A 57671-nucleotide genomic window follows, 5' to 3' on the forward strand; every position below is an offset into this window, starting at 1 on the left:
ACATTTAGAAATCAAATTTTACAAAGCAAAGATTTAAACTCCCCCTTCTCTTTTTTTAAAGGGAAGGGGGGCGGGGGATGGGTTTTAAAACAAATGCTTCGCCCTCACAAAGTCGCGGATTGAAGCACGAGTTACATTGCTCTTTCGAATGGTCTGCCAATGTAAGGGATTCTTCTCCCCCGATAAATCGGGGAATTCAGAATGACATGCCGGCACGGTTCCTCACCGAATGGGCATAAGTTGCCCCTTCGCAAATTAATTCGTAATTCGTAATTTTTAATTTAGTGCTCTCTGTGGTTGTTTAAATCCCCAAGGAAGTTTTTTGGTTGCGGTTTTGCTGCCTTAGAATACTTCTTTCAAAAGATAAAACGCTTTAACGTGCGAAAATTTTTATGCTGTGTGAGGAAGTAAAACCGTTGAATTGTTGATTGGTTGAATGGTTGAATGAGCATCGGGCCGACACTCCTAATTCCCATTGGTAGTGAATAGGGCCATAATAAGAAATATGCAACATAGTTGGAAAGCTTTCCAACACAAACCTTCCCCCTCTCCCAGATTTTTATTCTGGGAGAGGGGGATTGAGGGGGTGAGGGCAAATAATTTCTTTGCGCTCTTTGTGACTCCTCAGTGCTCTCTGTGATTTTTTAAAGGTTACGGCTCTTCTTCCTTATGATTGAAATTTTATCGTTCTTTTTTTGTTACTTTTAATTTTCGTTCCTTAATCAACCGCTCATATTCCGCCGGATGGTGATGTTTTAATTCTTCCAGCGATATTTTCCCGTCAATCCAGGTGACGTTCATGGGGTAGACATCCGGATGGTAAATAACAAAGAACCAATGCCAGATCAAAATAGCCAGCGAAGCCAACCAGGCTTCGTAATAGTGCACGATTTCGGCGGCTTCAAAAAACCAGCTCGGTAAATAGCGGGCAAAAATCTCAGGGAACCAGAGCATGAACCCGCTGGCCCCCATGATGATTACACCCCAGATTAAAGCTAAATATTCCGCTTTTTCGCCATAATCAAAATGATCAAATTTTGGTTTTTCTTTGCTCAGTCCAAGATGGAATTTAATATTTTGCCATAAATCGAGCAGATCTTTGCGGGTTGGTAACATGGCCAAAAATTCTTCCCGCCCTTTGGCCGAGAAGATAAAGTAACCAGCCTGTACCACAGAGATTGCTAATAAAATTACAGCGGCAATCCTATGTAACGTACTACGGACAATTTCATCCATGCCCAGGGAATACAGCATTCGTACCCAGTAGGCATCAGGGAATTTAAGCGCAAAGCCGGTTACCACCAGTGTACCAAAACTAAGAATTAGCAGTAAATGTTGGTACACTTCAAAGGTCTGAAAGCGTGGTACCAGCTCGCTGTACTTTTTAGCGCGCCGTTTTTGACGAATGTGATAAACCACAATCATTAAATTGTGCAAAAACATTCCACCAATGACTAAAATAATCATCCATTTGTAAAATATTCTAAGCAGATAGGCCACATAATTTCGTTGTTTTAAACCGATGGGATGGACTTCAATTTTAGCAAATTCCGGGGTAACGTTTTTGTGGCATTGGCTACAGGTTTTTTGCAGATTCCTGGGATTAGTGGTGGCCAGAGAGTCCTCAGAATCACGGATGGCGTGCTGCTCATGGCAACTACTACAGGTGGCCGCTCTTGGCGAGCCTTTTAACACAGCCAGACCGTGATAGGTGCGAAAATAGGATTCGAATCGTCGGTAATCCAGGCCAAATCGCGTCATTAAGGGTTCCGAGGCATGACAACTCTGGCAGGTTTTAGTGCCTTCCAACTCTGGATTTCTAAAGGGGCTGCCGTTCCTGTAGCTCTTAATATCGTGTTCGCCATGGCAATCGGTACAATTGGGCGATTCATGGTGGCCGCGCTGCAAGGATTTCCAATGCACACTTTGCAGATAGTCCTCCGCTTCCTGATCATGGCAGGTACCGCAGGTTTCAGGGATGTTTAATTCATTCAGGCTGGATTGCGGGTCTACCGCAGGTCGAATATCGTGGCTGCCATGACAGGTAATGCAGGTGGCCACAGTCGCTTCCGGGTCTTCCTCAAAAATTTTGCCATGAACACTCTCGGCATAGAGCTCCACAGGATTCATTCGGCGCAAACCAAACTGACGCATAATCCGGGTGTTGGCGTGACATTCGGCACAGGTTTTCAACAGGTTCTCGCCATAAATTTTAGAATTTTTATCGTCGGCCGCTAAAATGTGGTGCGAGCCGTGGCAATCCCAGCAAGTGGCCGCAATCTTAATCCCCTGTTTGCGCCCCAGCCCATGAATACTCTGTTCATAGGTTTCATAAACATCATCATGACAGTTCTGACAGGTAGGCTCAGCCAGCGGAACATCCTCAGGATGGTCTTCACTAACGGCATGACAATCTACGCAGGCCAGGTCTTCATGAACAGAACCTTTAAAGTGAGTAGAATCAACATAAAGCGATATCTCAAGGCTATTGTTAATAACACGTGTTAAGTCCGGGTCTGAATGGCATTCCATGCATGTTTCATTGTCCATCTGGGCATAAACCAGACCAGTAAAAGAGGCCAGCATCCAGACACACAACAACCATTTCCAGTTCATTAAAGCATTCTCCTGATTATTGGATTTAACTTCCTACATGACAATTAGCACAAGGGGTAGCCTGGTCGTTTTGTCCTTCATGACAGTTGTTACAGGTAAGGGTTCCTTCATTCTGTTTTACAAATTGACCATGGTTTTGACTACTTTTGAAATCGGTCCAATACTCAGGATGGGGGTAGCTGATGGGGCGATCCTGTTTTTGATGACACTGAATGCACAGGCTTTGACTTTGAGCAAGATTTGGACCATGGCAGGAAACACAACTAATCGTGCCAACAGCAATGACTTTGTTGGCATGGAATTCTGTAGACTGCGGATCCGTCCAGTCTTCCGGATGGGCCTTGTTTTCTACCGGGCTTTCCAGTTTGGCGCAAGAGAGCACAAACACCACAATATTTATAAAAATTATGATCTTTTTCATCACACCTATTCCTACTGTTTTACCATCCACATTACTTTCCATGACAGGTCATGCACACCACATCGGCGTAAGCGTCGTTGTGGCAACTCAGACAGTTGTCAAAATCAATCTGGGCTTCACGGGCATGCTGGCCGCCGTCCCCGGCAATGCGATTTGACCAGCCGGGCAAGGCATGGTTTTTAGGCATCACGTGTTCGTTGCGGTGGCAATCCACGCAAAAGGCCTGCTCCTGATGACAGGTCAAACAGTTCTCCTTATTGCCTTTCGCCATCAATCCATGCGTGTAACGGTAATTTAACGGATGTACTTCCCGATTGAGGTTGTCTCCCTCGTGGCAATCCACACAGAAGTTCGTGCGATGACAATGTTGGCAGGCGTTTATGGACAACTGCTGGACCAAACCATGATCTTTACGCCAGTTGAGTTGGTGCGTTGCCGGTAAAAAATTCATGCTCGCTTCATGGCAGGTTAAACATTTTAATTTTTCTACGACCACATCGGCTGCGCTATGGCAGGTGTTGCATTGGGCTCTGGACGGTAAATGAAAAGCCTTCGTGTCTTCGGCCTCCTCTACACCTTGGTGGCAAACCAAGCAGTTGGTTCCCTGTTCATCCACATGTTTTTTATGCGGAAAGCGGCTTTTGAATCCGACGACACGCCTGGCAACCGCGGGGTCATCTGGATTGGTGTGGCAGGTAGCGCAGGGTGTTTCATCTTCATCATGGCAATTGTAGCAGGTTTGCATCTCAGGCATTAAAACATCTTGCTGATTCATACTTTCCGTAGCTTTGGCATGACATTCCAGACACTCAATTTCCTGCTCCTGGACATGAAATTTATGCGAAAAAATAATCTGATCCTGCTGAGCCACCGCAAAAGTAACCGACAAAAGCAAAATAAAGGCTGTAATTATTTTCAAATTTTGCATGACATCTACCCCTGTTACCAGACAAAACTAATATGGTTTAAAACACGCTGATCTGATCGATAGTCAGCATTTTGCAGCCACTGGTATTCCAGCTGCACGTTCCAGTGTTTCAAGAACTGATAATTCAAACCAATGGCGTTGGCCAGTTGATGGTCGTAATCAAAGCGCTTTTCAAAACGGTAGCGTGAATAATCGACACTGATCGTCATTAACAGATGGCGCAAAATCTGGTAGCGGTAATTGAGTAAAGCGCCTAATTGATTGCCCAGATCACCCGTTTCATAAACCAGCCCCACATTTCCATGGCGATTGGAAAGCATGGTAATAAAACGCGTACCATACCCTTCATCCAGTTGTACGCCCTGCACCATGGCGCTCAAAGCATACTGTGCGCTCACCTGATACACCAGATTAAGGCCGCTTAAGAGATAGCGATTGACTTCAAATATCTGAAAATAGGAATCGTTGTAAACCTGAGGGAATTGTTGCTTCAGATAGGCATCAATCATGAGTTTGGAACTTAACTGATAGCGTCCCGAAAGGTACAGGCGATGAAACCTTTGGTTAACCAGATCATAATGAGCCTGTAACAACAGGAGCAATTGGGGCAGGCTGGAATTACTCAAATTCAGCCCGGTGAGTTGCCATTGGGTATCTCCGCCTCGGCTTTTTTGTAAATAGATCAAACTGCACGTGGTCTTGTGCACATTTTTAAATTTAAGTTGCGTACCTACCACCGTTGCTTCATCCAATGCGTACACTCTGGCTGCCCGCCACAAATGACTTTCCACGCCACCATACAACTGCCAACTCATCCAGGTCAACGGTTTCAATGTTAAATTCACCCCATCCAGACTACCCAAAACGACACCAGGATACAAAAACTGACGTCCGATTTCCAGATCGAGCAAATTAAAAAGATTTTTTGTGGAAACGGAAAAGCGGTAGGCTTTAAAGCGTTTTAATTCGCTCAGGTCCGAATCGGCCAGATCCGTTAAAGCGCGACCAGCAATGTGCAATTGCCAGCCCCCCAACTGACTAAAGGCAATATTGGTGCGTAAGGTCTGATACAAACGCGTATGTAATTCCGTTTCATTCGAACCGGCAGCCTTTTGAGCGCTGTAAGTGTAAACAGAATTACGGACAAAGCCATTAAACTGAACGGATTGGGCAAAAAGAACATTGCCGAGTAAAACAAGAAAACTAAATCCCACAATACACTTTTTCATGGCCTTCTCTCATTTTATTCATTTAAATTGGAAAAAAAGCGAATCACAGGGATTCGCTTTTAAACGGCTTAATCGGTGAACACAGGTTCATTGGCTTTTAATTCCGCCTCAAGATAGGTAGAATCCACATCGCTTTTTTTCAACAGCACTTCATCATGTTGGCCGTGACAGGTTTGCCCACACCACACGGTACCGCTTGTATCGGTTAAAAAGGTCCAGCGCTGAATATTGTGGGGTGTGGCATATTTCCAGGTCGGCGCATCTTCAAAAGTGGTCAGGCTAATGGAACCGCCCCAGTTGTCGTATGTGTCCGGCGCAATGGGGATGTGGCGCACCAATGCGTAGTCGGTGTTTCTGAAAGAGCTGGTATTTTTCAGGTAATTTTTACCGATCTTAAAGGTTGGGTAGGAAGAACCTGTAATGCCTTTACCCACATGGCAGCCATTACAACTTTTGTAAGTTTGCGAATGGCAAATCTGGCATTGTAAGGTAGTGCTGCCCTGGACATGCGTTTTATGGTAGAGATTTTCTGTGTTCTCATCCAGAACATCGGGATGACAATCCACACATTGGGCAACAAAATTTTCGTTTTCCACCAGGCGATAATCGTACAGGTTGCCATCGCCGTGCATTTCGTTGGCCTGGTGGCAGGCTACACAATTCATACCCTTATTGTAGTGGACATCGGCTTCTTTCACATTTTCGTAGCCTTCCTGCCCTTTGTGTGAACCGCGGAATTCTTCGCCTATCCGCGAACCATGACAGGCTGTACAATTATTAACCATGCTGGGCGTGCGATAAAAAACATGACCTTTTTCCAGACCGCTGTTGACCGAAACAGGGCGAATGACATGACACTGCCCACATCCGGCATGGCATTTGGCACAACCAACTTCAAATCCGGCCTTCATCTTGGGATCACTACGCAGGTCCTGTCCATTGGCACGAATACTAAAACGTTGGTAATAGCCATTCTGCGTGAAATGTAAGGAATTTTTAAAATTGGCCGTAATATCGGCATGGCAGGCGCTGCAATACACATCAAATTGTTCACTGGGCAGGGCCACAAAGTCGGCTGTGGCTGCATGCGCTTCGGCTTTTGCCTCTTTGGTTAGCGGGGTATTGGGATTACCTCCATGGCAATTGGTGCAGGCCAGTTGCCCGTGTACACTGCTTAAGAAGGCATCTGAAACCAGCACACGTTCCGCAGGCCCCAACGGGGCCACTGCGCCGCCTCAGCCTTCACCCGCTTCGCCACCATTGGTCTCCAATGGTTCCGCAACCGCTTCCAATAAGTCTTTATTGGTGTGGCAGGCCACACAGCTACTTTGCTGGGTAACTTCGTAGATGCCTTCCTTCTGGGCAATATCACTCTTTTTCTCTTTACAGGAAAATAGAGCCAAAAAGAGCATCAACATGGGAATGAATACAAATTTTTTCACGGCGCTACTCCAGTTAGATCATACCGTTTGTAAAGTTAAAGACAGGTCAGCTGGCAAGCAATAAGCTGACCCGCCTTTTTTTATGATTTTTTTTTCATATTTAGTCTATTTTTCCACCGTGTAGTCATGAGCGTCGGTGTCTTCGTTAAAAGCGCTGATGGCTCGTACATTGGCGTCTTTGGTCCAGGCCATGATACCCCACTTCAGGTTGGTAGCATCGTATCCTAACAGGTTGAGCACTGTACAGGCGATCTGACCGGTATGCCCGGTGTAGCAATATGTGACCACTGGACGGTTGGGATCAATCTTCTTTAAATTGTCAACTTTGGCAATCTCTTTCCATGAAATGTTTATGGCGCCGGGAATATGGCCCAAAGCGTAGTGTTCGGGTTTGCGCACACTGATAATTTGAGGATCATTGGAAGCGTCCCCGTCATTCAACAAATCAAACAGAGCCTGAGCCGTAGTTACCGGAGCGTGATTGGAAACATACTGATCGGCTGCCGCTTTTAGAATGGTCATGGCATCTTCGGAATCGGCAAAATTGGGGTCGGCCAGATCATAGGTCTTGGTTTGCGGTACATCGGTGGTCACAGCAAAGTCATGCGCATCGGTCTCTTCATTGAAAGCGCTCTGCACTCGAACATCAGCATCTTTGGTCCAGGACATAATGCCCCATTTCATGTTGGAGACATCATAACCCAACACCTTAAGGATGGTAGCCGAGATCTGCCCGGTGTGGCCCGTGTAACAGTAGGTAACGATGTGTTTATCGGTGGGTAACTTTTTCAGATTGTCTTCTTTGGCGATCTGCGTCCAGGGAATATTGATGGCTCCAGGAACATGACCCAGCGCATAATGTTCGGGTTTGCGCACACTGACCACAAAATGGCTGCTCATATCATCATGAAGAGTTTGAGCAGTAATAATAAAATCGCTCCAGCCGGAAATGGCCTGCTCTACAACCGGTTGAATGATCTCGAAATTACTCTTCTTCTCTTTTTCATTGTCCGTCGAAGACGAGCACGAGAACAAGAAGGCCAAACCGACCATCAGGGACAAAATGGTTAAATACCTGCGAAACATTACGTTACTCCTTTCTGTGTTAAACAACTGACAATTTTTGTTTAAATTTTCACAAATACTGTTGCAAGTTGCGTTCCATATTTTATTATTTTTTGTAACTTTTTATTTTCACACAATTTAAATGAATTGCAAATGTGCTACACTATTTTTCAAATGAAACAGTTTGTTTCAGATGCTTCTTTTACTTTTAGTTTATTTATTGAAAAACAGCAAATTACACCAATTGAAAAACAATGTTTCAACTGTTTCACACTGAAACACCTTTGCCTGTCGCTCAGACTATCTTTAACTATATGATTTTAAATCAATTACATCACGCAAAACCGAGTTTGTTAATTTAGGTACAAATATTGCAGCCCTTTTCTCAAGGTAAATCAGGAGTGCACAATGATCGATCCAAAAATCAAATGCGAAAATTTAACCGAAATTATTCTGGACAACATTACAGACGGGGTCTTTACCATTGATCATAATTTTAATATTACCTCCTTTAATAAAGCCGGTTGTCGTATTACAGGATTTGACTGCCAGGAAGTCGTTGGGAAAAAGTGTTTTGATGTGTTTCGTTCCAATATCTGTGAAAAGGACTGCGTGCTAAAACAGGCCATTGAATCCGGAGAGCCCATCAGTTCCAGAACCGTGTACATCATAAACAAAAAAGGTCAACGGATTCCCATTAGCATTTCGGCCGCCGCCCTGATAGACAAAAACGGTCAGGTCCTGGGGGGTGTTGAAACGTTCAGGGATTTGAGCGCTGAAGACGACCTGCGCAAATTCATCCGAAAAAATTTTTCTTACCACGATATTGTTTCCAAAAATGCCAGGATGTGGCAACTGTTCGATTTACTACCGCAAATTTCCGAAAGCGACAGCACCGTGCTAATAGAAGGTGAAAGTGGTACGGGCAAGGAATTGGTGGCCCGCGTGATTCACCAGTTAAGTCATCGATCCCGAAAAAATTTTGTGGCCATCAACTGTGGAGGCCTGCCCGACAGTTTACTGGAATCGGAATTGTTTGGTTACAAAGCGGGGGCTTTTACCGATGCTAAGAGAGACAAAATAGGACGCATTGCCCTGGCTGAGGGTGGCACACTCTTTCTGGACGAAATTGGCGACATCTCTCCAGCCTTTCAGGTCAAACTTCTGCGATTTTTACAGGAACGCACGTACGAACCTTTAGGAGCGGTTGAATCGCTCAAAGCCAATGTGCGCATCATTGCAGCCACCAACCGAAACATAGAAGAATTAGTAACTTCCGGAATTTTTAGAAAAGACCTCTATTACCGCATTAAAGTGATTCGGCTAAACATCCCCCCTTTACGACAACGCAAAGAAGACATTCCGCTATTGGTCGAACACTTCATTAAACGTTTTAATCATCTGCAGGGCAAAACCATTGAAGGGGTCTCGCCCGATGTTTTGGAGATACTCATGCACTACAATTTCCCCGGTAATGTCCGTGAATTAGAAAACATCATTGAACACGCTTTTGTGTTGTGTAATGAATCCATTATTCAGGAAAAACATCTACCAGTTGATCTGTTTGAACAACGGAGCGCCGAGGCTCAGGAAAAGTACCAGCAAAAATTACAGGACATGGAAGCAGAGCTCATTTTACGCACTCTTAAAGAATACAACTGGAATCGCCAGGCTGCGGCTCGCGCCCTGAACATGCACAAAACCACCCTGTTTCGTAAAATCAAAAAACTGGGTATTGAACTGCCACGCCTGGACGGCCGCCGCCGGCATTAACTGTTTAACTACCCGTCGCTCTTATTTTCTGCAGTCCCCTCGCCCTGTTTTAACCAACTCATAAAATCATGTGTTAATCGAGTTGCATTATTGCTACTGTACCACTGCAACTTTGCTACTCTGTGCAACGGTTCAAAAGTTTTTACTATTCACATAACGTATTGAAAATTCATCGATTACTTTTCAGCACACGGAACGGCATGCTATTTGTTTGTACCCAATTCAAAAAGGTTGCATGGATACAATGAAAGTGGCCATACCCGTCTGGCAAAACAGAGTGGCGCCCGTGTTCGATGTGAGCCATCAGTTAAAAATTATTGATTTGCACAATGGGCAAAAAAAGCCCAGGACGGTAAATCTGCAGCAGGCCAGCCTGGCCCATCGCCTTAAAATCCTGTCGGATTTTAAGGTGAACGTGCTGTTGTGTAATGGAATTAGCCTTTTTTTGCAGGGCTGTTTACAGGCCAGACAGATCAGAGTTATAAACAACTGTACCGGAAGTGAAAGTGAGGTTTTGATTCACCTGCAGCAAGAAATGAAGCAAATTTAACAAACATGAACGGAGAATGTCGGTTATGTCCCAAACAAGACGAACCTTTTTAAAAACCCTGGGCGCTGCCTCATTAACGGCGACAGGGGCAAAAAAAGCCGGAGCAACGCCTAAAAACGTTCTTTCGGATGATCGCTTTGGTGTTTTAGTGGACACCACGGTCTGTATTGGTTGTCGCCAGTGTGAATACGCCTGCAAAAAGGAACACGGTTTACCCACAGGCGACCTGGATGATTATCGGGATCGTTCAGTATTCCAGACCTTGCGTCGTCCTGACGACACAGCCTTAACCGTGGTTAATGCCTTTAAAGCCAGCAAACCAGAACTGCAGGAAATAACCGTTAAAGTACAATGCATGCATTGCGACCATCCGGCCTGCGTTTCGGCCTGCATTGTAGGAGCCTTCTCCAAACAGGAAAATGGCGCGGTCATCTGGGATGAAAGTCGTTGCATTGGGTGTCGCTACTGCATGGTGGCCTGCCCTTTCCAGGTGCCGGCTTTTGAATACCACAAAGCCATTGAGCCTAAAATCATGAAATGCGATTTCTGCTACCCAACACGCACTTCCCGTGGCCAGATGCCGGCCTGCGTGGAGACCTGCCCTACCGAGGCCCTGGTCTTTGGTAAACGGTACGAATTAATTCAAATTGCTCACGATCGGATCCGCAAAAATCCGGAGCGCTACATTAACCACGTGTTTGGCGAGCATGAAGTGGGCGGCACTTCGTGGCTCTATTTAGCCGGGCAAGATTTTCTGAAACTCGGTTTTCCGGATGTGGGCACTGAGCCCGCCCCCGGCGCCACAGAACCAATTCAACACGCCATTTTTAAATTTTTTGTTCCTCCGGTAGCGCTCTATGCCTTGTTAGGCGGCATTATGTGGCTGGGAAAACAGACGCGTGAAGAGGAGGAATGAGGATGGAAGCCTATTTTAAACCACAACCGATTAAACGGCCCTATTTTACCCGCGGGGTAATTGTTCTTTTAATATTAGCTGCCAATGGGTTGTTCTGGAGCATTCTGCGCTTTGGCTTTGGCCTGGGAGCCGTTACCAACTTAAACAATCAATTTCCCTGGGGGCTGTGGATAGGCCTGGATGTAGCCGCCGGGGTGGCCCTGGCTGCCGGTGGATTTACCACCTCCGCCCTGGTGCACATCTTCTACCGTGAAGATTTCCATGTACTGGTTCGTCCGGCCATCATGACCGCCATGCTGGGCTACACCTTTGTGGCCATCGGCGTTATGTTCGATCTCGGCCGCTATTACAACATCTGGCATGTGCCGATTATGGGCAACAGCAACTCGGTATTGTTCGAAGTTGGTATTTGCGTAATGACCTACCTGGCCACCCTGTACATCGAATTTTTCCCCATTGTAACCGAACGGTTCATCGGCCGTGTTCATTTAAAAGGGGGGGTTAAATGGTTAAATCGTCCCATCGATGGTTTTTTGCGCTTTATAGACTCCTTTTTGGGTAAAACCATGTTCTTTTTCATCCTTTTGGGAGTGGTCCTCTCTTGCCTGCACCAATCATCGCTGGGAACTCTGATGTTGATCGCCGGCAAAAAGGTCCATCCCTTGTGGCAAACGCCTGTTTCTCCCCTGCTCTTTTTACTCTCTGCTTTTGCCGTCGGTTTTCCCATGGTCATCATGGAATCGTTAACGGCTTCTCGTTCCCTGGGGTTAAAGCCGGAAATGGACGTATTGCGTAAACTGGCCCGCTTTGTGGGCCCACTTCTGGGTATTTATCTGGCCTTTAAGCTGGGAGATATGGTCATTCGCGGCACCTATGTCTATTTAAATGAAATCAATCTGCAATCCATCATGTGGGTGGCAGAAATGTTATTTGGCGTCATCATACCCGTGCGCATGTTTTTCTGGGACAAAGTTTTGCAATCACGGACACTGCTCTACATCGCCTCCATGCTGGTTATTTTTGGCGTTGCTCTCAATCGTTTCAATGTTTTCATCATCGCCTACAAACCGCCGTACATTTTAAAACAATACTGGCCCTCCATCGGAGAGATATCAATCACCGTTGGGCTGATTTCGCTGGAGATATTACTGTACAGGGCGCTGGTAATAATTTTTCCGGTGATCTCCGTGCCACTTAAGGGCGTCAGCGCCAGAGCAAAATATGCTATCAGGGGAGTAATCCAATGAAAACGATCGTTCACTTTTTGATTGTGATTATATCATTCTTCACCTTGAGTCGGGCGCAGCGGATCGGACACCATGCGCAGTTTCCCCTGCGTTGCGATGAATGTCATTATTGTAAAAAACCGACCTACAATGAACCCTGCTTAAAAATTTGTCCAGATTTCATTCGTGAAGGCATTACGGTACACCATTCTGTGGAAGATGCTCCGGCCATCCTGATCATCGATACTTTACAAAACCAATATGCCCCGGCCGTTTTTACGCATCGTCTGCACGCACAAATGGGCGAAATGCTGGGCGGCTGCGAATCCTGCCACCATCACAATCCCCCGGGTAAAGTGCGTTCCTGCATCGAATGTCACCAGCCCAAACGGGACATAAATGATCTGTCCCGACCTTCGTTGAAAGGCGCCTACCACCAATTGTGCATTAATTGTCACCGAACCTGGGACGCCGACTGGAGTAAAACTTCGGATTGTTATTTTTGCCATCCGAAAGCCACCGAAGATATCTCCAAAAATTCGAAACATCTGGCCGAATTAGCGAAAAAGCGGCATCCGGCGCCCAAAACACCAGAGGTATTTGTTCTTAAAAGCGATTACGAAGAGGCGCCGGTGGTGACCTTTTACCATAAGGAGCACATCTTTACCTTTGGACTGGAATGTAAGCGTTGCCATAAAAACAATGCCTGCGCCGATTGTCATAATCCGAATCTTAAAAAAGAAAGTACAAAACTCGAGCATGAAAACTGCCTGCACTGCCATCAAACGGCCATTGATGAAAATTGCGAACACTGCCATGGAAACCAGCAAAAAGCGCCATTCGATCACGCCAGAACTGGCTGGCCGTTAAAACCTTTCCATAAAAAACTGGCCTGCCAGACCTGTCATCAAAAGCAGATCGAATTTAAGGCTTTAAACAAGGAATGCAACAGCTGCCATCAAACTAATTGGCAGGTTGGAACGTTTAATCATTCGGTAACCGGAATAGTCCTGGATGAAAATCATGCGGACATTGATTGTGAAACCTGCCACGTAAAACGCAAGTTCGACCAAAACCCGCAATGTACCGAGTGTCACGAAGACAAAACTTTTCCGGCAGATGTACCTGGTAAACGTGTTAAAAGGTGAGCAAAATGTTCAATAAAATCTCATTTAAGCTGATTTTTACCATTGCCATTGTCGTCGTTCTGGTTTTTACCGGATTTGCCGTATTGACTTTACGCACACAACTGAATCTGGTAATGAGTCAGGTTAAAAATTTTGTGAACACCCAGAGCGAAACCATCAAAAACAGCACCAAAGTTTCCATGCTCAATAATAACCGCGAATTGACGCACGAAATCATCCGAACCGTAGGTAAACAACCCTGCATCCGGCAGGTTCGCATTTTGAACAAGGAAGGCGAAATCATGTACGCGGCTGACACCACGGAAATTGGCAAAGTTCTGGATAAAAGAGCCGAGGCCTGCTACAGTTGTCACGCTTCGGATCAGCCTCTGGAAAGACTTTCTATTTCCGAGCGTGTGCGCATCTACCGCAAGCACCCCGATTCGACGCGCATCATGGGCGTCATCAATCCCATTTACAACGATCCCTCATGTTGGTCTGCTGACTGCCACGTGCATCCAAAAAGTCAAAAGGTCTTAGGCGTACTCGATCTTACCGTTTGCCTGAAACATGTCGATCAGGAAATAGCCAGTGTTCGGCAAAAAATGCTGGTCATCGCTCTGACGGCCATCATTTTACTGGCCTTCATCCTCTGGCTGTTAATCAATCGCTTTGTCGATCGCCCGGTTAAAAAACTGTTAACCGCCACCAGGCAAGTCGCTTCCGGAAATTTGAATTACACCATTCCCGACCTGGGCAACGACGAGCTGGGCATTTTAGCCCGTTCCTTTAACAACATGACCCGAAAGCTGGCCGAAGCGCGCCAGCAGCTGTTTCAATCGGATAAAATGGCCTCGCTGGGTCGGCTGGCTGCCGGCGTTGCCCACGAAATCAACAATCCGTTAACCGGCATTTTGACCTACGCCAGTTTTTTACTAAAACGCACCAAAGATCAGCCAGAGCTGCACAACGATCTGCAGGTCATTGTACGCGAAACCATGCGCAGCCGTGAAATCGTAAAAGGCCTGCTCGATTTTGCCCGTCAATCCATCCCCCAAAAGATTAAATCCGATATTCACCAGGTCATTCAGCGCGCCCTTGACGTGGTTGAAAATCAATTGACCCTGAACCGAATTGAAGTGGTTAAAAAATTCGCTCCACGTCTACCGGAAATCTTTATCGATCCCAGCCAGATGCAACAGGTGTTCATCAACCTCTTTTCCAACGCCCAGCAGGCCATCGGTAAAAACGGCGGCAAGATTACCATTGAAAGCGCTCTGGTCAGGCTCTCGCCTTACGGAAAAGTGCAGATCAAACAGGCTTTGTGTCCCAAAGGACACGATTTAATGGACGAACACACACGCATTGACGGCTTACCCTCCATCAAATTAAAAGTTCGTCTAGACGGGCAGGAGGGCTTCGTCTATTTAGACCCCATTTACGGGCGCAACCATTTTCGTTCTGAAATAAGCATCAAAAACGACGACCTGGCCGACATTGTTTGCCCCAAGTGCAACATTTCTCTTTTAGACAGAGACCAGAAATGCCCGGAATGCAAAGCGCCGGTTTATGTGCTGGAAATCCCGGGTAAGGGTCAATTACACGGCTGCATTACCGATGAATGCCAGTGGCAATACTGGGATGAAGTCGAAAAGCAGGGCCCCCGTGATTACATTGAAATTAAAGTGCGCGACACCGGTTGCGGCATTCCTCCGGAGATCATGGACAAAATCTTTGATCCTTTTTTTACGACCAAGGGACAGCAGGGTACAGGACTGGGCCTGGCCGTCATCTGGGGCATTCTGGAAAATCATGAAGGCACCATTTCGGTGCAAAGCAAAGTGGGCAAAGGTACCACCTTTACCATTCATTTGCCGGTTGAAAAAGGATAGGTAAGCCCTATGGACAAAAAACATCTTTTAGTCATCGATGACGAACCAGTTATTCTGGATGCCATTCAGCGCGTGGCCGGGTCAGAGGGCTGGCAGGTCACCACAGCGCCAGACGCCACCAGAGGTCTGAATCTGGCGCGACAGAATCCTTACGATCTGTGTTTGTGCGATATCAAATTGCCAGACATGGACGGTTTTGAATTTCTGCAAAAGCTTAAAGCTACGGATATGACGCTGCCGGTCATCATGACCACCGGATATGCCACTGTGGAAAACGCCGTCAAATCGCTGGACCTGGGCGCCATCGACTATTTACCAAAACCTTTTACAGCCGACGAATTGCTTAGCGCTCTGTACCGGGGCTATCACTACGTTCAGGCCATTAAAGTGCAGAAGAACGAAAAAGCAAATCCCAATTCGCTGATCGTGCCCTGCCCGCCCCAATATCGCAAGTTGGGCTATGCCTCCTGGTGTTTTATTGATCTGGACGGATCGGTCAAAATTGGCCTGTCGTTTCTCTTTCTCAAGATCATCGGTTCCATTCGCCGGATTCACTTACTGCCTCTGGAAAGCGAAATAAATCAGGGCTTTTCCTGCGCCGACATCGAGGCCGAAAATGGCCTGATCCATCCGCTGATTACGCCTTTAAGCGGTCAAATCATTCGCCTGAACGAAAAAGTCAAGGAAGACCCCCTTATTCTTGAAAAGGATCCTTACTTTGAGGGCTGGGTGTACATCATTGTACCCAGAAATTTAAATCACGAAATAAATCATTTAACCGTGTGTAATCAATAAATTTCAAAAATAGAAGGAGAAAAAAATGGGCTTATTTTTATTAATCGTTGCACTCATCCTGTTCATCATCGCCGATCTGATCATTCGCACGGTGCTGAAAAGAGCCGAAGAGAAAAGGTTGCGCAAATTGCGACAGCAGGCGCTGGAAACGAATTTAAAGCTGGATTTTAGCCATGAAGCCAAAACCCTGAAACGCGTGGAAGTGCCCAACCCCAAAGCGCGCATTTTAGCCGTTGACGATGAGGAGATCATTTTAGACAGCTTTCGTAAAATCCTGGTCATGGCCGGCTATTCGGTTGACACTGTTGAAAGCGGAGAAGAAGCGCTGGCCCTGGTGCAAAAACGGCATTACGATTTCGTTTTTTCGGATTTAAAAATGCCGGGCATGGATGGCGTGGAAGTGTGCAAAGCGGTCAAACACCTGCGCCCGGACATCGACGTGATCATCATTACCGGTTACGCCACCGTGGAAACCGCGGTAGAAACCATGAAATACGGAGCCATGGATTACGTGCAAAAACCTTTCACCGAAGATGAGCTGGTGGCTATGGTGGACAAATTTTTGATCCAGCGCCAGGAACGCATCAAAAAACAGTTGAAATCACGCGTACACATTACCCATGTGGGCGAACCGGAAGTTAAAGATACGGTTGAATTTTACATCCCGGGCGGTGTGTTCATCTCTGCCTGGCACACATGGGCAGCCCTGACTGAAAGCGGCGAAGTGCATGTAGGACTGGATGATTTTGCCAGCAAACTAATCGGCCGGGTTGATGCCATTGAAGCGCCGAGTCCGGGCCTGGAAGTAAAACAGGGACAGCTCTTATTCAATGTCCGCGTTGGACAGAACACCATTCCTTTCCGCTCGCCAATCAGCGGCCGAGTCATTAAATTAAACGGCTCAGTAATCGAAGACCCGGAACGTCTGGAAATTACCCCCTACGAAAGTAACTGGATATGCCTGTTAGACGCCGAAAAACTGGAAGATGATTTGAAAAATCTGAAAATCGGTCAGGAAGCAGTGAAGTTTTTTGAAGAAGAACTGGAAAAGCTACAGAGCTACATTAAAAAAGCGGTTAAATCGACCACCGATGAAAAGCTGGTTCCTGCAGACGGAAAAGTGTACATCGGCGAATTACGCGTTTTAAACGACAAAGATTTTAATGTTATTGTTCATGATTTCTTTGAAAAGGAATAGGCTGGGTTTTTGAGGTTAGCGAACGGCCCGACCGCCATCCACATTGATGCAGGTACCGGTAATGTAATCCGAACCTTCAATTAAAAAACGGACGGTTCGGGCCACATCCTCTGGCCGGCCCTCTCTTTTTAAAAGCGTCTGTTCCACGGCGTACTGTTTTTCTCTTTCTGGAAAATCATCTGGCATTAACACCGGGCCGGGATGGACGCAATTGACCTGCACCTCCGGGGCCAGCGCCTTAGCCAGGCCAATGGTCAGGGCCACAACGCCCGCCTTGCTGATGCTGTAAGGTAAATAGGAAGGAAAAGGATGAATAGCGCCGCTATCACCTATATTGATTATTTTACCCTGTTTCTGTTTCTTCATCTGCTGGCCCACTTTTTGCGAAAGGAAGAACACACTTTTCAAATTGAGATTGAGCAAACGATCCCAGTCATCTTCACTGACCTGACCGAAGGGCGTTTTAAAGAACAGCGCCGCATTATTGACCAGCACATCAATGCGTCCGGTTTGATTGAGCACATCCTCAGCCAGGCGTTCTGCATTGCGCGCCGTTGAAAGGTCTTGCTGGAAAAGGAGTATTTCTGCGCCGGCCCGCTGTAGCTCTTCTTTTAAAGCCTGCGCCTGAGCCACACTGTGATGGTAATGGCAGCAAACCGTAGCCCCGGCCAGGCACAGCTCTTTAACAATCGTCCGCCCCAGGCGTACTGCGCCGCCCGTCACCAGTATGATTTTGTTCTCAATGTCCATTAGGTACAAATTCCTTTAAAAAGGGATTTTTGCTCTTTTCATGGCCGATTGTCGTTTCGGACCCATGACCAGAATGTACAATCGTATCATCCGGCAGGGTAAATAGCTTATGTTGGATCGAACGCATCAGTGTATTAAAATCACCTCCGTAAAGGTCGGTTCTACCTACGGATTCTCTGAAAAGGACGTCGCCCACAAAGACATGGCCATCAAAATAGAGACAGATACTTCCCGGGCTGTGACCGGGCGTATGAAAAACTTTAATAGACTGACCATTAAACTCAAACTGATCGCCGTCGTTCAAAAAGCCGTCCACTTCGGGCACGGGCGAGCAATCGAAGCCGAAAAACAAAGCCTGCTCCTTTAACGACTCAAGCAGCGGTAAATCGGCCTCGTGAATGTAAAAGGGGATGTTGAAATGGTCTTTTATCTGGTAAAGATGGCGGGCGTGATCGATGTGGCTGTGCGTATTGATGATCCGCTGAGGTTGCCAGTTGTGATCTTCGATGGTTTGAATGATTTTTTCCGGTTCATCGCCGGGATCGATCAAAAAACATTGGGCCGTCTGTTCGTCTGCCACGATGTAGCAATTCACTTCAAAAGGCCCGACAGGCAGTCTTAAAATATGCATGGCCTCTCCTTGATTAAACGATTAAAGGGCATTGACCGGATTTAGCGGTATGCCTTGTTCCAGTACCGAGATGACATTGTTCGCTACCATGCGCGCCATCTCTGCTCTGGTTTCTACGGTTGCACTACCAACGTGCGGTAATAGTACAACGTTTTTCATCTGAATCAGTTCCGGATGAACCTGGGGTTCGTGCTCAAACACATCCAGGCCAGCGCCGGCTAAATGTCCGCTTTTCAAGGCATTAACCAGCGCTTCTTCATCCACCACCGGGCCGCGCGCCGTATTAATTAAAAAGGCGCCCTTTTTCATGGAAAAGATGTTTCGTTCATTGAGCAGGTGCCAGGTTTCCGGAGTTAAGGGACAATGTAAGGAGACAAAATCCGACAGCGCCAGCAATTCCTCCAGCGAAAGGCGTCTGGCGCGGGTTGTTTTTTCGAAGTCGGGCTTAGGACTTCTGGAATAATAGACAATCGACATGTCAAAGCCGCTGGCTCTTTTACCCACTGCCTGGCCAATGCGCCCTGCCCCCACGATGCCCAGCGTTTTACCGCTCACTTCCCTGCCCAGCAACAGTTCCGGCTCCCAGCCCTTAAATTTGCCCTGACGCAGGAATCGATCGGCTTCCACCACTCTTCGACTAACCGCCAGGATCAGCGCCCAGGTTAAATCGGCAGTGGCAGCGGTTAAAACATCGGGAGTGTTGGTTACAAAAATCTTCCTGCGCGTCGCCTCTGCTACATCGATATTGTTGAAACCCACAGCGTAATTGGCGACTATTTTTAAACGTTTGGCCCGCGCCAGCACCTCCCTGTCAATCCTGTCGGAAAGCATGCAGACCAGCGCATCGCAATCTTCAATCTGTTCCATCAACTCTGAATGGGTAAGCGTTTGGCCGACCGAATGTACCTGCACCTGGTAACCGGCTTCCTGCAGAAGGTCCAGCCCGGCTTGCGGAATTTTCTTTGTAACAAATACTTTAAATCCCTTTTTCATGACCCACATCCTCAATCCGATTTAACCATAATACCAACTTTAAAAATACAATACAAAGCGTTTTAGTTCAAAGAAAATTTTTCATTGTTTGTATTGACTTTATTTGTTAAAATTAGGACTTTTAACAACGGGACAGATCGAATGCTTATTTTTTCCTTTTTAACAGCTGTTATCTGGACACTTTTTGTCTTCTATCAAACAGAGGCCCGCATACGTTTTGTCGGTTTGAAAATCTTTTTACTCCATTTTTTGGGCGGCATGATTGTACTACTTTTGTGTTACCGCTTCAACCATCCCATAACCTATCTGGCTTTAGGCGGGATTATTCTTATCGCCGGATTGCGTTACATATCAATAATCAAACAGGATCTGCTATCCTTTTTAGAAAAAAAGATACCTGCTTCTGAACGCGTTCTTATTCAATCGTTTAGCCTGTTTCTGTGCTGGCCGGCTTTTCTGGGCCAGAGTTCAGAAAGTCTGATAAAAAATGCAACTTACCTGTTGATCTTTAGTTTAATTTTGGCAGGATTATTGCAACTCTTTTTGAATGAACGAATTCTAACCAGGAGGCTGGCATGGCAGAAAGACCTGATTGTAACGCTAAGTGGCTTGTTTATGGTGATTAACAGCCTGATCATCATGAGTGGAGATGTAGCCTTTTTTTTGCACATTTTTGAGAAAATTTTACACATCTATTGAGAGAAGGAGTCAGTAAAATGATAAATTCCAAGCACAAAACAATGAGCTTAATTTTACTGGGATTTTTGATATCTTTTTCTCTGGGGCAGAACAGAGCGACTAAAGATTATAGGACTTTTAAAGATTTGTCTGGTAGAGAAGTTTCTTTGAATGATTTTAGGGGGCAAATTACATTGCTCAATTTTTGCGCTACCTGGTCTGCTGGCTCTTTGAGAGAGATGCCGGCACTTCAAAAAATTTCCAACGATTTTGCCGGTGAAAAAGTGCAAATATTGGGCGTGGTGGTCATGTCGGATACCAGTAAAATTGAACAATTGAAACAGGTGACGCACATTTCCTATCCTCTTTTGATTGGTACGCGCCAACACTTGCAGAATATCAGTCAAAGCCTGATTATTCCCCAAACGATTGTGCTGGATAAGCAAGGACGGATTCTAAAGCGTTTTGAGGGAACGCAAAGCTACAAAACCTTTTCAGAATTTCTTGAGAACTACCTTAACCAGGCTGAGTTGACCAGCCACAATGGAAGTTCGGCTGAATTATCCAGAGAATGATTAAGGGATGAAACCGCTCATTCGTCTTTCTGCTGAAATACAGGAACGGATTCCAGACCTTAAATTAGGGCTGGTTTACGCCAACCAGGTCAGGGTGCAGAAAGAGTGTCCTGAATTTGACACCTATTTTAAAACTCTGGAAGACTATTTAATAAGCAACTTTGCCCATCATCCGCTCTCTTCTCATCCGGTCATTGGCCATGTACGCAGGATGTACCGAAGAATTGGCTGGGAACCGACTCGTTACCGCCCTTCATCCGAAGCTCTGGCCCGCAGGATTTTACAGAATAAAGGCCTGTACCGTATCTACAACCTGGTCGATTTGGGCAACCTGGTTTCGGCTCGCTTCCATTTACCTATGGGACTGTACGACGCCGATAAGATTTCAGGAAACATCTGGGTGGATGTCGGAAGGGAAGGGGAACATTATGCCGGCATCAGTCGGCAGGAAATTCATGCCCATGGAAAGCTGATTTTAAGAGATGCCCTGGGTATTTTTGGCAACCCTACAGCAGATTCAAGGAGGACCGCGCTAACTCAAAACAGTAAAAATGTGCTGGCTATTTTTTTTACACCTCCTGAAATTAGCTTAAAGTACCTGAACCAGACTCTGGAGCAACTGATCAGCTATTTTTCACCCTATGCCCAAACTCTGGAAAAAGAGGTGCTCACCTTTTAAGGCCGCAAGGCCAGGAATGCACAAAAGAACATTTTTAAATTTAAAATAAAAATTACGAATTATTTTGCGAAGGGGTCAATTTTGCCCAGACGGTGAAAGCCTGTGCCAGCCTGTCATTCTGAATCCCGCTTCGTTCGTAACTCGAGCTTCAGCTCGAGACCTCTCCTGGCGCGGAAAAGTGTATGTGTGTAAAAGTTAAGATTGTAATAGTTAATTAGTTGAATGGTTGAATAGGTAAATGGTGCTGAGTGTCATTCCAAATCCCGATCCTCGGGGACAGGCCCGTCTGGCCACCGGACAGGCCATTCAACATTTAAACAACTCAACAACTCAACCTTTTTACTTCCTCACACAGCACAAAAATTTTTGCATCCCGTAGCGCGACTCTCCAGAGTCACATTGGCTCGATAGAGCCAATAAAAAATGACAGGCCGCTGCCCCGGAACCCTTAACTCTTAACTCTACTCCTCCAACAGCAGAAATCATTTCACGAATTAGCCCTCTCCCCCGCGGGCCCCATTCACCACAAATGGTTGGTCATATGCTCATTCAACAATTCAACCATTGAACCATTCAACAATTTTACTTCCTCACAGTGCATAAAAATTTTCGCGCGCTAAAGTATTGGATGTCTTTATCCGCTAATGCCAATAGTTCTAACCGTAAATAAAAATGTAACACAGGCATCCATCACGTTTTTAATGCTTCAGAACTTTGAAAATCCCAAGATGTTTCTCCTTTTTATTTTTAACGAAACATCTTTACAAAAAAAGAAACCATTTTTTTTGCGACTTTTACAAAAACTACGAATATTCATTTCTGATTTTTCAGGATACTGTCATCTAAAATACAGTAAAGCCCATCACCTCAACGAGCTGATGGGCCGGTCATGTATTAGGAGGAGCACCAAAAGAATCTACCGATCAACTAAAAGCCATATTTGCTCAAAAACTGTTTAGCAATTCCTTTATTTTACCATTCCGGAAAAGCCCATAAAGGCCAGGGCCAGAATGCCGGCTACAATCATGGCAATGGGCGCGCCCTGAAACGCTTTAGGGATTTCTCGGGTTTCCAGCGCTTCGCGCACACTGGAAAAAATGACCAGAGCCAGGCCAAAGCCCAGAGCAGAACCAAAGGAAAAAATCACGGTTTGCAATAAATTGAATTCACTTTGCACAGCCAGAATTGAAATCCCCAGAATAGCGCAGTTTGTGGTGATTAAGGGCAAAAAGATTCCCAGCGCGCGGTACAAGGCCGGCGCTATCTTCTTCAGCACTATTTCCACAAGCTGCACCAGCGACGCAATGACCAGAATAAACGCAATGGTTTGTAAATATTCGATGTTCAATGGTTCCAGAATGTAGGTTTGAATCAAGTAGGTAATAGTACCTGCCAGAGTCAGGACAAATACCACGGCCATAGACATGCCCAGCGCGGTGTCTAATTTTCTGGAAACGCCAAAATAGGGACACAGCCCCAAAAACCGCGAAAAAATGACATTATTTACAAATACGGCGCTCACAATGATTAATGCCAGTTCTGCCATCATTTACTCCTTTCAAACAAGCGCGACATTCTGTTCATGGCCACTAAAATGAACCCCAGAGATAAGAAAGCGCCAGGCGCCAGAACAAAGACCAGAATGGTGTTCCAGCCTTGCGGGATCAGGGCCATACCCAACCAGGCCCCGGAACCTAAAATTTCCCGCACGCTGCCCAAAATAAACAGAGCAAACGTAAATCCCAGTCCCATAAACAAGCCGTCCAGGAAGGAATGCCAGACTGTATTTTTTGAAGCAAAGGCCTCGGCACGGCCCAGAATAATGCAGTTAACCACAATAAGCGGAATGAATAGCCCGAGCGTTTTGTGCAACTGGTAAACTGTGGCCTGCATACTCATATCGACAATGGTTACGAAGGTGGCAATAATGACGATGTAGGCCGGAATGCGCACGCGGTTTGGAATAATCTTGCGCAAGGCAGAAACCACCACATTGGAACTGATGAGCACAAACGTTGTAGCCAGCCCCATGCCGATGCCATTTTCTGCCGAGGTGGTGGTGGCCAGGGTGGGGCATAGGCCCAGCAACAAACCGGTAACCGGATTTTCCACAAAAAAAGACTTGATCAGTTTTTCTTTGACATTCATTCTTTTTGTCCCTTTTGCAAAGTTTTAAAGACCATTAAAGCTCTTTGAACTCCGGCTGTAAAAGCACGGGAGGTAATGGTGGCTGCGGTCAGGGCGTCGATGTCGCCACCATCCTTCTTTACGGCCCAGCGCGTGTTACTCAACGACCGTCCCCTGAACTGCTTTTTAAAGTCTTCTTTTTTCATATTGTCACCAAGGCCAGGCGTCTCTTTGTGATTCAGCACGTAAGTGTCTAGCACCTTACCGGTTGAATCGACGCCCACCATCAGATCAAAATCCCCGCCAAACCCATGCGGAGCCTTTACAATGATGGCAAAGCCCACGACCTTTTCCTGATCATTTTTTGCCGGAAAATATCTGGCTGTGAACTCGGCCTGCTGCGTAACCTGCGGGTCATCCGGATAATGGAAGGCTCCCAACTGGCTGAAAACCACGGCCACGGCCTGGCGCGTCTCTTCTTTCATGTTTCGGCTAATCGGACCTTCTGTAATTTTGTGCACATAGGCCAACAAAACTGCCGAAAAAAATGCAATTAATACCAGCACACTGATGATTTTAACTCCACTCTCCTGATTATCCATTGCTCACCATCCCAAATTTTTTTTCTGGAAAATAACGATCTAACAAGGGCACAAAGGCATTCATAAACAAAATGGCAAAGGAGACGCCTTCCGGGTAGCTGCCGAACAGGCGAATCAACGCCGTAAAAAACCCACAACCAAAACCAAAAATCAATTTGGCGCGGCTGCTGATGGGTGAGGTCACCATATCGGTGGCCATGTACAGGGCGCCCAGAAACAATCCCCCGCTGAACAAATGGAACACTGGACTGGCATATTGTTGCGGATTGATCAGATAAAAAATGGCTGTAAAGATAAACACTGTTCCCATAAAACTGAGGGGGATTTCCCAGGTAATGTACTTTTTGTAAAACAGATAGGCGGCGCCAAGCAACAAAGCCAGAGCCGAAATTTCACCCAGCGAACCACCCACGTAGCCCAGAGCCAGATCGGTCACTTTGAATCGGGCAATGGCGCCCACGCCTTCGGTCTTCAAAATGCCCAGCGGCGTTGCGCCCGTGCTGCCATCAAAAGCACGAACCAGCGGCCAGGAAGTCATTTGTAAAGGAAAGGAGATCAGCAAAAAAACGCGGGCTACCAGGGCCGGATTGAAAATGTTCTGGCCCAACCCGCCAAACACCTGCTTGGCCAGTACAATAGCCACCAGCGCCCCAATAAAGATTAACCACCAGGGGGCATTGGAAGGAATGTTCATGGCCAGTAAAATGCCTGTCACCAGCGCGCTGCCATCCAGGTAATCGATGGATTGATTGAACCATCTGGCGCTTAGGGCTTCCAGTCCCACACAAAAAAGGCTGCTTAACACAACCACGCGTAGCGCGGGCCAGCCAAACATCCAGACAGACACCATCAGAGCCGGAACCAGGGAAAGGGCTACTGTGTACATGATCTTTCTGGTGGACTCACCAGCCAGTCCAAGAGGAGAGGAATCCATTATTAAAAGATTTTTTGTCTCCACAGCTAATTCTCTCTTTTTATTATTCTTTTCCCCAATCTCATCCAGTGAACAAGCCGGCGGTTAGCCGGACAAACATAAGTACAGCTCCCGCATTCAATGCAATCCATGATGTGCGGTTTCATGTAATCGGCCAGTTTGCCGCTTTTAATCATCTGAGCGTAAATCGCCACATCCAGCCCCATGGGGCAGACATCGACACAGCTTCCGCAGCGCAGGCAGGGATTGTCCTGGCGCTGCACATAAAGCGAGGCATCAAAAAAGAGCAGAGCCGAGGTTGTTTTACTGATGGGACTGGCAAAGGAGTGGCAGGTGCGTCCCATCATCGGCCCGCCGGCCAGAAGTACCTTTACCCTGCTCTGGTCAATATGAAATTTTTGTGTAATGTAGGAGACAGGCGTGCCCACAGGTAAAAGCATGTTGCCGGGTTGTTCCACCAGGTTGCCGGAAATGGTAACCACGCGCTCCATTAAGGGCCGATTGTGGTAAAACACATCCCGAATGGCCAGTACAGTAGCCACATTTTGCACCACCACGCCCACATCCATGGGCAAACCTTTTGAGGGCACTTCACGGTTCAAAACGGCTTTGATCAATTGTTTTTCGCCGCCCTGAGGATATTTTGTTTTTAAGGGGACTACAAAAACCCCCGCAGCCCGCGCCGAAACCTGTTCCATCAGGTTCAGAGCATCGGGTTTATTATTTTCAATCCCCAGATACACAGGCACATCATGGAATAAGCGTTGTAAAATTTTGATACCCTGCAGAATCTGCACCGGCTTTTCCACCATGATGCGATGATCGGCGGTAATGTAGGGTTCACATTCTGCGCCATTGATAATCAGGGCATCAATCTTCTTCTCAGGAGGCGGAGAAAGTTTTACATGGGTCGGGAAGCCCGCACCTCCCATGCCAATAATACCGGCCTGTTCAATGCGTTGGCGAATGGTCTGCGGCGTCAAGGCCTCAATCTGTGGGTCCAATTCCGCATCCTGCTGCAGAATTTCCTGATACGGTTTACCAGGTTCTTCAGGCTGCAGTTGAACGACTTCCCCCACGGCTCCACCCAACAGAGGAAGGCGCAGTATTTTTACGACTTTTCCATTGACCGGGGCGTGCACATTGGACGAAATGAAACCGGAAGCCTGCGCCAGCAGATCGCCGCGCTTTACCAGGTCGCCCTTTTTTACAACAACGGTTGCCGGACGTCCGATGTGCTGATTAACGGGGATGTACAATGTTTCCGGCACTTCCCCGTAAGTGATTGCAGATTGCGCGGAAAATTTTTGTTGTGGAGGATGCACTCCCCCTCTGGGAAAGGTTTTAAGCTGTAACATAGATCTCAGACCTCCGCGTTTCAATGGCATTTGTTGGGCACGCTTCTACGCAATAGCCGCAGTTGGTACATTTTTCAAAATCGATGTGCGCCAAAAAATTTTCCACAAAAATGGCCTGATGCTGACAGACCTTTTGACACTTCATGCAGCCAATACAGGCTGTTTTACAGGCTTTTCTGGCTTCCGGCCCGCGATCCGTATTGGAACAGGTCACGATGGTCTGCGCCGTTGTCGGTCGTAAAATGAGCAAATTTTTGGGGCAGTGGGCCAGGCAAATACCGCAGCCTGTACACTTTTCCGCGTCGATGACCACAATCCCCTTTTCGATGTGCATGGCGCCAAACGAGCAGGCCTTTACACAGGAACCCAGACCCAGACAGGAAAAAGCGCAATCCTTTGTGGCATCCACAACCAGTACGGCTGCCCAGCAATCTTCAATGCCACGATAATCCAGAGCCAGGGGGGAATTCTCATGCGTTCCTTTGCACAGCAAGGTAGCCACCTGTTTTTCCTGTACAGGCGCTTCCAGCCCCAGAATTTCGGCCACCTCTGCCATGATCGCGGCTTCGGCCACCGGGCATGGCGGATCGACCGTATGATTGGTCACCATGTGCTCGGCCAATGAACGGCAGCCGGCAAAACCACAGCCACCGCAATTGGCTCCGGGTAAAAGGTTCTCCACCTGATCAATACGCGGGTCTTCATAGACATAAAACTTTTTTGAAGCCACAAAAAGACCGGATGCCGATACCAGAGCAAAACCAGCCAGAATGAGCCCGGGCAAAAATATTTCCATCATCAGCTCTCCCCACAAAGGTTAATTTTGACGTTCAACCCTTTTTTATTTACTAATTTATTCACAAACCACAGCGCAAAAAATCCCGCCACCAGGCCCAACAGGCCGGAAAGAAACAACGTAAATTCTCCGGAAATATTCAACGCCAGATTTGAAATGATCAGAGCGATTAAGAAACACAGTATGGGCAGCAAATAGACTAACATGGAAAATTCCAACACCTTGTTAAAACTCACTTCCACCTGTTGCCCGGAGCGGGGTTCGAAATCAAGTTGTTCGCGGGGTACGTTTAGGGTTTTGGCAGGGCCGCCATCACCATTACACAAATAGGCCATGGCGCAGGCGTGGCACTCCTGTACTCCGGCCTGAACCTGGATGGTAACCCTTGACTGATCGACCGCAATGACTTTACCGATCTCTTTTAATGTTTCCATGACCTCTTGCAATTTTTGAGAAAAAAATTAAGCAAACCATGTACCAATTCTTTGCTTACCAACCGAGGCACTTAAATCAAAGCATTTCAAGGTCAACCCGATATTTCACCAAAGCGTTTAAGAGAATATTTTCTCAAAGATTGGTGAAACCATTCACTTTTTTCTCAAAAATAGGAATTTTGCAGCCGGCAGGAAATGCCTTTAATCTGTTTCATCCGTCTTTTCTGCGACCAGAAAATTTGTTTACCTGCTGGCTGAAATGACCGGCCTCCATTTGGGCAGTAGATCAACAAATTTCATCAATAGGTAGTGGCGGACTTGCTTTCCATGGACTGCTTTTCACAGCCATAAAAGGCAGTGCGGAATAATCCACAAATGAATTAGGAATGATGAATTACGAATTATTTCAAGAAGGTGGCAGGAGGTGAGGCAGAACAAGGTGTAACTCGTTGGAGCGAAGCGGAAATCCCGATCCTCGGGGACAGGCCAGTCTGGCTGGCGCAGCCGGTTGGAGCGCAGCGAAAATCCCGTTTTCGGGGACAGGCCATTTAACCAATGAACCATTCAACCATTCAACTATTCAACTAATCAACCAATCAACAATTCAACGATTTTTCTTACTCACACAGCACAAAAATTTTCGCATCCCGCAATGGCGGGACTAGATCTTTTAAGGGAAGCATTCTAAGCGCCTCGCTGAGCTACGTAGTCTTCTTTTAAAATAGCCATTAAATAAAAATCGTGGTAGCGGTTGTCGAAAAACATGGCCTGTCTCAAGGTGCCTTCTATTTTAAAGCCGATTTTCTGGTAGGTTTTTATGGCCCGTTCGTTTTCCGTGCTAACGTGTAGTTGCACGCGATTTAAATTAATCGTTTCGAACGCATATTTGACCATCAGGCGCGTCGTTTCTGTGCCATAGCCCCTTGACCAGTTTTCTTTGTCGGCAATAGCAATGTAAAAAGTGGCCATTCGTCCGATCCAATCGATGCGCACAAAAGCCGTATTGCCAATGGGCTGCTCCTGATCTCTGGCCACAATGGTAAAAATAATGGTATGGGGATCATTCAACTTATTTTGAATTTGTTCCCTGTGCCACTGAGCATTGGTAGGCAGGGCGTAATACAAATAGTGTCGGGCATCAGGATGGTTTTCGGACCGGGCAAAAACCTGTTCATCGCCGGGTTCCGGAGCCCGCAGATAAATTTTTTCTCCGATAATAAAAGGATTTAACAAAACACCCACTCCGTCTAATATCGGAATCCATAATCATCAATCAGTTGTTCAATAAGCCGGGCGTCTTCCCGGTCCAGATTTTTAATCAAAAATCCGGTGTCGTAAAATTCAGGATTGATATCTTTTTTGCACCATCGACTCTCCGCATCAAACTCAATGATCTGGCGGTGAAATACATCGGCTGGCAGGTCCATTCGTAAATGGTAGAGCTTATCCGTTTCCAGGGGTTCTTCACTCATAATCATTATGCCTTCCGGTGTAATGTTGATTAAATGGCCCAACACTTGATTGGTCTCGATGTCGAAAACTCGCAGATAGTAAATCAGATGCCGACGTTGTAATTTTCTTTGCTCTTTCATGCATCCCCCTTGCTTATTAAATATGTAATGCTAATTTAGGGAAAAATTAGAATGGAACACAAAAATTTAATTGTAACCTGCCGAACAATTTTTAATCAAATGCCTATATTGAACAATCCATTGCAAAAAGCGCACAAAATGTTGTATATTCAGGCGCTGGATAAAAATGAATCACATAGTTTGGAGATAAAAAATGAACGCTTTAGGACAACACATTCTGGTTGAATTTGTGGGCTGTGATCCCAACATCTTAAACGAAGTGACTACCATAGAACAGGGCATGCTGGATGCTGCTGACCAGGCCAATGCCACCATCATTAACTCGACTTTTCACTATTTTTCACCGTACGGCGTTTCGGGCGTTGTGGTCATTCAGGAAAGCCATTTAGCCGTGCATACCTGGCCGGAGTACCGTTACGCGGCCGTCGATCTCTTTACCTGCGGCGACGATGTAGATCCCTGGAAGGCTTTTGACTACTTGAAAGATGTGTTCAAGGCTCAAAACTACTCCGCTCTTGAAACGCGGCGCGGCTCTCTCAATCTTCTAACGCGCATTGAGTTCGATCCCAAAGAACTGCGCGAAGAATTCAAAAAATACATGAAACAGGGCCGCATTGAACGTAATGTGTGGCTGACCGACAAAGATGAAAACATCGCTCTTTCTCTGCGTCACACCGGCGAGGTGTTGTACAACGAACGCTCCCCTTACCAGCACGTTAAAGTGCTGAACACCTACGCTTTTGGCAAAACGCTAACCTTAGACAACATGATCATGTGCACGGAAAAAGATGAGTTTCACTATCACGAAATGATGACTCATCCTCTCTTTCTGGCGCACGGGCAGGCCAAAGAGGTTCTGGTCATTGGAGGTGGAGATGGCGGCGTGGTTCGTGAAGTCCTTAAGCACTCCAGTGTGCAAAAGGTAACCATGGTGGAAATCGATGCCAAAGTGGTCGAAGCTTCCCGCCTGCATTTGCCAGAAATCGCTGCCGCTTTTGACGATCCAAAGCTCGATTTGCGCATCACGGACGGTATCCAATTCGTAGCCGATACCCCCGACCAGACCTACGACATCATCATTGTGGATTCCACCGATCCCATCGGTCCGGCAGAAGGCTTATTTTCCAGATCATTTTACCAGAACTGCCAGCGCATTCTAAAAGACGGGGGAGCTATGATTGTTCAGGGAGAAGCCCCGCGCTTTAACGAAAAGGTCTTTGTAGAAATCCACCAGACCTTAACCGATATTTTTGGCCCGGGCCAGGCCCATGTCATGTTGTTTCATGTGCCCACCTATCCTACCGGGCTGTGGAGTGGACAGATCGGAGTTAAGGGCAATTTTAATCCCAAAGAATTTGATGAAGAACAGGCGACCCGATTCAGCAAAGAACACAAATTAAAATATTACAGTCCGGAAATTCATAAAGCCTCTTTTGTGCTGCCACCCTATGTGCAGGAAATGTTGAACACACCGGTCTGATGAGCCAGGACGTTCATCCCGGGTAGCGCAACAGCAGAGAAACTTGTGTGGCTTTAAATTCCTGGGCTGCACCACTTTCCCTTTAGCCCGCGTTGGAGATTGGGCTTTTACCAACATGTAATCTGTAGACACAACGTAACTCGAGCTTTAGCTCGAGACTCTTGTAAGAATGAAGCAAGATTTCTACGCTCTACACATCGCTCTTGCTCTGCGCATCGGTCGAAATGACAATCAGGATGGCCCCGTACCGGCATGTCATTCTTCTCCCGCTTCAGCGGGAGAAGAATCCCTTACACATTGTAAGGTAATTGTGAGTTTAGAGTTAATCAATTAATGAGGCTTTACCGGTATCGGCAATAACTCTCCTTCGGCACCGTTTTCCCCCTCGTCCGATTTTCGGGAGAGGGCTAAACTCGCCCCGCTTTGCGGAAACGGGAACCAGTCGTTGAAGGCTACCTCCCCCCCAGCCTCCCCGAACATCTGGAAATTGCTTTTTTGCTTTAAATTTTGCACATTTCATAATCAATAAACATTTCTGAGGTTAATTATGATCGTTGTAACCGGAGCGGCCGGCTTTATCGGCAGTTGTGTGATTTCCCGACTGAACCAGGAGGGAATAACAGACATTCTTGCAGTGGATGTTCTACGCCAGAACGACAAGTGGAAAAATTTGAGACATCTGGACTTTGCTGATTATCTGGACAGAGAACAATTTCTGGATTACCTGCAAGATCGTCCGCGCCTCAAGGCCATTATCCACATGGGCGCCTGCAGCGCTACCACTGAACGCGACGCCCATTACCTGATGGAAAACAATTACCGCTACACCTTGAAACTGGCCCAATTTGCCTTAACCCACGATGTGCGCTTCATTTACGCCAGCTCCGGAGCGACCTATGGCCTGGGCGAAAGAGGCTACGATGATAATGAAGCCAACATCCATTTACTGAGGCCTCTGAACATGTACGGTTATTCCAAACAATTATTTGATTTAAAAGCGCGGCGCGAAGGCTGGTTCGAGCAGATTGTAGGCTTAAAATTCTTTAATGTGTACGGCCCCAATGAATATTTTAAAGGCGATATGGCCTCCGTGGTCTTCAAAGCCTTTAATCAAATTCAGCAAAACGGATTGGTTCGTCTGTTTAAATCCCATCGCCCGGATTTTGAGGATGGCCAGCAGTTACGGGACTTTATCTACGTTAAGGATGTGCTGGAAGTCATTCTGTTCTTCCTCAATCACTCTCAAATCAATGGATTGTACAATGTGGGCACCGGAAAGGCCCGATCCTTTTTAGACCTTGTAACCGCCGTGTTTAAGGCCATGGACAAAGAGCCCAAAATCGAGTTTTTTGACATGCCGGAATCCTTACGCGATCGCTATCAATATTTTACCGAGGCCAAAATTGCTAAACTGAGAAAAGCCGGGTATCAGAAAGAGTTTACTTCTTTAGAAAAAGGCGTTACCGATTACGTACAGAACTACCTGATGAAAGGACCAGCCCATTATTAATATCTTGAAAACGAAATACTGTGCTAATCGCGTCAAAAAAAATTAAAGAATTTTGAACTTTAGCCGAATTATAATTAGATATTTTATTTTGGCGAAATTTAATCAAAAAGTGTCTCAGATTTAATTGTATGAATAATCAACAATTTATTGGTAAAGTATTCGGTCATTTTCGCATCCTGGAGCCAGCCGGTCACGGAGGGATGGGCCTGGTATTCAAAGCATTGAACACACATCTGGATAAGATTGTGGCCCTTAAGATGATTGCCCCCGGTCTTTCGCTGAACGAAAAATTGCTCAACCGCTTCAAAACGGAAGCCCGCGCCCTGGCCCGCCTGGAAAATCCACACATCGTGCGCATCAGCGATCTGTTAGAAGCCGAAGGCCACTGGTTCATCGTCATGGAATTCATCGAAGGCGACACCCTACGCGACCGCTTAAAGAGCAAACGTCCCCTGCCTTTGAAAGAGGCCATCGAAATTACGGAACAGATTCTCTCTGCCCTGCAACACGCCCATTCGGCCAGCATTGTTCACCGCGATATTAAACCCAGCAATATCTTGCTCACCCGGGACAATGTAGTTAAGGTAACCGATTTTGGTCTGGCCAAAATTCAGGAAAACTCTCTGATTCACACCCAGGTCTCCGCCGTTGGCGGCACCCTGTACTACATGTCGCCGGAACAGGTACGCAGCTTAAAAGAGACCGATCACCGCACCGATATCTACTCCCTAGGCATTACCATGTACCAGATGGTAACCGGTACCGTGCCCTTCGATCCCAATCAAACCGATTTTGACATTCGCGAAACCATTGTTCGTAAACCATTACCCAAACCATCCACCTTTAATCCTTACCTGCCTCCAGAAATCGATGATTTCATCATGAAAGCCATCGCCAAGAACCCGGACGACCGTTTTCAATCGGCCGTAGAAATGCATCAGAAACTGGTGGAACTGAAAGAACAGCTTAAAGACAAATTAGAGCTGGCCCAGCCGGCCAGGGCGGATACCGATGAAGAAATTAATTTTGATGGCTACGGTTTTGAAATAAAGGACGACTTTTCTGAAGAATCGCTGGCGCCGGAAATACCCGTGGAAGCAAATCTTTCCCATGAAGACGAAGCGCAACAGCCCGAGGCATTGCCGGCTGATCTTTCGGAGCACTCCCAACTGTCGCGCATCACCGATATTGTCAAAAAGAAGCGATTCTGGTTGTTCAGTCTGTTACCAGCCTTAATAATTATTCTCATTATTTACTTGCTCTCTTTACCCCAAAAGCCTGTCACAGAAAAAAAGGAATGGCCCTCTCTGTTGTCTCTGCACACGCGTCCCAATGGAGCAAAGGTGGTAATCGACGGGCAACCGATGGGCCAAACGCCTATCGATTCGCTAAAAATAACTCGGGGAACCGTCCGTCTGGTGTTAAAAAAAGCAGGCTTTGCCCCGTTTGATTCGCTCATTACCTTTCAGCCAGGTCAACATCTGGTTCTGGCCATTTCTTTAAACGCACTATCTCCCCCATCTCCGCAGCCTGAACAAGTGTCCAAAGAAGAGATACCCGCCCCTATTTCACGGACTGAGCTGTCTATTACTTCCCATCCTTCAGGAGCCCGCGTTTTCATCGACGATCGGCCTGCGGGTCAGACGCCTGTTAAACTCTCTGTAAAAGCAGGGAAAACGATAAAGCTACGTCTGCAGAAAGAGGGCTTTGAAACCGTAGAACGGAAATTAACCGTTCCCCACAGCCGCTCCAGGACGCTGAACTTTGAACTAAGAGCCCTGCCGGTCCGTCTTGTCATCCAATCAAACCAGTGGCCGATTGAAGTTCAGATCAACGATCAGCAACCCATTTTACTGCAGTCCGCTGCCCAGCCACTTTCGCTTCCAGCTGGAAATCAACGCATTGCGTTTCGCAAAACCGGTTTTAAACCCATTGTAAAAACGCTCCGTCTGCAGGCCGGAGAAAAAAGTGCTCTTTCCCTTAATTTCCAACCTGCCTACGGCAACCTGGAACTTCATGTTTTGCCCTGGGCCAATATTTTTATTGACAACGCCCTGGTAAAAAAAGAGACCAACATTAAGAACCAATTTAAATTGACAGCAGGTGAACACCAACTGCGCATCGAAAATCCGGCTTTTTCGGTCATTGAAAAAAATATCCGCATCGAAGCAGACCAGACTTTGCGCCTGCACTACAATTTCAACCAGAAAGTGCAAACGCGCATTCTGGCTTTTGATGAGCATGAACAGCCCCTCTTCGCCCGGATTTTCGTGGATGGCAAAGAAACCGGCCAGTACACGCCCAAAGCCATCTTTCTTACACCAGGCGAACACCGCATTGCCGTTCAGAAAAAAGGATTCTTGAAAAGCGAGGAACAGGCCGTCATGATTTTGCCCGAACAGGTAAATACCCTAAAATTCGTTTTGAAAGCCGAGTAAGGCCATTTTTTTAGAAATGGGTAAATTTTTAAATGGCATTGTTAACATTTTTTTTGCAAATTTCCGGAGAGCAGGTAAAAGTTTTACTAAATTGGAAATGCCTAACAGCAAGCGGAAGAATTCGATGAACCGAACAGTAATCATTTATGCCCTGATCACTGCCTTTCTGGCTGTGCAGTGTCCCCAGCCATTATGGGCCGGACAGGACACAGATGCCATCAGCCAACAATTAAAAAAAGCGCGCAGTGATTATTATAACGGAAAATTCGAAGAAGCCCAGCAGACCGTCCTGACCATCTTAAAGGATGAAAAGCTAAGCAGCGCGCAAAAATTTGAAGCGCTGATCATCTTAGCCGAGATCAGGCACGCCTTAAATGATGAGTCGGGAGCCCGAAAAATCATCGGGCGCATTCTGGAAATTAAACCCGATTACAATCCTTCTATTAAAGAGGAGCCGCCCTCTTTTGTGGCCCTGGTCCAGGATGAACGCCAAAAACGTCCACAAGAAAAGCCGGCCATCTATCGACAAAAGAATTTCTGGCTCATTTCTGGGGCGGCCATTGTGGGCAGCGTTGGTCTTATTTTGCTGAGCGGCGGTAAAAGTCATAAACAAAACAAAGTACTTCCGGAACCACCCAATTGGCCTGAATAAACAGAAGGTAAAGGCAAGATGCGTGTTAAATCATGGCAATATTTCTTTTTAATCATCGTATTCTTCGGACAAATCGCAGCCCAAAACAGAGTCTCCGGTCTGGTCGATGGGGAGACCTGGAGTCTTGATCAGAGTCCCATCCATGTGAGCGGCGATCTCACCGTTCTGCAACTAACCATCGAACCAGGTGTGCGCGTTTTATTCGACGGTAACTACAGGATGACTGTTTCCGGTCTGCTCAGGGCTCAGGGCACAGAACAGGACTCCATTATTTTTGAAGCCTCTGTTTCAAACACCGGCGGCTGGGCCGGAATCTACTTCGACCAGGCCGATGCCAATTCAACCCTGCAATTTTGCCGGATCAGCGGGGTAGTCACCAATCCGGCCCTGGAAATTACTGGCAACAGCCTCAATGTAAGTCATACGGTGGTCAGCCTGAATCAGTCTCTGGGCATCAGAATAAACAACAGTCAGGTTTCAATGGAACGCTGCACGGTGCAAAACAACGGCCAGCAGGGCCTGTACATTGAAAACAACGGAAAGCTGACGGCTACAGCCTGCAAGATTTTAAACAACGCCAGCACAGGAGTGGAAACCAACGGCGGCCAATTGACCTTAACCAACTCCATCGTGGCTTTTAATCAGGAAGAAGGAGTCGTGCTTTCAGGAGCAGGGGACATCCTGACCTGTACCAACAGTGTTCTCAGTTACAACAATAAAGAAGGCGTGATTAATGTGGGCGGTACGCACCACATTTTAAACTCGATCATCTACTTTAACAGTGCAGCTCAGCAGGTGGTAAAAATTGGCGGCGCCGGCGACATTAATTATTCTGATATTGCTCAAAGCGGTCTGGGGGGCAATGGTAATATCATGCAAGATCCGTTGTTTGCCAATACCGTCGATTTCACACTGGCGCTGAACTCTCCGGCCATTGACGCTGGTGATCCCGCCTCCTCTTACAACGATCGCTACTTCCCGCCTTCAAAGGGAGCTCAGCGTAACGACATGGGCGCTTACGGCGGCCCGCTGGCCCGAAAATGGTTTTCCCCGGTTTTTCCTACCCCGGATTCGCTCGATTTTGGCAAAGTCAGCCTGGGCGACTCGCTCACTTTGCAACTCACCCTCAAAAATTACAGTGACGAGGTATTAAACATTGCGCAGATCGTGTTATTCGGTCAGGATGCTCAGCACTTTTCGTTGACAGAGACCTATCAGGATATTCAACTGGCCATGGCCGACAGCCTGATAATCCCTGTGCGCTTTCGTCCCTTACAAACCAGTTCCCTGCCCTATGAGGCCAACCTGGTCATCGCTTCTAATTTAGGCGAAAAGGGTATTCCATTAAAAGGAACCGTGGTCACAGCTAATATCTTTACCCTGAGCGACGAATTGCAATTTGGCGCAGTCTCGGTTACTGAAGCCGATTCACAGGAATTTAACCTGTTCAACACCGGTACCGACACCCTGCGCATCGATTCCATCCGCTTTTCGGGCGCTTCTTTCTCGGCCACGCTTTCGCAAACCAAGCTGCCGCCCTATTCGGAAAATCCTTTGCCGTTGATCGTCTTTTTCAGACCGGACACCATGGGGTTGATTACCGACACCCTGCGCATTTTCAGCAACGATCCGGACGATTCCCCCTTATTAATTCCGGTTTCCGGCACCGGCCTGGCGCCGCTGATGCGTGTGGAACCATTCGCTCTGCAATTTGATTCGCTACAGGTGTACCGCGATTCGACTTTGTCTGTGGTCATCCGCAATCTCGGCAACCAGACTTTACAGGTCACAGACATGCATTTCAGTTCGACCGCCGGCCCGTTTTCTGTTGAATTCGATCAAACTCTGGAGATCGGTCCCCAAACCAACTCTGCGCCCATAGCGGTCCATTTTACACCGGACACCATCAACCTGTTTGTCGATACTCTGCTCATCGTGAGCGATGATCCTTTTCAACCGGAAGCCCGACTGGCGGCCAGTGGAACCGGCATTGGCGCCTTTTTACAACTGCCTGTCTCCACTTTAGACTTTGGCCAGCTGTCCATGCCCGGCGATTCGCTGCTTAAATTAACCATCAAAAATAGCGGCAATATTGATCTTGGCATCCAATCAATAAAGATCGCCGGTCGCGATGCGCCATCGTTTAACTGGTGGAAAGTTTCCGGAGATATGAAAATTGCTCCGAACAGCGATTCCCTGCAAATCTACGTGCGTTGTGTTCCCCAAAAGAGCGGCCCTCTGCAGGCTTTTTTAGAAATCGCCAGTAATGACGCCCAGAGCCCTGTTTTTAAACTTCCGCTGGCCGCTTTTGTTACTGCAGCCGAGTTGGTTTTGCAGCCGGACACGGTGCGCTTTGATTCAATCATGATTTTTGATCAGCAAACGGTTACGGTAAAATTGTTCAACCGCGGAGATAACCAGCTCCAGATCAACTCCATCACAGTCGAGGCCGACTCGAACCACAATTTTAGCTGGAATCTCCCCCCTGCGCCTCTGATTCTTCAGCCCAAAAGCGACACACTGCAGCTTCCTGTTTCCTTTCATCCCCTGCGCGTCGGTTCTCAGCAGGCTTTGGTTCGCTTCTATTCCAACGATCCCTTCCGCAACCCGCGCTCCTTACTCATTACCGCCCGTGCCGTGGAAGCCAAACTGGCTTTAACAAGCGATACGCTCGATTTTGGACGCGCTTCGCTCTTTCGACAGCAAACGCGCAGTCTACTGTTGCAAAACACAGGCGATGCAACGGTCATCATCGATTCCGTGGTGATCAGCGATACCACCGTTTTTACCCTGGCAGATTCCTGGCCCCAAAGCATTGCCGCCCATTCCGGTGACGTTCCTTTGAACATTCAATTCACTCCACCGGATACCGGGCACTTCGAAAGCGAACTGACCATCTACTGGAACAATCCGTACAAACAACCTTCCAGAGCCCATCTGATTGCCGAAGCCGACAGCGCGCAATTGCTGGTTAACGAGCGCCTGAATTTTGGGAAACAGGTGGTCAACACAGCCACAGAGCGGGAGATAACCATCACTAATCAGAGCCATGTACTGGTTTACGTGGATAGCCTGCGCATCACCGGGCCCGCAGCCGACCTGTTCTCGGTCGAAGAGCGCACCTTCCCGCTTGTTTTAAATCCCCAGGATTCCGTGCTTCGTTTTAAAGTGACCTATCATCCTTTAAAGAGTGGGCTGCACCAGGCCCAACTGCGACTGTATTCCAGGGACATTGAACATGGAATATTAACAACCGAGATTAGCGCCATTGCCTTACACTCTTCAAACGCCCCGCTACTGGTTTGTAATTTGCCCGATCAACTACACTTTGGCTCAGAATTTATCGATGAATCCCAATTCGTACCATTCTACATCGCCAATTTAGGGAACAGCCCATTGCATATTGACAGCCTCAAGATTGACAGCACGAACGCCGGGATTTTTGCTATTGTTCCTCCTTTAAGCAACACAACGATTCAGATGGACGACACACTGTCGGATTTACAAATCCAATTTACTCCGCAGGCAGCCACCGATTATTCGGCCAGACTGACCATCTATTCCAACGATCCGGAGCAGGCTTCTTACCAGATCGAACTCTCTGGTTCCGGTAAAATCGATCCCACACCGGCCAATGTGAGTTTAAATCTGGACACATTGCAATTCATCTACGGTCAGCAGGGCTTGTTCTCCGTAGCCATTAGCGATGATTCCACCCAAATTAATCAGGCTCTGCTCTTTATCCGTCCCGGGGCAAGCCAGCAGTTTCAACAAATCGCCTTGCAGACTGATGCACATCAGCGCTGGTCAGCGTCCTTGCCGGCCAATCTGCTCACCGAACGCGGTCTGGAAATGTATTTGCAAATTCATCATGGAGGGCGAATTACGCGCTATCCTGAAGATGGAGAGCAAAATCCGCTCTATTTACCCGTTACCCTGCCGGAGGTTTTGTATCCCTATCAGACATTAAAAGAAAAATACCAGATGATTTCCCTGCCCTTTAACAGCGATCAAACCCTCTCCGAATTGTTTAGCGATGACCTGGGCAACTACAATCCCGAAATCTACCGCATCTTCGACTGGAACAACCAGGCCCTGCAATTCGAAGAGCAATCCGACCTGAAAACGGTTTTAAAACCGGGCAAGGCGCTCTTCCTGATCACCAGAGACTCTCTGTCTCTGGATGTGCAAAATGTGCAAAGCGTAGCGACCACCCGTAATTTTAACATTCCGCTGCATAACGGCTGGAACATGATTGCCAATCCCTTTCCTTTTACGATTTCCTGGGACGAAGTAACCAGAGACTGGTCAGAAAAACCGATACTCTATTTTTACACCGGCAGCGGATGGACCATGAGCAATATTCTGGAGCCTTTCAAAGGCTATGCTGTCAAAATCAGCGATAAAAATAGTCTTGAAATTCCTCCGCTACCGCTGCAGTCCACCATGGCCAAAACAGCGCTCACTACAAATGTAGCCTGGAAAATTCAGTTAAAAGCCAGAAGCGGTGCGTTCCAGGATCTGTTTAACTTTGCAGGCGCTACGCCAAATGACCAGGCGCGCATTGCTCCGGAACCCCCAACCATCGGTTCCTTTGTGGCCCTTTATTTTAGGGCCAAAAACGGTGAGCGACAGGCGCTCGATTTGCGCCCGGCCCATAAACAGGGCTACATCTTCGACTTTGTTGTGGAATGGAACACAGGCAAAGCCGCCAGTTTGTCCATTGAACCGGACTCTCTGCCTCAGGGTTGGATGTGGAAATTGGTCTCACTGGATCGCCGTTTAAACCTGGGCTCTGAGCCGCGCCTCACCCTGCAGCAATCCGGCGCAAACCTGCGTTTAATCGTGGGAACAAAAGCCTTTGTGACCTCTCAAACACAAAACTTTTTGCCTGTTCCACGTGTTTTTAAGTTGAGTCAGAACTTCCCCAATCCCTTTAACCAGGACACGCGCCTCCGATTTCAGCTACCTCAGGATGATCGGCTGACCATTGAAATTTTCGACATTCAAGGGAGAAAAGTAAAGACCCTGGCCCATAATAAACCTTACGCACCTGGCTATTACGAACTGCTCTGGCACGGAAAGAATGATCAAAACAGAACGGTAGCCAGCGGACTCTACTTTTTGCGGCTTAAAGGAAAGAAATTTTCCGGCCTTAGAAAATTAATTTTGCAAAAATGAAAATTATTAATATTATTGATAACTTAAAATCAATAAATTGGAATGTTGTCGTCGAAGGATGCACAGCTGACGGCAAACCATTTTTTGGCGTTCACTCGAAAACGGTTTGGGCGTGGGGTGTAGACCGGCGTGTCTTCTGTCTCAAGTCAGGCAAAGTCGGTTTAAAAGAAACGATGGGTTTTAAACACATCTGGAGTAAATGCTCCGTAGTAAATTACAAGGAAAGTAAACAGGTGTCATTTTGATGAAACGTAACAATTACAAATCGTTCGAATTGCCTTCGAATTCCTTTTTTCCGGTGTTCCAGAAGGCTCAAAAGCAATGGATTGGTCTCGGTTTTCTTATCGTCATCTATCTTGCTTTCAGCCATTTCCTGTTTGCACAAACGCTGGGCTGGCTCTTTTTAATGCGCTCAGCCTACTTCTGGCTGCCCATCGGGTTGTGGTTGATTTCCATTGCCTCCCTGAGCATCAAACCATTGCTTAAATTTTCCAGGGGCGTATTGCTTTTATTTTTACTGAGCAGCGGCCTGGTGTTCCTCTATTTGTTTCATCTGCATGGTCAGCTTTCCAGAGAAGTTTTTAATCTGGCTTTTGCCCTGATCTTAATAACCGGCTACCTTTTCCTGTTACCGGAATTTAGCCTGGCTTTAACCGGCGGCCTAATCTTATCGGCATTGTATTTTGTTTTTCCTTTAATCTTTATGCAGCAAGGGTTTGCTCTGCGTTCATTCCACGTCATTTTTATTTTGTTAATTAACCTTTCGGGCATCATCCTCAAAATTTTAGAGAACAGTTTACACTCCTTTTTGCAGGAACAAAAAGAGGAAATCAAAGTTCTTTCGGACGACTCTCTGCGCTTGCACGACTTAAACGTGGAATATGAACAACTTAAGGAAGATAAGGAGGCCTTAGCGCTTCAAAACAAAAATCTTCAGGAAAAAATCATTGATTTGAATAATATTTACCAGTTAGAACAGTCGCTGACCACACTGGCCGCCAGTTTTATCCAGGCCACTTTAAACGAAATTGATTCCATGGTCAACAAGGGACTTAAAACTCTGTGCGAATATTTCGAAGCCGATCGGGCCTACCTCTATTTTTTCACCAAAAATGGAACGTCCTTAAAAAAATCCCACGAGTACCACAAAGAGGGCGTTAAAGAAAAGATTGCCCGCCATGAGAAAATCGATCAGGAAGATTTTAAATGGTTCATTAAGGCTTTAAGACGCTCCACACATCTGGCCATTACCGATGTTGATCAACTGCCTGTGGAAGCCAGCACAATCAAATCCATCTGGAAGGTGGAGGATATCCAGTCACTGTTCATCGTACCTTTGATCATGAACGAAGCGATCGTCGGCTTTATTGGGCTCGATTTCCTGCAAAGACGCACAGAATGGCCTTATTTTACAGAACACACCCTTTTGACCGCAGGACTCATCTTTCTGAATGCGCTGGAACGCAAACGCTACAAAGAGCACCTGCGTCGCTCGGAAAATCGCATCAAAATGCTCTTCGAGCGCTCTGCAGATGTCATTTACGTTTCTACGCCTTCCGGTAAAATTCTGGACATGAATCCGGCCGGTGTAAAGCTGTTCGGTTGCAAATCCCTCGAAGAAGTGCTCAACACCAATGCTGACGCTCTATACCTGAACCCGGCGGATCGGCAAAAATTTCAAAAGACGATTGAAAAGAAAGGGTTTGTAAAAGATTACGAGTTAACCTTAAAAAACAAAGCCGGGCAGAAAATTCTGGTACTGGTAACGGCCAGCGCCGTTAAAAACGAGGCCGGTCAGGTAGTGGCCTACGAAGGCATCATGCGCGATGTGACAGAAAAAAAACAATTAGAACAACAACTTTTCCAGGCCCAAAAGATGGAATCCATTGGCCTGCTCACAGGTAGTATTGCGCATGATTTCAATAACATCCTGACCGCCATTAACGGCTACGCCGAAATGATTCGGCGCGGCTTACCAGACGACCATTCCATGCAAAATTTTGTGCAAAACATCCTGCGCTCAGGACGGCGCGCAGAAAACCTGATTCGACAATTACTGGCCTTCAGTCGCAAACAACTAATTGAACCGCGCGTGGTCAATCTGAATCAGATCATCGAAGACCTGAAAAAAATGTTACGTCAACTGATCAACGAAGATATTGAACTGGAAACCGACCTGGGGGATGATGTTCCCTCCATTAAAGCCGATCCGGGCCAGATCGAACAGCTGCTGGTCAATTTAATCATTAACTCGCGCGACGCATTAAACCACCTGGAAGATAAAACCATCAACAAGATGATTAAAGTTAAAACAGAGCAGGTCATTCTGGACGAAGAATTTGTTTCCCGCCATGCTGGCAGCCGTGAAGGCGCTTTTGTACGCATTAGTATTTCCGACAACGGAATCGGTATTCCGGAAGACATTCAGGATAAAATTTTTGAGCCCTTTTTCACCACCAAAAGCGAAGGCAAAGGAACCGGGCTGGGCCTTTCTACGGTTTACGGAATCATCAAACAGAACGGCGGTAGTATTTACGTTGACAGCAAACCAGGACGCGGTACGACTTTCCACATTTACTGGCCGGTTTGTGACGAAAAGGAAGATTCCTCGGAACGCGACGAAACCAGCGAAATTTCCACCAAAGCCCAGGAGTCGATTCTGGTGGTAGAGGACGATCCTGATGTGCGTGACCTGGCCTGTACATTTCTGCAAAATCTGGGCTACAAAGTCTATTCCGCCGAAAACGGCGCCAAAGCGCTGGAGATCATCCAGCAAAATAACCTGATTAATGAATTAGATATGGTCTTTTCCGACATGGTCATGCCTGTAATGGGCGGCGATCAATTGGCTGAAGAGATTAAAGAACTCAATCCTAACATTAAAATTTTGCTGACCTCCGGCTACACCGACAGCCAGCTGATGAAAACCGGCTTATTGAGTCGCGGTTACCATTTCCTGCACAAACCCTACACCATTCAGCAAATGGCTAAAAAGGTCCGCTCAATTCTGGACAACAAGATTTGATCGTTCCATGTTCCGCCCTTTGGCCCACCCCCGACGGCCGCATTGCTCTTTTAAAACCTCTACGCTGCCCTGTTAGCTCCTCAGAACAGGCCCAGCACTCTTTTAATCAGTAGATTTCTCTTCTCTTTGTCCGGCTCAAGGGGTGGATTTTGAGGCGGTAGCAAAGTTCCGTATGTTTTGCCGCCGACCTTCCTGTAAGTGCAAACATATTGAATGTCAAAGCCCACACCGGCTTTGGAATACCCGGTAGCAATGTGGCCCACCCCCGGAGCGTAGAATAACACCGGTAAAGGCCAGCTGGCAATGGGAAAAACAGCTTTAAATTGAAAGACGTCCTGAAGCCGGGCCCAGGAAAGCGTAAAATGCCCATAGTTGCTGACAGTAAAATATTTGCTGGTATCCCCTATTTGCACATCCCAGCGCTCTCCCTGCTGAGGATAGCTTTTTGCCAGACGAAATTCAAGATAAGCAGGAATGCCCATTTGCTTGTAAGGGGTAAAATTGGTATGAATCAAATAGCCCTCTTTAAGAAAGAAATAGAGCGTATCGGCCGGCCACTGTCCTACGCTTGGCACAATCACAAAAACTTTTTGCCCATCCATACGAGTTCGTGTTTTGACGACCTTAAATTGGAATGTGGAACTGTCTGTGGTGCTGATCATTTGCCACTCATCGCCCACGGAAAGCGGGGTGTAAGTCGTTTCCACGGAAATGGCCGTGCTGTTCTTTTGACATTGCACAACAATAAAGACAATTGGCAACCATAACAATAACATCCAATGCTTCATCACATCATCTCCAGGCTGAACAAATAAAATCATCAAAAGTTAAACTGATGGTTGCGCATTGTCAATAGACAAAAACAGAACCTGTTCATTGGCCATGGCAGGATTTGATTGTAAGTTTATGATTTTGCCAACAACCCTGGTTACCTCCTTTTTTTACTGTCGGTTGAGCGGATAATGGAATCCGATTCCAATATCTGAGAAACTTGTGAAATATATTTCAAAAAATGAGAATAAAACAAAACATTAATTTCTGACAGGATACGTCGAAAGTACGTTAAGTGCCTGTTTTTTAATTCATGAAACCGATATTGAGAAAATTGGCACATAATTTGTGAATAATTACACAGGAATTAAACGACGAGGAAGGCTTATGAATTCGCAAAAATTATCCACTTTACCGCGTTACTTTTTCGACCAGGAGACGATGAAGCGCTTCATCACATTTTTAATGGAACGGGCCAAAGTGATTGCCCCGCACAAAAAAGGTGAAAAATCATTCGTTTTCAGGGATGTAAGCAATCCGGATGAGGTTGTACTCTCCTATCCGCGAACTCTACATCCGTTAAAAAAGTTTTTTCTACCACCTGTAGAAACATTGCTCGAATTTGATTTAGCAAAGAACGAAATCAAACCTCCTGAGATTCCTGTGGAAGATCGTTTTTTTCTTGGGGTTCACTCCTACGATATGAAAGCCATTTTGTTGCTGGACCACAGTTTTAAAAAGGGAAAGCCTGAGTCCAATTATTTGAAGCGCCGGGCCCGCTCCGTATTTATCGGCATCTCTTACCAGCCCGATGAATACCATTTTGCGCAGGACCTGGGCATCGATCCCTATGATGTTTCTGGATTCTCCATTTTCATCGACCCGGTAGAAAAAGGCTACCTGGTATTTGAAGTGGATGAAGTGGGACGAAGATTGCTCAAAGAATTTGATACGGGATTGCCACTAACCGATTTGTTGGAATTGGAAGAGCCCGAGCATAAACCGCGCATCAAAATGCATCACAACCGTTTACCTCAGATTTTTGAACATGTTTACCATTCAAAGGTGTGGAAAGAAGTGGCCCGCAAGTGCCTGGGCTGCGGTACCTGCAACCTGCTGTGCGCCACCTGCTATTGTTTTGACGTAACCGATGAAGTGGATCTGGATATTACAAAAGGAAAACGCCAACGGCGCTGGGATGGCTGCATGCTCAATCCTTTTGCCGAAGTTGCGGGTGGCGAAAATTTTCGACCGACTCTGGATTCGCGCACACGGCATCGTCTGTACCGCAAATTTAAATATTTAACCGACCAGACCGGAGAATTACATTGCGTTGGCTGTGGGCGGTGTTCCAAATATTGTCCGGCCCACATCGCCATGATCGATATCATAAACGAATTAATTGAAGATTACAATAAACAGCAACAGGCTGTGAGTTTGGTTTAAAAAAGGGAACATGTCTATGGAACTACTAAACGTCGAAGCACAGGACCTTTACATTCCGGTTTTAGCCACTATTGATCGCGTAGAACAGTTAACCGCTACCGAAAAACGTTTTCATATTATTTTACCGGAAGGGCAAGAATTGCAACACAAACCCGGCCAATTTGTGGAAGTTTCTATCTGGGGCTTTGGCGAGGCTCCCATTTCCATCAGCTCTTCTCCAACGCGCAAACCCGGCTTTGAATTAACCATTCGGCGCACAGGGCGTTTAACCGAAAAAATACACACACTGGAAGCCGGCGATCTGATTGGAATCCGCGGACCGTTTGGCAATGGATTTGATGTTCAGAAATTTGGGGGTAAAGATGTGCTGTTTGTGGCCGGCGGAATTGGTCTGGCCCCCTTAAAATCTTTGATTGAGTACACGCTGGACAGGAGAGAAGATTTTAAACGCATCATCATTCTTTACGGCACTAAAAATCCTTCTGAAATCCTTTATCCGCAGGAAATAAAAGAATGGCAGCAACGGGAAGACGTAGAATTTCACATGACAGTTGATCGGGCCGATGGTAACTGGGATGGTCATGTCGGTGTGATTACTACACTGATTCCGCCGCTCGACATCGATGTAGAAAACACGATTGCTGCCATTGTGGGCCCGCCCGTTATGTACAAGTACGTGGTAATGGCCTTAAAAGCCAGGCGTTTGCCGGACGCCAACATGTACCTTTCATTGGAAAGAAGGATGAAATGCGGCGTCGGAAAATGCGGACACTGCCAGATTAATCACAGCTACGTTTGCCAGGACGGGCCGGTCTACCACTACCCGGTGCTTAAAGAATTAGAGGAGGCAATATGAGCCAGGAAAAGAATAATAGAAAACCCAAGGTAGCCTTTTTCGATTTTACCAGTTGCGAAGGGTGCCAGTTAAACAAATTAAATTTTGAGAATGAGCTGCTCGATTTGCTGAAATATGTCGATATCGTCGAATTCCGTGAGGCAATGGATGACAAAGCAGAAGAATACGATATCGCCTTTGTAGAGGGAAGCATTTCTACGCCAACCTGCATTGAACGCATTTATGATATCCGACGCAGAAGCAAAATACTGGTCGCTTTGGGCCAATGCGCTGTGAGTGGGGGCATCAATGCCATGCGCAATGACCAACCCCTGGAAAAGGTGCAGGAAGAAGTTTACGGGGAACACAAATACCTCTTCCCTTCCATGCCCGCCCTTCCGGTCAGCGCTGTGGTTAAAGTCGATTATGAAGTACGCGGATGCCCGATGAGTCCGCCTGAATACCTGCATGTTTTTAAATCGCTGGTTTTAGGCCGCATACCGGAAATTAAAGATTACGCCGTTTGCGTGGAATGCAAACTCAAAGAAAATGAGTGCGTTCTGGATAAGGGCATGTTCTGTCTTGGGCCCATCACGCGCGCCGGATGCGATGCCATCTGCCCTTCTAATGGTCAATATTGCACCGGATGTCGGGGGCTGGTCTCCAATGTAAATAAAGATGGCGCAATTGACATGCTGAAACAACACGGCTTTTCTGTGGAAGAGGCCTTAAAACGCATGAAAATGTTTAACACCAATGATCTGGAAAAAGAAATTTGCTGGGGGAAAGAATGAGCAGGGATTTAAGCATAAATGTTCACCACGTTACGCGCGTGGAAGGACATGGGAATATCGTTGTCGATGTAAAAAACGGCGTTTTGAAAAAAGCGGAACTGGACATCGTAGAACCGCCGCGCTTTTTTGAGGCCATGCTTAAAGGGCGCAATTTTCATGAAGTAGCCATCATCACTTCCCGAATTTGCGGCATTTGTTCGCTCGGGCACCAGATGACTTCGCTGAGAGCAACTGAAAAGGCGCTGGGACTGGAAATCAGTGAACAGACAGAAATGTTAAGAAAAATCCTGGTTCACGGCGCCACATTTCAGAGCAATGTGTTGCATGCGCTTTTTTTGGCTGCTCCCGACTTTTTGAACGTAGGTTCGGTTTTCCCTCTGGTTACCACGCACAAAGATGTGGTGCTGGCCGCGCTGCGTCTGAAACGGCTGGCCAATGAAATCGGCGAGGTGATCAGCGGACGTGCCGTTCATCCCATTAGCATTGTGCCGGGGGGGTTCACCAAACTCCCCACTGAAGCGCAGATCAAAGAACTACGGGAAAAATTGGCCACCCAGGGCATGAACGACGCCCTCTTTGCCGTCGATGTGCTGGCTTCACTCGCCGACCAGATCCCTCAATTCGAAAGAGAAACCGAATACATCAGTCTGTACAACGACCAGGAATACGCCCTGTACAACGGAGTGATCTGCTCATCGGATGCCGGACTAATTCCGGTTGAAGAATATGAAAACGTAACCAATGAATTTGTCGTACCGCATTCAACCAGCAAACATACGCGCTTCAATCGCAGTTCGTACATGGTAGGCGCTCTGGCACGCTTTAACAACAGTCACACTTTACTTAGCCCAAAGGCTAAAGAGGTAGCGCAAAAATTAGGCCTTAAAGCGCCCTGCCACAATCCCTACATGATTACCGTTGCGCAAATGGTTGAAGTTCTGCACTGCATTGAAGATGCCATTGCCTTAATGGATACCCTGCTGGAACGGGGCATCAAAGATGAAAAACCAAATCAGAAGCCAACACGCTATGGACGCGGAATTGCAGCAACGGAAGTACCGCGGGGCATTCTGTTCCACGACTACACCTACAACCGCAAAGGGCAAATCGAAAAGGCCAATTGCATTATTCCCACGGGACAGAACCTAGCAAACATCGATGATGATATGAAAAAATTGGTACCTGAGATTCTGGATGAACCCAAGGAAACCATCACAAAAAAATTGGAGATGCTGGTGCGCGCCTACGATCCCTGCATCTCCTGTTCCGTTCATATGTTGGATGTGACATTTGAAGAGTAAAATGAAAATAATCGCTTTAGGTAATCGTTTAAGGGGTGATGATGCCATCGGCCCGCTGATCCTTGATCAATTACAGGCTAAAGACATACCTGTCCCTTTACAACTTATTGAAGCTGGCGCCGATGCCATTACCCTTTTAGAACATCTGGCTGGTACGGAACCGATTATTATTGTGGACAGCGCTCAAATGGACCAGCAACCGGGAACCGTAAAACTTTTTGATGTTGAGACTGAGTTTAATCTGGCCCGGCAGTTCATTTCCCTGCACGGTTTTAGTTTTGCCGAAACATTACAAATGGCAAAAAGCCTGGGAAAAGTAGCGCCATGTAAGATTATTGGTATTCAACCAAAAACGATTGAATTTGGGCAGCCTCTGTCACCCCCGGTAAAAGAGGCCATACCCAAAATTCTGGATTTGATAATCAAGGAGGCACAGACCTATGCCAAAAACAATCTTAATCATTGATGATGATATTGATCTGGTTGAAGCCATGCGTTTGACTCTGGAAAATGCAGGCTTTGAAGTTATTGACGCTCAGGACGGTCTGAAAGGTCTGGAAAAGGCCAAAAAGGAAAATCCGGATCTGATTATTTTAGACGTGATGATGGGCACCCAGGATGAAGGGTTTCACGTAGCTTACCAGATGCGCCAGGATGAAGATTTAAAACAAATCCCCATCATCATGTTGACAGCGGTCGGTCAGGAAACCGGATTTAAATTTGATCGGGAGAAAGACGAGGATTTTCTGCCCGTCGAAGAGTTCATCGAAAAACCGGTCGATCCACAAAAATTAATCGAACGCATTAAAGTTCATTTAGGCATGTAACATCCCCCAAAATCCAAACCCATAGATCATTGCGTAAGGCCGTAAGGCTTTACGCAATTTTTCATTGAATGCTTTGTAAACCTGGTTCAGCAATACACCCAAGCTGCTCAACTGATCGATTGACAATTCTACCATGGCCTGTTTACGCATAGCCTCCGTTTTCTGTATTGCTAAAGCGGAGATGAACCTTTTTGAGTCCGCACCTTTGTTTGGCTGAACCGGGCATCCATTTTTAAAAGGGAGGAAAGCTATTGACCGGCATTAAAGACGAAAGAATAAGCTCTTGAAACAATGGACTTTTTCTACAAAGCGGGAATATGTAAACATTTTCTCAAAAAGCCTTCTTTTTTTGTGAAAAATTTTATATATTAATACCTAACCAAAGTGTGGGAATACAAAGTGGTGTTAAAAAAGATCATTTCATCCGGAGGGGAATTATTTCCCTTTCTGGACATCAACATTCTTCAGGACCGCCTGGGCTGGTCCATTAAGTTGCGCTGGCTGGCTATTGCAGGTTATTTTTGGGCCACGCTCGGGGCAAAATACTTATTAGAGTTCAAAATTCCTTATCATCTAATCTGGATTACCTTAAGTCTGCTTTTACTGGTCAATATTCTCTACTATCTCATTCAAAAAACGTTCGGGCACATCTCCTTCATTACGGAATTAATCATCTTAAGTGTTCATATTGTGGTAGATCTGGTATTTCTTACTCTGTTGTTGCATTTCTCCGGAGGCATCGAAAACCCGGTTTATCTGTTTTACCTTTTTCACGTGGTTTTAAGCTCGATTGTTTTTCCCAAGAAATATCCATATTTGTTCTCCACGGTGGTTGTGCTGCTATTTGCCTTATTGCTCCTGGCCGAATATCATCAAATTTTACCCCATTACTCCATCTTTGGTACGCATATTCATCTCAATCTTTCTGCAATTGGATTAACCTTAACCGTGTTTGTGATTACGGTTTACGTTACGACTTACATCTGCTTAACGTTTATGGAAATCTACCGGCAAAGTAAGTACGTTATTGATCAGCAGAATGAAGAATTGCGCAAAGCAGCCCAAGAAAGACTCCAATTTTTTCGCTTCGCTTCGCATGAACTCAAATCGCCTGTTGTGGCCATAAAGACCACCATCGATTCGGTGCTGGCCAACTTTGGTCATGAACTCAATCCGGCAGGAGCCAATTTGCTAAAACGGGCTTCCAGACGCGCCGAGCAAATGTTGATGATTATTAAAGATTTACTGGAGTTATCTCGTCCGCGTGCCAAGCCGGACAAGCAAGATGTTTCAGCGGTCAATGTCAATCATCTTTTAGACGAAATCATTGCTCAAGAAGGGGTGTTAGCTGCCGAAAAAAGAATCAATCTTGTTCTGGATGTACACTTTGATCAGTTGATGATCAAAATGTTGAAAGAAGACCTGGAAAAGGTACTTCGAAATCTGGTGAATAATGCCATTCGTTACACGCCCGAAGGAGGAAGCGTTAAGGTCATAGCCAGAACAGAAAAAGATAACTTGATTGTTGAAGTACAGGACACAGGCATCGGCATTGAGGGAAAAGACCTGGAGAATATTTTCAATGAATTCTATCGCGCTGAAAATGCCAAAAGGATGGTAGGCATGGGCACGGGCCTGGGGCTAAGTCTGGTTAAAAAAATTATCGAAACCTACGGTGGAAAGATCACCGTACACTCAGAGATCAATAAAGGTTCAACGTTTATTTTGAGTTTACCAATCAGGAACTAACTAAGATGAGGACAGTAAAATGATTAAAATTGGGGGGCTTGTCGATCAAACCAACTTAACCATGTACGCGATCACCTCGTTAAAAGATCGGCCGGGCGCTGCAGCCGAAGTGCTTAATCTGTTTGCCAAAGAGAATATTAATCTGGAATACATTACCGAAGGGGGCTGTCAACAGGATTTTGCTACTTTAACTTTTTGTGTCAATTCTGAGATGGCGGCCCAGGTGGATGAAATCATTCGACACAATATTGAAGAATATGCCAATCACATTCGCAAGCGAGAATACGTTTGTATTTTAGGAGTTTACGGGCCACACTTCAGAGAAAAGCCGGCTGTGGCCGCTTATTTTTGTTCTGCGCTGGGTAAAGAAGGAATCAACATCCTGGGTCTTTCAAGCAGCATTTCCACGATTTCGGCCGTGATTGACATTCGTGATCGCGAGCGCGCGTTAAAATCGCTGATGCAGGTATTTAAATTACCCTGAAAGGTAAGACGCTTAATCCAGATCAGGACGGGCCTATTTTGGTTTAAGGTAGCTACCGGGATAAATCAGAAACCGGCAAAATTTGGTGCCCATACTGGAAAATTTGAAACTCTTTTTTTTAAAGAAAACTGCCCAGCCCTTGCTCACTTTTTGCTATTCCTGAGCTCCCATCGTTTCAACAGCTCCAAAAGCAGCACAGCCGCAATCTTTAAAAAACCGCAAAGGGTTCAAAGAATTAATTTTAATTAAAAATTAAGAATTACGAATTACGAATTAATTTGCGAAGGGGCAACTTATGCCCAGGCGGTGAGGAACCGTGCCGGCATGTCATTCTGAGAATCCCTTACATTGGCAGACTATTCGAAAGAGCAATGTAACTCGTGCTTCAGTCCGCGACTTTATACGGGCGAAGCATTTATGGCGAGCTTTTGTTTTAAACCCCATCCCCATTTCTCTTTAAAAAAGAGAAGGGGGAGTTTTAATCGTGCTTTGTAAATTTTGATTTTTAAATGTTCATCTACTTTAACTTTTGGGAAAGCTTAGTAAGAATTCAGCACAAGAATTTTCGCACGCTAAGTCACTAGATCTTTTTCAGGAAGTATTCTAAGTCAGCACAGCCGCAACCAAAAAACTTCTTTTAAAAATGACATGCCAGTGCCCTGGAATCCTTTAACTCTTATATTCATTTACTCTTAACTTTACTCTTCCAACAGCAGAAGTCATTTCACGAATTAGCCCTCACCCCCTCGATCCTCCTCTCCCAGAATACAAATCTGGGAGAGGGGGAAGGCTTGGTGGGGGAATTTTCACACCTATGTTGGAAATACCATTCACGAACAATGGGAATTCGCTATGTCAGCCCGATGCTCATTCAACCATTCAACAAATCAACAATTCAACAGTTTTGCTTCTTCACACTGCATAAAAATTTTCGCATCCCGCTAAGCGGGATTATGAGTTTTGAAGGAAGTATTCTAATCTTGTTTCAATTGATTTGTAGTGTCAAGTAGGAGCCGGAGCGAAAATGGGAAAACAACCTTATCGGGTTTGGCAGGAAGACATCGGCAAAAGTAGAACGATCGCTTTTTAAGAAAAAAAGCCAACCCTCTACGGATTTAAATGGGTTTTCCCTAAACACCTTTTACACTATTTTTACAATTCTTTACATCTATTAGCCCTAAACTAAGAGCAAGGTTCCTTCTCCTCCCAGATTTTGTAAAGGGAAGGCAAAATAAAAGCTGCACAGCAGAAAGGAAATCCTCATGCAGGCACAACATTTACCAGGATTTAACATCGGCCGATTTCATTTACCAACGCCAATTATTCAGGGTGGAATGGGCGTGGGCATTTCTCTGTCTGGTCTGGCTTCTGCCGTAGCCAACGAGGGCGGGATAGGTGTTATCTCATCAGTGGGATTGGGACTGCTCTTTGCCCAGAAACAGTTGAACTATCGCATGGCTAACATGCATTTTCTACGACAGGAGATTCGAAAAGCGCGCAAACTTTCCGACGGCGTCATCGGTCTGAATATCATGGTTGCCCTGTCCGATTTTGAAAACATGTTGCAAATCGCCATCGAAGAAGAGGTGGATGTTGTGTTTATGGGCGCCGGACTGCCGTTACGTTTTCCTAAAATCTACACACCGGAAATGATACGCAATTTTACAACCTATTTTGTGCCCATTGTTTCCTCGGCCAGAGCCGCCCAGTTGATCTTTCAGTACTGGGGAAAAACTTTTGGGCGCATTCCAGAAGCTGTGGTGGTGGAAGGGCCCAAAGCGGGCGGCCATCTGGGCTTTAAGAAAGAACAGATCGATGACCCGCAATTTCAGCTGGAGACATTGATCCCTCAGGTTCTGGAGGTAATCAAGCCATTTGAAGATCGATTTGCACGAGAAATTCCGGTGATTGCCGCCGGTGGCATTTTTAGCGGAAGCGATATGTTAGAATTTTTAGAACTGGGCGCCAGCGCTGTGCAAATGGCCACGCGTTTTGTAGCTACACATGAATGCGATGCCTCCGAGGCCTTTAAACAGGCCTATGTTTTGAGTAAAAAAGAAGATATCGTCATTATTGAAAGTCCGGTGGGGCTGCCTGGAAGAGCGCTTAACAATCGCTTTTTGCAAGAGGTAAAGGAAGGGCAAAAGAAACCCTTTCAATGTTCATGGAAGTGTTTGAAAACCTGCGATTTCCGCACGACCCCTTACTGTATTGCCGATGCTCTGGCCCATGCCCAGCAGGGCATGCTGGAAAAAGGCTTCACCTTTGCCGGCTCCAATGCCTACAAAGTTGACAAAATTGTTTCTGTTCATGAGCTGTTTCTGACCCTGGAAAAAGAATATCTGCAGGCTTTAAAAGTTAGGCAATCCCAGACAGTTTGTTGAAAAAACAATGATTCTGAACCGGTATTTGCTTAATTACATGATTACCAGGATTAAGCTTTTCTTGTGTCGGTAATCTGTACCTGATATTTGAGAAGTAATTTTCCACGAGCGATCAAAATCAAGGCAATCCTTCAATTCTGATAATCCCTGTTCAAAATTTCAATACTTTAATCTGCCCGTTCTGATTCAGGGGAAGGTCAAAACTCCCCAGCAATTTAATTGGACTTTTAAGCCGCGCACGTCCGGTTAACTGATACTCAAGGGAGGTGGGATTTTTTAGCAATTGGTAAAGACTGCTTCCCATCTCCAGAAAATTAAGATGCACGGGGAGCTCAAGCCGTTGATTTTGTTTTTGGCCGATTTTTAATCGTTTTTGAAGAGTCCCCTCCATCCATTTCTGTCCATTTATTACAAACTGATAGTTTAGGGCCTGCAAGGCCAGCGACCAGGCGTTGGGATTGTCCACTTCCAGAGCCAGAATCAGGTCAGCTCCGCTAAAACCCAGGCGTTTCAGCTTCAGCGCTGCGACCTTAAATTTGGGAATTTTGACGTTGGGAATATGTTGCCTAATGTGCACCGGTACCCGAATCTTGCCCAGGCCAGGCACATCAAATGTCAAACCGGAGCGTAGAGTGTACGTGATGCTGTCCGCGTTTCTCAACGCCTGAAAACTTTTGTACAATTGCTTAAAAGAGAAAGAGAGCGGTATGCTGATCTCCGATTGTCCATGACGGGCAATGGAAAGCCTCTGGTCCTGCCGGCCTTTCAGGAATGAATGCTGCTCAATGAGTAATTCGTAGTCATAACCAGCCAGGTCGATGCCCACCGGATTGGGGTTTTCGATGTTCAATCTGGCTTCCAGCTCAACGGTTTTCAGGCTCAACCCGCGCAATTGAACGGTTTTTAGCTTAACGATCGGTTTTTGTACATTCATTTGTTGCAGCAGGGGCCAGAGTTCCTGGCAACTGTTCAAAATGAACAGGCCCGATAGCAAAATGACAAGAACTATCTTTTTCATTGTGTTCCTCACGCTTGTTCCTGATACAAATGGACATCCTGTTGCGGGTAGGGAATAGAGATACCCTGGGCGTCAAAAGTAAGTTTGACATTTTCCTGAAAATCAAAATACACATTCCAGTAATTTTCCTGTTTGACCCAGACGCGCACGGCAAAATTGACCGAACTATCGCCCAATTCAGAGAGCACCACCTGTGGAGCGGGATCTTTCAGAATGCGCGGATCGTTCTCAACCATCTCTGTGAGAAGTCGCTTGGCTTTTTTCAAATCATCATCGTAGCCGATGCCGAATGTCATGTCCACACGCCGCGTGGGCTCCAGCGAAAAATTAGTAATGCTACCGTTGGAAAGAGCTGCGTTAGGAATGAAAATGGTCTTGTTGTCAAAGGTTTTTAAAATAGTATTGAAAATCTGGATCTGATCCACTTTGCCAATGTAACCCTGGGCGTCAATAACATCGCCCACTTTAAAAGGTTTAAGCAGTAAAATTAAGACCCCGCCGGCAAAGTTGGCCAGGCTGCCTTGCAAAGCTAGACCCACGGCCAGGCCCATGGCGCCGATTATGGCTACAAAAGACGTGGTGGCAATGCCAAGCATGGAAGCAATGCTAATCAGCAAAAGAATTTTGAAACCGATGGAAATCAGACTGACCAGAAATTTTTGTAAACTGATCTCAACCTTCGATTTTTCCAGAGTGCGACTGATTCCGCGACTCAATAGTTTAATCCCCCACAAGCCCAACAACAAAGCAATAATGGCCAGCAACAGCTGGGGAATAATTTTAATGGCCAGATCGATGAGTTGTTGGGTGTACACCTGAACGTTGTCCATGAGAATTCCTCCTCCTTATTAATATTTTAAATTGGCCAAATCTCCTGCCTTTCGGAGTATGAGAGGCGCTTTTTATTGCCGGAATTGAATTGTTAGTTATCCGGTCACAAAATGGCAGAAAGTCAACCATCCATTTGTGGTAGAAATTTATGATCTAAGGCAGCATAGCCGCAACCGAAAAACTTCTTTAAAAAATGACAGGCCGGTGCCCCGGAACCCTTTAACTCTTACACTCTTAACTCTTCCCCTCCAACATCAGAAGTCATTTCACGAATTAGCCCTCACCCCCTCGGTCCCCGTCTTCCAGAATAAAAGTTTGGGAGACGGGGAAGGCTTGGTGGGGGAATTTTCTCACCTGTATTAAAAACACCATTCACGAACAATGGAAATTCGCTATGTCAGCCCGATGCTCATTCAACAATTCAACAAATCAACAATTAAACGGTTTTACTTTCTCACACAGCACAAAAATTTTCTCACGCTAAAGTGTTAGATCTTTTAAGGGAAGTATTCTAATCCGTTCGATTATTGTTGAATTTTTTCAAAGTGCTTAATAGGGCTCCATGCGTTTTTTGAACGGTAAAAACAAAATTCAGGCTACTTACAAAAGAGCAGGTCTCGATCCACTCGGCTTTAAGTGATTCCGCAAGGCGACCGGTTAATCTTTTAGTAATTCATCTTTATGATCCAGAATCAGTTTTAAGCAGGCGTCGTGTTCATTGGGAACTTCGCCGTTGAGAATCGCTTCCAGAATAAACTTTTTGATTTTTCCTATCTTAGGGCCGGGTTTCAGGTTAAAGCGTTCCATGATTTCATTGCCGTCAATAGGCGGTTGGAAATTGCGGATGCGGTCCCGTTCTTCCACTTCTGCAATGCGTTTCAAGACTAATTCGTAATTTTGTAAAAAGCGTTTCACTTTTTTTTCAATTTTAGAAGTAATGTCGGCGCGGCACAGGGTCATCAGGTCGTCCAGTTCATCGCCGGCCAGGTAAATCAGACGCCGAATCGCCGAATCGGTTACCTCTTCGCTTACCAGGGCCATGGGGCGCAGATGCAGACGCACCAGTTTGCAAACGTACTGAATGGTTTCCGTAGGATATTTAAATCGTCGCAGAATGCGTCGGGCCATGCGTTCACCAACGACTTCGTGGCCATGAAAAGTCCAGCCGTTTTTTTCGTCAAAGCGTTTAGTCGGCGGTTTGCCGATGTCGTGAAAGATTGCAGCCAGTCGTAAATTGAGCTTGTCGCTTTTGGCAGCCACATTGTCCAGTACCTGCAGAGTGTGGTAAAAAACATCCTTGTGATGAAACCCTTTGCGTTGTTCCACGCCTTTGAGGGCGGTAAATTCCGGAAAAAAGACCTGCAGCAAGCCGCTTTTGTCTAACAGGAGCATCCCTTTAGAAGGCTGTTCGGCCAGTAAAATTTTGTTGAATTCATCGGTGATGCGTTCCTGAGAGATGATCTCCAGTCGTTGCGCATTGGCCTGGATGGCTTTAAAGGTAGCTGGTTCGATAGTAAAGTTAAGTTGTGTGGCAAAGCGTACGGCGCGCAACATGCGCAGGGGATCATCGGAAAAGGTTTGCCCTGGTTCTAGCGGGGTGCGGATGATGCCTGCTTCT

51 protein-coding genes (1 of these 51 running past the window's edge) are annotated in these 57671 nt (G+C 46.4%); 27 read left to right on the forward strand and 24 right to left on the reverse strand.

Features of this window, described 5'->3' with window-relative positions; translation table 11 throughout:
• Window positions 1-681: 681 nt before the first annotated feature.
• From ACWB0I_RS11180 to ACWB0I_RS11210, 7 genes are all read right to left on the reverse strand, one after another.
• On the reverse strand, window positions 682-2616 hold the full coding sequence (locus ACWB0I_RS11180; RefSeq protein WP_479388148.1) for a cytochrome b/b6 domain-containing protein: 1935 nt from the start codon (window positions 2614-2616) through the stop codon (window positions 682-684).
• A gap of 25 nt (window positions 2617-2641) precedes the next feature.
• The gene (locus ACWB0I_RS11185) at window positions 2642-3037 is read right to left on the reverse strand and encodes a cytochrome c3 family protein (protein WP_479388149.1); all 396 of its coding nucleotides are present in this window, start codon (window positions 3035-3037) and stop codon (window positions 2642-2644) included.
• 31 nt (window positions 3038-3068) lie between these two features.
• Window positions 3069-3965: a cytochrome c3 family protein gene (locus ACWB0I_RS11190; RefSeq protein WP_479388150.1), complete on the reverse strand. Its 897-nt coding sequence runs from the start codon at window positions 3963-3965 to the stop codon at window positions 3069-3071.
• Between the two features lie 14 nt (window positions 3966-3979).
• Window positions 3980-5194: a hypothetical protein gene (locus ACWB0I_RS11195; RefSeq protein ID WP_479388151.1), complete on the reverse strand. Its 1215-nt coding sequence runs from the start codon at window positions 5192-5194 to the stop codon at window positions 3980-3982.
• A 68-nt stretch (window positions 5195-5262) separates the two neighbouring features.
• On the reverse strand, window positions 5263-6420 hold the full coding sequence (locus ACWB0I_RS11200) for a hypothetical protein (protein ID WP_479388152.1): 1158 nt from the start codon (window positions 6418-6420) through the stop codon (window positions 5263-5265).
• A gap of 9 nt (window positions 6421-6429) precedes the next feature.
• On the reverse strand, window positions 6430-6636 hold the full coding sequence (locus ACWB0I_RS11205; RefSeq protein ID WP_479388153.1) for a hypothetical protein: 207 nt from the start codon (window positions 6634-6636) through the stop codon (window positions 6430-6432).
• Window positions 6637-6741: 105 nt separating this feature from the next.
• Window positions 6742-7722, reverse strand: a complete 981-nt coding sequence (locus tag ACWB0I_RS11210; RefSeq protein ID WP_479388154.1) for a rhodanese-like domain-containing protein — start codon at window positions 7720-7722, stop codon at window positions 6742-6744.
• A 387-nt stretch (window positions 7723-8109) separates the two neighbouring features.
• On the opposite strand from ACWB0I_RS11210, the gene ACWB0I_RS11215 reads away from it, so the two are divergent.
• The 8 genes from ACWB0I_RS11215 to ACWB0I_RS11250 all read left to right on the forward strand — a co-directional run bounded on the left by ACWB0I_RS11215 (window position 8110) and on the right by ACWB0I_RS11250 (window position 17178).
• On the forward strand, window positions 8110-9474 hold the full coding sequence (locus ACWB0I_RS11215; RefSeq protein WP_479388155.1) for a sigma-54 interaction domain-containing protein: 1365 nt from the start codon (window positions 8110-8112) through the stop codon (window positions 9472-9474).
• Between the two features lie 235 nt (window positions 9475-9709).
• Window positions 9710-10024 carry a NifB/NifX family molybdenum-iron cluster-binding protein gene (locus tag ACWB0I_RS11220; protein WP_479388156.1) on the forward strand — a complete coding sequence of 105 codons (315 nt, stop codon included), beginning with the start codon at window positions 9710-9712 and terminating at the stop codon, window positions 10022-10024.
• Window positions 10025-10049: 25 nt separating this feature from the next.
• Entirely contained in the window at window positions 10050-10940 is an 891-nt protein-coding gene (locus ACWB0I_RS11225) for a 4Fe-4S dicluster domain-containing protein (protein WP_479388157.1), read from the forward strand.
• A gap of 2 nt (window positions 10941-10942) precedes the next feature.
• Window positions 10943-12187, forward strand: a complete 1245-nt coding sequence (gene nrfD / locus ACWB0I_RS11230) for an NrfD/PsrC family molybdoenzyme membrane anchor subunit (RefSeq protein WP_479388158.1) — start codon at window positions 10943-10945, stop codon at window positions 12185-12187.
• Window positions 12184-13314, forward strand: a complete 1131-nt coding sequence (locus tag ACWB0I_RS11235; RefSeq protein WP_479388159.1) for a cytochrome c3 family protein — start codon at window positions 12184-12186, stop codon at window positions 13312-13314. Before nrfD ends, ACWB0I_RS11235 begins: the two co-directional genes overlap by 4 nt.
• Window positions 13315-13319: 5 nt before the next feature.
• Window positions 13320-15185 carry a sensor histidine kinase gene (locus tag ACWB0I_RS11240; protein WP_479388160.1) on the forward strand — a complete coding sequence of 622 codons (1866 nt, stop codon included), beginning with the start codon at window positions 13320-13322 and terminating at the stop codon, window positions 15183-15185.
• A 9-nt stretch (window positions 15186-15194) separates the two neighbouring features.
• On the forward strand, window positions 15195-15980 hold the full coding sequence (locus tag ACWB0I_RS11245; protein WP_479388161.1) for a response regulator: 786 nt from the start codon (window positions 15195-15197) through the stop codon (window positions 15978-15980).
• Window positions 15981-16005: 25 nt separating this feature from the next.
• Window positions 16006-17178: a response regulator gene (locus tag ACWB0I_RS11250; protein ID WP_479388162.1), complete on the forward strand. Its 1173-nt coding sequence runs from the start codon at window positions 16006-16008 to the stop codon at window positions 17176-17178.
• A 15-nt stretch (window positions 17179-17193) separates the two neighbouring features.
• Here ACWB0I_RS11250 and ACWB0I_RS11255 read toward each other — a convergent pair whose 3' ends face one another.
• Genes ACWB0I_RS11255 through ACWB0I_RS11265 form a run of 3 tightly spaced genes read right to left on the reverse strand, consistent with a single transcriptional unit; the run spans window position 17194 to window position 19552 of the window.
• Window positions 17194-17928, reverse strand: a complete 735-nt coding sequence (locus tag ACWB0I_RS11255) for an SDR family oxidoreductase (protein WP_479388163.1) — start codon at window positions 17926-17928, stop codon at window positions 17194-17196.
• Window positions 17918-18559 carry an MBL fold metallo-hydrolase gene (locus tag ACWB0I_RS11260; protein WP_479388164.1) on the reverse strand — a complete coding sequence of 214 codons (642 nt, stop codon included), beginning with the start codon at window positions 18557-18559 and terminating at the stop codon, window positions 17918-17920. The genes ACWB0I_RS11255 and ACWB0I_RS11260 overlap by 11 nt, the downstream gene beginning before the upstream one ends.
• Before the next feature lie 21 nt (window positions 18560-18580).
• Complete coding sequence (locus ACWB0I_RS11265) at window positions 18581-19552, reverse strand: 2-hydroxyacid dehydrogenase (RefSeq protein WP_479388165.1); 972 nt, start codon at window positions 19550-19552, stop codon at window positions 18581-18583.
• A 141-nt stretch (window positions 19553-19693) separates the two neighbouring features.
• Here ACWB0I_RS11265 and ACWB0I_RS11270 point away from each other — a divergent pair, with 141 nt between their 5' ends.
• Genes ACWB0I_RS11270 through ACWB0I_RS11280 form a run of 3 tightly spaced genes read left to right on the forward strand, consistent with a single transcriptional unit; the run spans window position 19694 to window position 21484 of the window.
• The gene (locus ACWB0I_RS11270; RefSeq protein ID WP_479388166.1) at window positions 19694-20251 is read left to right on the forward strand and encodes a hypothetical protein; all 558 of its coding nucleotides are present in this window, start codon (window positions 19694-19696) and stop codon (window positions 20249-20251) included.
• 17 nt (window positions 20252-20268) lie between these two features.
• Entirely contained in the window at window positions 20269-20805 is a 537-nt protein-coding gene (locus tag ACWB0I_RS11275; protein ID WP_479388167.1) for a TlpA family protein disulfide reductase, read from the forward strand.
• A 7-nt stretch (window positions 20806-20812) separates the two neighbouring features.
• Entirely contained in the window at window positions 20813-21484 is a 672-nt protein-coding gene (locus ACWB0I_RS11280; protein ID WP_479388168.1) for a B3/B4 domain-containing protein, read from the forward strand.
• A gap of 967 nt (window positions 21485-22451) precedes the next feature.
• Here the strand turns inward: ACWB0I_RS11280 and rsxA are convergent.
• From rsxA to ACWB0I_RS11315, 7 genes are read right to left on the reverse strand one after another with little or no spacing between them, the layout of a single operon-like run.
• Window positions 22452-23030: an electron transport complex subunit RsxA gene (gene rsxA, locus ACWB0I_RS11285; protein ID WP_479388214.1), complete on the reverse strand. Its 579-nt coding sequence runs from the start codon at window positions 23028-23030 to the stop codon at window positions 22452-22454.
• Entirely contained in the window at window positions 23030-23632 is a 603-nt protein-coding gene (locus ACWB0I_RS11290; RefSeq protein ID WP_479388169.1) for an RnfABCDGE type electron transport complex subunit E, read from the reverse strand. The genes rsxA and ACWB0I_RS11290 overlap by 1 nt, the downstream gene beginning before the upstream one ends.
• On the reverse strand, window positions 23629-24213 hold the full coding sequence (locus tag ACWB0I_RS11295) for an RnfABCDGE type electron transport complex subunit G (RefSeq protein WP_479388170.1): 585 nt from the start codon (window positions 24211-24213) through the stop codon (window positions 23629-23631). The genes ACWB0I_RS11290 and ACWB0I_RS11295 overlap by 4 nt, the downstream gene beginning before the upstream one ends.
• Complete coding sequence (locus tag ACWB0I_RS11300) at window positions 24206-25171, reverse strand: RnfABCDGE type electron transport complex subunit D (protein WP_479388171.1); 966 nt, start codon at window positions 25169-25171, stop codon at window positions 24206-24208. The genes ACWB0I_RS11295 and ACWB0I_RS11300 overlap by 8 nt, the downstream gene beginning before the upstream one ends.
• Before the next feature lie 2 nt (window positions 25172-25173).
• Window positions 25174-26505, reverse strand: coding sequence for an electron transport complex subunit RsxC (rsxC, locus tag ACWB0I_RS11305; RefSeq protein ID WP_479388172.1), 1332 nt, complete (start codon window positions 26503-26505; stop codon window positions 25174-25176).
• Entirely contained in the window at window positions 26492-27304 is an 813-nt protein-coding gene (locus ACWB0I_RS11310) for an RnfABCDGE type electron transport complex subunit B (protein WP_479388173.1), read from the reverse strand. The genes rsxC and ACWB0I_RS11310 overlap by 14 nt, the downstream gene beginning before the upstream one ends.
• On the reverse strand, window positions 27304-27735 hold the full coding sequence (locus ACWB0I_RS11315) for a SoxR reducing system RseC family protein (protein WP_479388174.1): 432 nt from the start codon (window positions 27733-27735) through the stop codon (window positions 27304-27306). Before ACWB0I_RS11315 ends, ACWB0I_RS11310 begins: the two co-directional genes overlap by 1 nt.
• A gap of 449 nt (window positions 27736-28184) precedes the next feature.
• Here ACWB0I_RS11315 and ACWB0I_RS11320 point away from each other — a divergent pair, with 449 nt between their 5' ends.
• On the forward strand, window positions 28185-28400 hold the full coding sequence (locus ACWB0I_RS11320; RefSeq protein WP_479388175.1) for a hypothetical protein: 216 nt from the start codon (window positions 28185-28187) through the stop codon (window positions 28398-28400).
• A 19-nt stretch (window positions 28401-28419) separates the two neighbouring features.
• On the opposite strand, the gene ACWB0I_RS11325 is transcribed toward ACWB0I_RS11320, so the two are convergent.
• Together ACWB0I_RS11325 and ACWB0I_RS11330 are read right to left on the reverse strand one after the other, a co-directional pair.
• Window positions 28420-28968 carry a GNAT family N-acetyltransferase gene (locus ACWB0I_RS11325; RefSeq protein WP_479388176.1) on the reverse strand — a complete coding sequence of 183 codons (549 nt, stop codon included), beginning with the start codon at window positions 28966-28968 and terminating at the stop codon, window positions 28420-28422.
• 14 nt (window positions 28969-28982) lie between these two features.
• Window positions 28983-29327 carry a PilZ domain-containing protein gene (locus tag ACWB0I_RS11330; protein ID WP_479388177.1) on the reverse strand — a complete coding sequence of 115 codons (345 nt, stop codon included), beginning with the start codon at window positions 29325-29327 and terminating at the stop codon, window positions 28983-28985.
• A 193-nt stretch (window positions 29328-29520) separates the two neighbouring features.
• Here ACWB0I_RS11330 and speE point away from each other — a divergent pair, with 193 nt between their 5' ends.
• The 6 genes from speE to ACWB0I_RS11360 all read left to right on the forward strand — a co-directional run bounded on the left by speE (window position 29521) and on the right by ACWB0I_RS11360 (window position 43613).
• Window positions 29521-30807, forward strand: a complete 1287-nt coding sequence (gene speE / locus ACWB0I_RS11335) for a polyamine aminopropyltransferase (protein ID WP_479388178.1) — start codon at window positions 29521-29523, stop codon at window positions 30805-30807.
• A 547-nt stretch (window positions 30808-31354) separates the two neighbouring features.
• Window positions 31355-32317, forward strand: a complete 963-nt coding sequence (gene rfaD, locus ACWB0I_RS11340; RefSeq protein WP_479388179.1) for an ADP-glyceromanno-heptose 6-epimerase — start codon at window positions 31355-31357, stop codon at window positions 32315-32317.
• Between the two features lie 128 nt (window positions 32318-32445).
• Window positions 32446-34755: a protein kinase domain-containing protein gene (locus ACWB0I_RS11345; protein WP_479388180.1), complete on the forward strand. Its 2310-nt coding sequence runs from the start codon at window positions 32446-32448 to the stop codon at window positions 34753-34755.
• Window positions 34756-34879: 124 nt separating this feature from the next.
• Window positions 34880-35407, forward strand: a complete 528-nt coding sequence (locus tag ACWB0I_RS11350) for a hypothetical protein (protein ID WP_479388181.1) — start codon at window positions 34880-34882, stop codon at window positions 35405-35407.
• A gap of 18 nt (window positions 35408-35425) precedes the next feature.
• Window positions 35426-40588, forward strand: coding sequence for a choice-of-anchor D domain-containing protein (locus tag ACWB0I_RS11355; RefSeq protein WP_479388182.1), 5163 nt, complete (start codon window positions 35426-35428; stop codon window positions 40586-40588).
• 244 nt (window positions 40589-40832) lie between these two features.
• A complete protein-coding gene (locus tag ACWB0I_RS11360) occupies window positions 40833-43613 on the forward strand; it encodes an ATP-binding protein (RefSeq protein WP_479388183.1) in 2781 nt (926 codons plus the stop codon).
• Window positions 43614-43693: 80 nt separating this feature from the next.
• On the opposite strand, the gene ACWB0I_RS11365 is transcribed toward ACWB0I_RS11360, so the two are convergent.
• On the reverse strand, window positions 43694-44401 hold the full coding sequence (locus ACWB0I_RS11365) for a hypothetical protein (RefSeq protein WP_479388184.1): 708 nt from the start codon (window positions 44399-44401) through the stop codon (window positions 43694-43696).
• 370 nt (window positions 44402-44771) lie between these two features.
• Between ACWB0I_RS11365 and ACWB0I_RS11370 the strand changes: the two genes are divergently transcribed.
• From ACWB0I_RS11370 to ACWB0I_RS11395, 6 genes are read left to right on the forward strand one after another with little or no spacing between them, the layout of a single operon-like run.
• Entirely contained in the window at window positions 44772-45830 is a 1059-nt protein-coding gene (locus tag ACWB0I_RS11370) for a 4Fe-4S dicluster domain-containing protein (protein ID WP_479388185.1), read from the forward strand.
• 16 nt (window positions 45831-45846) lie between these two features.
• Entirely contained in the window at window positions 45847-46686 is an 840-nt protein-coding gene (locus ACWB0I_RS11375) for an FAD/NAD(P)-binding protein (RefSeq protein ID WP_479388186.1), read from the forward strand.
• A complete protein-coding gene (locus ACWB0I_RS11380) occupies window positions 46683-47459 on the forward strand; it encodes an NADH-quinone oxidoreductase subunit B family protein (RefSeq protein WP_479388187.1) in 777 nt (258 codons plus the stop codon). Before ACWB0I_RS11375 ends, ACWB0I_RS11380 begins: the two co-directional genes overlap by 4 nt.
• On the forward strand, window positions 47456-48760 hold the full coding sequence (locus ACWB0I_RS11385) for a Ni/Fe hydrogenase subunit alpha (RefSeq protein ID WP_479388188.1): 1305 nt from the start codon (window positions 47456-47458) through the stop codon (window positions 48758-48760). The genes ACWB0I_RS11380 and ACWB0I_RS11385 overlap by 4 nt, the downstream gene beginning before the upstream one ends.
• Window position 48761: 1 nt before the next feature.
• Window positions 48762-49226 (forward strand): hydrogenase maturation protease, encoded by a 465-nt coding sequence (locus tag ACWB0I_RS11390; protein WP_479388189.1) that lies wholly within the window; start codon window positions 48762-48764, stop codon window positions 49224-49226.
• On the forward strand, window positions 49201-49587 hold the full coding sequence (locus tag ACWB0I_RS11395; RefSeq protein ID WP_479388190.1) for a response regulator transcription factor: 387 nt from the start codon (window positions 49201-49203) through the stop codon (window positions 49585-49587). The genes ACWB0I_RS11390 and ACWB0I_RS11395 overlap by 26 nt, the downstream gene beginning before the upstream one ends.
• Here ACWB0I_RS11395 and ACWB0I_RS11400 read toward each other — a convergent pair.
• The gene (locus ACWB0I_RS11400; protein ID WP_479388191.1) at window positions 49576-49737 is read right to left on the reverse strand and encodes a hypothetical protein; all 162 of its coding nucleotides are present in this window, start codon (window positions 49735-49737) and stop codon (window positions 49576-49578) included. The genes ACWB0I_RS11395 and ACWB0I_RS11400 overlap by 12 nt on opposite strands.
• A 249-nt stretch (window positions 49738-49986) precedes the next feature.
• Between ACWB0I_RS11400 and ACWB0I_RS11405 the strand changes: the two genes are divergently transcribed.
• The 3 genes from ACWB0I_RS11405 to ACWB0I_RS11415 all read left to right on the forward strand — a co-directional run bounded on the left by ACWB0I_RS11405 (window position 49987) and on the right by ACWB0I_RS11415 (window position 54204).
• Window positions 49987-51336 carry a sensor histidine kinase gene (locus ACWB0I_RS11405; protein WP_479388192.1) on the forward strand — a complete coding sequence of 450 codons (1350 nt, stop codon included), beginning with the start codon at window positions 49987-49989 and terminating at the stop codon, window positions 51334-51336.
• Window positions 51337-51355: 19 nt separating this feature from the next.
• Entirely contained in the window at window positions 51356-51820 is a 465-nt protein-coding gene (locus tag ACWB0I_RS11410; protein ID WP_479388193.1) for an ACT domain-containing protein, read from the forward strand.
• 1262 nt (window positions 51821-53082) lie between these two features.
• The gene (locus tag ACWB0I_RS11415) at window positions 53083-54204 is read left to right on the forward strand and encodes an NAD(P)H-dependent flavin oxidoreductase (protein ID WP_479388194.1); all 1122 of its coding nucleotides are present in this window, start codon (window positions 53083-53085) and stop codon (window positions 54202-54204) included.
• A gap of 151 nt (window positions 54205-54355) precedes the next feature.
• On the opposite strand, the gene ACWB0I_RS11420 is transcribed toward ACWB0I_RS11415, so the two are convergent.
• The 3 genes from ACWB0I_RS11420 to ACWB0I_RS11430 all read right to left on the reverse strand — a co-directional run.
• Window positions 54356-55222, reverse strand: coding sequence for an LEA/WHy family protein (locus ACWB0I_RS11420; RefSeq protein WP_479388195.1), 867 nt, complete (start codon window positions 55220-55222; stop codon window positions 54356-54358).
• Window positions 55223-55230: 8 nt separating this feature from the next.
• Window positions 55231-56052, reverse strand: a complete 822-nt coding sequence (locus tag ACWB0I_RS11425; RefSeq protein WP_479388196.1) for a mechanosensitive ion channel family protein — start codon at window positions 56050-56052, stop codon at window positions 55231-55233.
• A 658-nt stretch (window positions 56053-56710) separates the two neighbouring features.
• Window positions 56711-57671: the 3' portion of a CCA tRNA nucleotidyltransferase gene (locus ACWB0I_RS11430; protein WP_479388197.1), read on the reverse strand. Its footprint extends 425 nt past the window's final position; the window shows 961 of its 1386 coding nt (coding positions 426-1386); its start codon lies off the right edge, out of view — the gene reads right to left on this strand; its stop codon occupies window positions 56711-56713.

It is taken from the genome of Caldithrix sp., from assembly GCF_056497305.1.

What these genes read in the sequence shown, in the direction of transcription:
- ACWB0I_RS11180 (WP_479388148.1), bottom strand. Translation starts at nt 2,616, where the DNA reads ATGAACTGGAAATGGTTGTTGTGTGTCTGGATGCTGGCCTCTTTTACT.
- ACWB0I_RS11185 (WP_479388149.1), bottom strand. Translation starts at nt 3,037, where the DNA reads ATGAAAAAGATCATAATTTTTATAAATATTGTGGTGTTTGTGCTCTCT.
- ACWB0I_RS11190 (WP_479388150.1), bottom strand. Translation starts at nt 3,965, where the DNA reads ATGCAAAATTTGAAAATAATTACAGCCTTTATTTTGCTTTTGTCGGTT.
- ACWB0I_RS11195 (WP_479388151.1), bottom strand. Translation starts at nt 5,194, where the DNA reads ATGAAAAAGTGTATTGTGGGATTTAGTTTTCTTGTTTTACTCGGCAAT.
- ACWB0I_RS11210 (WP_479388154.1), bottom strand. Translation starts at nt 7,722, where the DNA reads ATGTTTCGCAGGTATTTAACCATTTTGTCCCTGATGGTCGGTTTGGCC.
- ACWB0I_RS11215 (WP_479388155.1), top strand. Translation starts at nt 8,110, where the DNA reads ATGATCGATCCAAAAATCAAATGCGAAAATTTAACCGAAATTATTCTG.
- ACWB0I_RS11220 (WP_479388156.1), top strand. Translation starts at nt 9,710, where the DNA reads ATGGATACAATGAAAGTGGCCATACCCGTCTGGCAAAACAGAGTGGCG.
- ACWB0I_RS11225 (WP_479388157.1), top strand. Translation starts at nt 10,050, where the DNA reads ATGTCCCAAACAAGACGAACCTTTTTAAAAACCCTGGGCGCTGCCTCA.
- nrfD (WP_479388158.1), top strand. Translation starts at nt 10,943, where the DNA reads ATGGAAGCCTATTTTAAACCACAACCGATTAAACGGCCCTATTTTACC.
- ACWB0I_RS11235 (WP_479388159.1), top strand. Translation starts at nt 12,184, where the DNA reads ATGAAAACGATCGTTCACTTTTTGATTGTGATTATATCATTCTTCACC.
- ACWB0I_RS11240 (WP_479388160.1), top strand. Translation starts at nt 13,320, where the DNA reads ATGTTCAATAAAATCTCATTTAAGCTGATTTTTACCATTGCCATTGTC.
- ACWB0I_RS11245 (WP_479388161.1), top strand. Translation starts at nt 15,195, where the DNA reads ATGGACAAAAAACATCTTTTAGTCATCGATGACGAACCAGTTATTCTG.
- ACWB0I_RS11250 (WP_479388162.1), top strand. Translation starts at nt 16,006, where the DNA reads ATGGGCTTATTTTTATTAATCGTTGCACTCATCCTGTTCATCATCGCC.
- ACWB0I_RS11255 (WP_479388163.1), bottom strand. Translation starts at nt 17,928, where the DNA reads ATGGACATTGAGAACAAAATCATACTGGTGACGGGCGGCGCAGTACGC.
- ACWB0I_RS11260 (WP_479388164.1), bottom strand. Translation starts at nt 18,559, where the DNA reads ATGCATATTTTAAGACTGCCTGTCGGGCCTTTTGAAGTGAATTGCTAC.
- ACWB0I_RS11265 (WP_479388165.1), bottom strand. Translation starts at nt 19,552, where the DNA reads ATGAAAAAGGGATTTAAAGTATTTGTTACAAAGAAAATTCCGCAAGCC.
- ACWB0I_RS11270 (WP_479388166.1), top strand. Translation starts at nt 19,694, where the DNA reads ATGCTTATTTTTTCCTTTTTAACAGCTGTTATCTGGACACTTTTTGTC.
- ACWB0I_RS11275 (WP_479388167.1), top strand. Translation starts at nt 20,269, where the DNA reads ATGATAAATTCCAAGCACAAAACAATGAGCTTAATTTTACTGGGATTT.
- ACWB0I_RS11280 (WP_479388168.1), top strand. Translation starts at nt 20,813, where the DNA reads ATGAAACCGCTCATTCGTCTTTCTGCTGAAATACAGGAACGGATTCCA.
- rsxA (WP_479388214.1), bottom strand. Translation starts at nt 23,030, where the DNA reads ATGGCAGAACTGGCATTAATCATTGTGAGCGCCGTATTTGTAAATAAT.
- ACWB0I_RS11290 (WP_479388169.1), bottom strand. Translation starts at nt 23,632, where the DNA reads ATGAATGTCAAAGAAAAACTGATCAAGTCTTTTTTTGTGGAAAATCCG.
- ACWB0I_RS11295 (WP_479388170.1), bottom strand. Translation starts at nt 24,213, where the DNA reads ATGGATAATCAGGAGAGTGGAGTTAAAATCATCAGTGTGCTGGTATTA.
- rsxC (WP_479388172.1), bottom strand. Translation starts at nt 26,505, where the DNA reads ATGTTACAGCTTAAAACCTTTCCCAGAGGGGGAGTGCATCCTCCACAA.
- ACWB0I_RS11310 (WP_479388173.1), bottom strand. Translation starts at nt 27,304, where the DNA reads ATGATGGAAATATTTTTGCCCGGGCTCATTCTGGCTGGTTTTGCTCTG.
- ACWB0I_RS11315 (WP_479388174.1), bottom strand. Translation starts at nt 27,735, where the DNA reads ATGGAAACATTAAAAGAGATCGGTAAAGTCATTGCGGTCGATCAGTCA.
- ACWB0I_RS11330 (WP_479388177.1), bottom strand. Translation starts at nt 29,327, where the DNA reads ATGAAAGAGCAAAGAAAATTACAACGTCGGCATCTGATTTACTATCTG.
- speE (WP_479388178.1), top strand. Translation starts at nt 29,521, where the DNA reads ATGAACGCTTTAGGACAACACATTCTGGTTGAATTTGTGGGCTGTGAT.
- rfaD (WP_479388179.1), top strand. Translation starts at nt 31,355, where the DNA reads ATGATCGTTGTAACCGGAGCGGCCGGCTTTATCGGCAGTTGTGTGATT.
- ACWB0I_RS11345 (WP_479388180.1), top strand. Translation starts at nt 32,446, where the DNA reads ATGAATAATCAACAATTTATTGGTAAAGTATTCGGTCATTTTCGCATC.
- ACWB0I_RS11350 (WP_479388181.1), top strand. Translation starts at nt 34,880, where the DNA reads ATGAACCGAACAGTAATCATTTATGCCCTGATCACTGCCTTTCTGGCT.
- ACWB0I_RS11355 (WP_479388182.1), top strand. Translation starts at nt 35,426, where the DNA reads ATGCGTGTTAAATCATGGCAATATTTCTTTTTAATCATCGTATTCTTC.
- ACWB0I_RS11360 (WP_479388183.1), top strand. Translation starts at nt 40,833, where the DNA reads ATGAAACGTAACAATTACAAATCGTTCGAATTGCCTTCGAATTCCTTT.
- ACWB0I_RS11365 (WP_479388184.1), bottom strand. Translation starts at nt 44,401, where the DNA reads ATGAAGCATTGGATGTTATTGTTATGGTTGCCAATTGTCTTTATTGTT.
- ACWB0I_RS11370 (WP_479388185.1), top strand. Translation starts at nt 44,772, where the DNA reads ATGAATTCGCAAAAATTATCCACTTTACCGCGTTACTTTTTCGACCAG.
- ACWB0I_RS11375 (WP_479388186.1), top strand. Translation starts at nt 45,847, where the DNA reads ATGGAACTACTAAACGTCGAAGCACAGGACCTTTACATTCCGGTTTTA.
- ACWB0I_RS11380 (WP_479388187.1), top strand. Translation starts at nt 46,683, where the DNA reads ATGAGCCAGGAAAAGAATAATAGAAAACCCAAGGTAGCCTTTTTCGAT.
- ACWB0I_RS11385 (WP_479388188.1), top strand. Translation starts at nt 47,456, where the DNA reads ATGAGCAGGGATTTAAGCATAAATGTTCACCACGTTACGCGCGTGGAA.
- ACWB0I_RS11390 (WP_479388189.1), top strand. Translation starts at nt 48,762, where the DNA reads ATGAAAATAATCGCTTTAGGTAATCGTTTAAGGGGTGATGATGCCATC.
- ACWB0I_RS11395 (WP_479388190.1), top strand. Translation starts at nt 49,201, where the DNA reads ATGCCAAAAACAATCTTAATCATTGATGATGATATTGATCTGGTTGAA.
- ACWB0I_RS11400 (WP_479388191.1), bottom strand. Translation starts at nt 49,737, where the DNA reads ATGCGTAAACAGGCCATGGTAGAATTGTCAATCGATCAGTTGAGCAGC.
- ACWB0I_RS11410 (WP_479388193.1), top strand. Translation starts at nt 51,356, where the DNA reads ATGATTAAAATTGGGGGGCTTGTCGATCAAACCAACTTAACCATGTAC.
- ACWB0I_RS11415 (WP_479388194.1), top strand. Translation starts at nt 53,083, where the DNA reads ATGCAGGCACAACATTTACCAGGATTTAACATCGGCCGATTTCATTTA.
- ACWB0I_RS11420 (WP_479388195.1), bottom strand. Translation starts at nt 55,222, where the DNA reads ATGAAAAAGATAGTTCTTGTCATTTTGCTATCGGGCCTGTTCATTTTG.
- ACWB0I_RS11425 (WP_479388196.1), bottom strand. Translation starts at nt 56,052, where the DNA reads ATGGACAACGTTCAGGTGTACACCCAACAACTCATCGATCTGGCCATT.